The organism is Stenotrophomonas sp. yr243 (assembly GCF_900184195.1).
Classification (GTDB): Bacteria; Pseudomonadota; Gammaproteobacteria; order Xanthomonadales; family Xanthomonadaceae; genus Stenotrophomonas; species Stenotrophomonas lactitubi.
Genome location: NZ_FXWT01000005.1, coordinates 115,080 through 171,613 on the forward strand (window position 1 = coordinate 115,080; position 56,534 = coordinate 171,613).

Consider the following 56,534-nt stretch of genomic DNA (forward strand, 5'->3'; position numbering starts at 1 on the left):
GCGTGGCCTGCCGTTCGTGCTGCGCAAGCGCGTGCTGCACAAGGGCGCGGGCATCGGTCTGCATCCGCAGCACAAAGATGAGATCTATTACATCGTGAGCGGGCAGGGCAGCTATGTGCTGGATGGAAAGCAGCATGATGTGCGAGCCGGCCATGCGCTGCTGACCCGCACGGGCAGCACGCATGCACTGCAACAGGTGGGCGAAGAGGATCTGGTGGTGCTGCTGGTCTATCCGCGGTAGCTGAAAAGCAGCCGAGCGTGGGCTCGGCTCTACACGGGTCTGCGCTGATCTGTAGAGCCGAGCCCATGCTCGGCTTGGCTCTACAACGGCTCCGGGCCGAAATGCTTCAGGCCCAGCCGGGCAAGATCTTCCGGGCGGGCGTAGTAGTCGTCCTCGAACGCCTCCAGCGCCTGCTGCTCGTCTTCGCTCATCGCGCCGTACAGGTCGGTCAGTTCCTTGATCGCCGGGTCGTCTTCCAGACGATCCAGCAGCCCGCGCATGCCCGCCAGGATCGCGTGCGTCTGTGTTGCGCCCATCGCCTGCAATGCGCGCAGCGCAAGCTGGCAGGTGGGGTCGCCCCAGTTGCACAGGAACTGCATGAAGCCACCGTTGTTGATGTCCGCTTCCATCCGCCACAGCGCGACCAGCTGCTGGTCTTTGTCAGACAGCGCATCCAACTTCCAGGCATGCGTTTGCAGGCGGGCGAGGGCGGCCTCATAGCGGTCATCCCACACCTGGTTCGGAACATCGACCACGCCGCGCTCCTGCGCCGGCAGCAGCGCCGGCCAGTTCACGCCCAGGCCATCGGCGGTGGTGACCCACTGCGCACGTTGTTCGGTATTGGCTTCGAACAGGGCTGGCGCCCAGCGCAATGGCTGCCGGGTGTGGCGGCCATCGGCCAGGGTCAACAGGACGAAGTCGTCGTTGAAGGCAACGTCGGTAACCCGCAGGTCGGTAAACACATCGGTCATGGCCTGCAGGATACCGGAGGCCTGAACCAGGCCCCTTAAACTTCAAAAGCTGCAGATGCTTTTGAAGTTTAGCCGGACCTCTGCTGCCTACTCACACATCCCCACCAACAGCCCAGCCTTCGCCCGTACCAGCCTGGAACACGCGGTCCTCAGCCTGCACATCGCCCGCCGGCAGGTGCGCCTGGTCGGCCAGTGCGGCGTAGATCGGGGTGAAGTCCGGTGACGTCGCCTGCATCAGCTGTTCGAAGCTGTCGATGACGAAGTAGGTCTTCTGGAAGGTGTCGATGCGGTAGCGCGTGCGCATGATCCGCTGCAGGTCGAAACCGATGCGGTTCGGTGCCGCCGATTCCAGCGAGTACAGCGATTCGCCCTTCGACGAGACGATGCCGGCACCGTAGATGCGCATGCCTTCGGGCGTGTCGATCAGGCCGAACTCCACCGTGTACCAGTACAGGCGGGTCAGGTTCTGCAGCGCCTCGGGGCCGATCGCGTGTGCTTTGACGCCACCACGGCCGTACGCCTCCATGTAGTTGGCGAACACCGGGTTCATCAGCAGCGGCACGTGGCCGAACAGATCGTGGAACAGATCCGGTTCGGCGATGTAGTCGATCTGGTCGGGACGGCGGATCCACCAGGTGACCGGGAAACGGCGGTTGGCCAGGTGATCGAAGAAATCCAGTTCCGGCAGCAGGCCTTCCACGCCCACCAGGGTCCAGCCGGTGGCCGCACCGAGCACTTCGTTGAGCTGGTCGAAGCGCGGGATCATGTGCGCGCTCATGCCCATCTCGTCCTGCGCATCCAGGAATTCCTGGCAGGCGCGGCCGACCAGCAGTTCGCGCTGGCGCTGGTACAGCGTGCTCCAGGTGGCGTGGTCGTCGGCGGTATAGGTGTCCCACGGCTGCTCGACGAGCGCGGTGGTGTACACCGGCACGTAGCCCTTGTCGGTCTGCTGATGTTCGACGCGGCGGGGCTGGGCGAGATCCATGGAAGACTCCTTGACGGGATACCCACGATGCTAGGGCAGGGGGCGCGCAACAGGGTTGCAAAAGTTGCGCGATTCAGTGCCCTTGGCGCAATATCATTGCGTACTCACCATGTTGCGGGGCAGCAATGGCTGGAGAAGTCCACTTCGATCGCACGGATATACGCCTGCTGGACGAAATCCAGCGGGATGGGCGCGTCACCAACGCCGAACTGGCGGCCCGGGTGAACCTGTCGCCCTCGGCCTGCCTGCGGCGCATGCAGCGGCTGGAAAGCGAGGGCGTGATCACCGGCTATGGCGCACGGCTGGAGCCGCGCCAGCTGGGGCTGGGACTGCAGGCCTTCGTGCGCGTGCAGCTGGAAAAGCATGATCAGGCCGCGATCGCGCATTTCGTCGACAGCGTGAAAGGCTGGGACGAGGTGGTGGCCTGCCACGCCCTGACCGGCGACATGGACTACCTGCTGCACGTCTATGTGCGCGATCTGGAGCACTTCTCGCGCTTCCTGCTGGACAGGCTGCTCAACGCCGGCGGTGTGGCCGATGCCAATTCCAGCTTCGTGCTGCGCACGGTGAAGGGGTTCCAGGCATTGCCGTTGTCGCAGCTTGAATGAGCGCGGCGCCGGGATGTTTGACGGCGCGCGCGCGCTGGCCGAGCATCGTGCCCCGCGGCGGCCGTCCACATGCAGGCCGCGCAGTGATTCCTTCTGGCTCCGGCATGTCTGATACCCCATCCCCGACGTCTTCCCTGGTGTTCCTTCCGCTGCGTGAGCAGAGCCTGCTGCGGCACCTGACCGAAGGCACGCCGCCGGACACCCCGCTGGAGCAGGCCGGCCTGCTGGTGGCCATGCTGTGCCGCCGGCAGAAGCAACCGGCCGCGCAGCTGCAGCGGTTGCTGCACGATGCCTGTGCGTTGTTCGCTGCGGATGATGGCCATGCTGCGCAGGCGCAGCTGGCGGCCAGCGCTGGACAGGATGCGCGCGCGCTGGAAGCGTGGCTGGGCGTGTTGGCCGCGCAGGACGTGCTGCTGGCACCGGACGAAGTGATGGAGACAGTGCTGGCAGCGTCGCCGCACGCGTATCCCGGCGCGGACTTCCAGGCGGCCTGCAGGATCACCCTGGAAGAGCACACCATCCATTTCCCGGCGACATCGCTGGCCGAAGGCGATGACGAAGACGCCGGCGATGATGAACAGACAATGCATGCGACCCAGCACAACGGCCTGTTCACTTCCGAACAGGCACGCGTGCTGCGTGCGATCGCGGCCAATCCCGATGAGCTGATCGACCTGCAGGCCTACGCCGGCACCGGCAAGGGCCATCTGGTGCTGGCGCTGCTGCACGCCCGCCCGGGCCGCTACACCTATGTGGCGCCTACGCGTGGCCAGGTGGAGGCATTCCGCGCGCGGCTGCCGGCCGACGCCGGCACCCGCCTGCTGACCCAGATCGAGTTCGCCAACACGATCGCCCGCCACGCTGCCGCCAACGGCCTGACCGGCGGCTTCGTACCCACCTACCGGCAGAGCACGCTGACCCTGCGCGAAGCGGCTGCCCGCCTCGGCCTGCCAGCCATCGGCGCGCGCCGGCCGGACCAGGTACTGATGATCGCCCTGGACGCCATCAACCGCTGGTGCGCGTCGTCAGCGCCGAACCTGCAGGCCTGGCATTTCCAGCGTTCGCTGGCCGCAGCGCAGCTGGAAGCCACGCCGTTCATCGCGGCGACGGAGTTCGTGTGGCGCTGCATGTTCGATGCGGTCGTTCAGAAGGGCGGCTGCCTGCGGCTGGATGCCGGGCATATCGGCAAATGGCTGGCGCTGCGTGGCGTGCCGCTGCCTGTGTCGCTGGGCATGGTGCTGGTCGATGAGGCGCACGATCTCAGCCCGGCATGGAAACAGCTGCTGGCCAGCCACGCGCCCGGCGTGGTCAGCCTCGGCGATCCGCATCAGCGGTTGAGCGGACGTGTACAGCGCTGGTCATCGGCGAAAACGCTGGAGATGCACCAGTCCGTGCGCCAGGGACGCCAGGTCGATGCGCTGGTCAACCAGTCGCTGGCGCTGGACGACCTCGGCGAGCCGGCACCGTTCATGGGGGCCAGCGACCGCGCCACCGGCCTGCGCCGCTATGACGACTGGTCGGTGGTACCCAGCACTGGCGCCCGCCTGTACGGCAGCCTGTGGCGGATGCTGTTGGAAGCCAACGCGCTGGTTGCACGCGGCGCGCGCGTGCATCTGCACCCGGGGTCGCGGCAGGCCTTGCTGAAGGAGGTGGACGGCCCGATCGATGCATGGCGCAGCGCCGCCGGTGGTGGCCCCGGGCAACGCTGGGAAAGCTTCGTGCAGGTCTGCGCCAAGCGTGGACAGGCGGACATTCCGGCGCTGTTTGCTGGTGGCTTCGATGCTGCGGCGTTGCAGCGCCTGCTCGGGCAGCTGGTCGATGCGGATGAAGCCAGCATCGTGCTGTGCCTGGCCCAGCATGCCAAGAACCTGCAGTTCGCCACCGTGTCCATGGCGCCGTGCTGCTTCGACAGCGGCCATGATGCACGCGCGCTGCACAGCCCGGTGCGCGCCGCCTATGTGGCAATCACCCGTGCCCAGCAGCAGCTGTGGCTGCCTGGGGACGCGATGGAGCAGTTGCAGCTGAGCGCACAGCGGCATGACCGGGCGGTGGATGAGCGGCGCCGGCAGCGACGCCTGGCCAGCGGCTACCCGTCGCCGCGGCGCTGAGCAAGGTCCCTGTTGCCCTCGGCCCATACAGGAGAAACATCACATCAATGGCGCGATGCATCTCATTGAGTGGAGAGCATGAGGGTGATGCGCTGACCACTTTGGGATATTGAGGGTTTTCCCTACAGCCAAAGATCTGGACCCCTGATGTGGAGCGGGTCACCGCTTTCATAGGTTGACCGGACATTCCTGTTCGGAGAAATGCAGTGAAAACTTACGTCGCCCTTGGCGCGCTTCTTACGTTCAGTGTCCTTCCAGTCTCAGTGAACGCGGAGCCCCAGCAGCGGACACAACTCCAGACGAAGGTCATGGCATGCGGCGCCACCGAATTCACTGCCATGACCAGCAATTCCTCCACTCTGGCCAGCAGGCAGTGTGATGGGAGTTATGTGTATGGAATCGGTGTGTCGGTGAATGAAGCGGTTGAGAACCTCAACGGATTCATGGCGGTAAGGCAGGAAGGGGTTGACTGTAGCGCCAACGCCAGCAGCATTGAATCGGGTGCCTACGGTATCGGTGTGTTCGCCCATTTCACCTGCAATGGATGGCCCATCGCGGGAGTTGGCAACAGCCCTACGTCCGCAGCGCGCAATTCACTTGCTATCGCTGAGGAAATGGCGGCCAACGGCACTCACTGTTCGGCTCCTCTGCAAGGATCCTACTATCCGGAAACCTATGGATTCCGCTTTCGCTACGATTGCGGAAATACACAAACGAACAGCAGCTGGTCGATTAGCGGAATTGGATCGAATATCGACGATGCCAACAGCATCGCGATGCGCGTGATGCGTTATACGGCGTCGACCAAGAGCAGCTGTGCCTTCGATGCTGCCGGAATCAATGGGACGATCCTTAGCGTGACATTGCAATGCCCATCTGCCACGGCAACTGGCTATGGAAGCTCCGTTACCGCTGCTGCAAACGACGCACTTGCCCAGATAGGGGTCTGATTCGCAAGCAGCATTCCTCAGCACTACTCACGAGGGCCCGCGATGGCCCTCGTGCCTTGCATGATGCACGTGTGCTTCAGCACTTTTCCTTGCGGCCCATCAGCTTGCCCAGGCGCGAAGGTTCGTCGCACTTCGGCGCAGCCACCGGCGTCGGTGCCAATGCGGCGGCGCGGGCCTTCTGCAGCTGCTGGATCTTGGCGCGGATCTGCGGCATCGCCGCCATCGCGGCCTTCTCGCCTTCCAGGATGGCAGTGCCACGCTGGCTGAAGTCGGCAGCGCCGATGTCCAGCACCTTCGGCCGGATCACGATGTCCGCGCGTGCCAGTTCCTGCTCGCCCAGGCGCTGGCCCATGATCGAGATCGACTGGTTGACGATGCCCAGCATGCCGGTCGGGGCCTTGCCGCTTGCCTTGCTGGAGATGTCCACGGCGATCACGAACTCGGCGCCGAGCTGGCGCGCGGCGTCCACCGGCACCGGGCTGACCACGCCGCCATCGATGTAGTTGCGGCCACCGATCTTCACCGGCTCGAACACCCCGGGGATGCTGCTGGAAGCGCGCACCGCCTGGCCGACGTTGCCGCGCACGAAGATCGAACGCTCGCCGGTTTCCAGCTGGGTGGCGACGGCAGCGAATGGCTTCTTCAGGCGCTCGGCCGGGCGGTTGGCCACCTGTTCGTTGACGTAGTCCTGCAGCTTCTGGCCCTGCACCAGGCCACCGGAGAACAGGCGTACGTCGCGGATGCTGGCTTCATCCAGCGCCACCGCCTTGCTCTGCATCTGGAAGGCGTCCATGCCGCTGGCATACAGGGCGCCGACCACGCTGCCGGCACTGGTGCCGGATACCACCACCGGTTCGAAGCCGTTGGCCTCGAGCATCTTGATCACGCCGATATGCGCAAAGCCCTTGGCCGCGCCGCCGCCCAGGGCGATGCCGATCTTCACCGGCTTGGCCTGCGGCACCAGGGTGGGCTGCGCGGGCGGGGTGGGGCGGACCTCTTCACCACCGCAGCCGGCCAGCAGGCCGAGCAGGGCGACGGACAGCAGCACACGGGGGCGGAACAGGCTCATCGGCAGTGCGCTCGCGGCGCCGGATTCAGGAAAGGGCGCCAGCATACCGAAGGCGTGGCGGAGCGGGCAGGGTGGGTCGGCTCCCCATTCATGAAAAGCGCCCGATAGATGCCGACCTTGGCCGGCGCTTGCACAATCCAGTGCTGACCAAGGTCGGCACCTACCGAGATCCTGCGGTCAGAAACGGCGGCGCCGTCCAGCCTCCGGCCCACTCAGCCCAGCAGCGAACTCTCGCCGCGGCTCTTGCCGCCGCCCTGCGGCGCGGCCATCCACATGCGCCCGGCCAGGCGCGAGAACGGCAGCGACTGCAGCCAGACCTTGCCCGGCCCGGTCAGGGTGGCCAGGAACACGCCCTCGCCACCGAACAGCACGCTTCGGATGCCTTTGACCCGGCGCACGTCCATGTCCACCGTCGGGTGGTAGGCGACGATGCAACCGGTATCGACGTCCAGGCGTTCGCCGGCGGCCAGCTCACGCTCGACCACGCAGCCGCCGGCATGGATGAACACCCAGCCGTCGCCCTCCAGCTTCTGCATGATGAAGCCCTCGCCGCCGAACAGGCCGGTCATGATCTTGCGCTGGAACTGCACACCGATCTGCACGCCGCGCGCGCCCGCCAGGAAGCTGTCCTTCTGGCAGATCAGGCGCCCGCCGTGCTGGTCCAGCTTCATCGCCAGCACGGTGCCGGGATAGGGCGCAGCGAAGGCGACCTTGCCGCGGCCCTGGCCGGTCTGCGTGTAGACGGTGGCAAACAGGCTCTCACCGGTCAGCACGCGCTTGCCGGCGGCCATCACCTTGTCCATGAAACCGCTGCCCTGGCCACCGCGTGCGCCGCCGCCAAAGACGGTATCCATCTGCACCGAAGCGTCCTTGAACATCAGCGCGCCGGCTTCGGCCACCGCACCTTCGCCGGGGTCCAGTTCGATTTCCACGAACTGCATTTCATGGCCGACGATGCGGAAGTCGATGCGGTCGGCACGGCTACCGGTTGACGCAGTTGTCACTGCGGGCGCAACTGCGGGCATCGGCGGCGGCGCTGCCGTGGCGGCGGCGACCTGCTGCAGGGCGACGATTTCGGACACTGGTGTCCACCCTGTCATGCCCTGGCACCAGGCCAGCGCGCGCGGATTGGCCTGGGCGAATCGGCGCGCGGCCTCCTCGTCGAACGGACCGACACGGTCGGCCTGGCCGGGAGCATGGAAGTACCACTGGGTCATTGCAGCAGGTCCGTTGCGGGGGAAAACCCCGAGTCTAGCGGCAGCTTCCGGCGGCGCGCGAGGCGGCCATGAACGATCGGCATTTGCGAGGGAGGTGCTGTATTGCAACAATTATCTGGTAGCGCCGTTTTACCACCCCTCCAAACACAGCCTACCGCCATGTCTCCGACCCGTACTTCCCGTGGCCGCTCTCCGGTCGCGCGCCCGCTCGTTGTCGCTCTTTCCGCCCTGCTGCCGCTGGTAGCAGCCGCCCAGGAAACCCCCGCCGCCAAGGATCCGGTCGCCCTCGATGCGCTGCAGGTGACTGCACAGCGTCGCGTCGAAAACGCCAAGGACGTGCCGGTCGCGATCAGCGCGATCCAGGGCGAAAAGCTCGACGTGCTCGGTTCGGCGGGCGATGACATCCGCTTCCTTGCTGCGCGCGTGCCGAGCCTCAACATCGAGTCTTCCTACGGCCGTGCCTTCCCGCGCTTCTACATCCGCGGCCTGGGCAACACCGATTTCGACCTCAATGCATCGCAGCCGGTCTCGCTGGTGTACGACGATGTGGTGCAGGAAAGCCCGCTGCTGAAGGGCTTCCCGCTGTTCGACCTGGCCGGTGTGGAAGTGCTGCGCGGCCCGCAGGGCACCCTGTTCGGGCGCAACACCCCGGCCGGCGTGGTCAAGTTTGATTCGGCGCGTCCGTCGCAGGATGCCGATGGCTACGTTCGCGTGGGCTATGGCACCTACAACAGCTGGAACGTGCAGGGCGCCTACGGCGGCCCGCTGACCGACCGCTGGTCCGCACGCGTGTCGGCCATCTACCAGCGTCGTGACGACTGGGTCGACAACACCCATGCCGGTGCGCCCAACAGCGGTTTCGAAGGCTATGACGAAGCCGCTGGCCGTGTGCAGTTCCTGTACGAAGGCGATGACTTCGAAGCGCTGTTCAACCTGCACAAGCGCAAGCTCAACGGCACTGCCCGCCTGTTCCGCGCCAACATCATCGAGAAGGGCGGAAATTCGCTGGTCGAAAACTTCGACCGCGACAAGGTCGCCAACGACGGCGTCAATTTCTCCGACCTGGAAACCTGGGGCGGCAGCGCGCGCCTGCAGTGGAACCTCGGTTCGGTGACCCTGCATTCGATCACTGGCTACGAGACCGCCGAATCGCTCAACCGCGGCGACATCGATGGCGGCTACGGCGCCGCGTTCCTGGGTGCAGGCAACTCGGGCCCGGGCCTGATCCCGTTCCCGTCCGAGTCGGCTGACGGCTTGCCGCACCACCGCCAGTGGACCCAGGAATTCCGCGTGGAATCCAACGAATGGGGCCGCTTCGACTGGCAGGCCGGCGTCTTCTATTTCGATGAAGACGTCACCATCAACAACTTCAACTACGACTCGCTGACGCCGGGCAACCCGCAGACCGGCCACGTCGTGCAGCAGCAGCGCAACAAGGCGTGGGCGGTGTTCGCCTCGGGTGATTTCGATGTCACCGACCGCTTCAAGCTGCGTGCCGGTGTGCGCTACACCCAGGACAAGAAGGACTTCAGCGCCAGCGTGCTGCAGCAGACGCCGGGCGGTACGCCGGTCAGCGGCCCGTACCTGGCCAACACCGACGTCAACGACGTCAGCTGGGATGTCAGCGGCGTGTACAAGCTGACCGACAACGTCAATGCCTATGCACGCGTGGCCAAGGGCTTCCGTGCACCGTCGATCCAGGGCCGCCTGGCGTTCGCACCGGGCCTGTCGCAGGCCGATTCGGAGAAGGTGATTTCGTATGAGGCCGGCATCAAGGCCGACCTGTTCGAGCGTCGCGCACGCCTCGGCTTCAGCGTGTTCCGCTACGACGTGGACGGCCAGCAGCTGATCGCCGTCGGCGGCGGCAACAACACCGCTACCCTGCTCAACGCCGACAAGACCATCGGCCAGGGCGTGGAGCTGGACCTGGAGGCCTACCTGGCCGACAACGTCCTGCTGACCTTCGGCAGCAGCTACAACGACACCGAGATCAAGGACAAGAACCTGGCGGTGGCGATCTGCGGCGGCGGCTGCACCATCACCGACCCGACCACCATCATCAATGGTGGCACCTACGCGCTGGTCAACGGCAATCCGCTGCCGCAGGCGCCGAAGTGGATCCACAACGCGACCCTGCGCGTGGGCTTCCCGCTCAGCGATGGCAGCGAGCTGTATGCCTACACCGACTGGGCCTACCGCAGCGCAGTGAACTTCTTCATCTACGAGTCGCCGGAATTCCGCGGCCGCAGTTCGCTGGAAGGTGGCCTGCGCCTGGGTTACAACTGGGATTACGGCCAGTACGACGTGGCCGTGTTCGGCCGCAACCTGACCAACCAGACCCGCGTGGTCGGTGCGATCGACTTCAACAACCTGACCGGCTTCCTCAACGAGCCGCGTACCTGGGGCGTGGAGTTCACCGCGAAGTTCTGATGCGGCTGCAGCAGTGATGCAATGAAGAAGGGCCGGCGCAATGCCGGCCCTTCTGTTTCCTGCTTCCTGTAGAGCCGAGCCTGCGCTCGGCTGCTCTGAGCCGAGCATGGCTCGGCTCTACAGAGGCATGGCTTACAGCGCGCTCTGCGGGCGCACCTTCAGCACCGCGTTCTCGGTGGCGCAGTCGCGGCTGGAGTGCAGGCCGGCCTTGCGCGCGGCCGCGATTTCCTTGCGTGCGGCCAGCAGATCCTTGTTGAACGCGGCGTTGTCATGCAGGCGGGCGACGGCGGCCGCGCCCATGAAGCGGCCTTCGAGGATGTCGCTCTGCCAGTGCACGTTGCACACCAGGCGGCTCTCGCCGTAATTGCGGCCGCGGGCCTGGATGGCATCGGCGCGGTCCGGTGCGATCTCCGAAAGAATCAGTGCCCAGGCCCAGCCGATCGAGGTATGGCCGGACGGGTAGGAGCCGTTCTTGCGCAGGCCTTCCTCATCCTTCGGCGCGCAGGTCGGCTCGCCGTTGACCATGAACGGGCGCGGGCGCTGGTAGTGGTTCTTTGCAGCCTTGGTGGCGGCACTGGCGTCGATCCGGCTGCGCTCCAGCAGGCGATACAGCGCCGGGGTCTTCACGGCGTCGACGTCGATGTCGGCAGCGCAGGAAAAGTGGTTGGCACCTTCCGGGAAACCGAGTTCGGCATCCACACCGGCCTGGGCGAAGCGCGGGCTGCCGCGCAGCGCGCGTGCTTCGCGGCTGACCTGCTCATCCAGTGCGAAGCCGGCCGAGCCGGCGGCCGGTGGTGCCGGTACCAGATCGATGCTGGCCGGCACTGCGGTCTTGTCCAGGTAGCCCACCGCCTTGGTGGTGACGTTGGCTTCGACGGCGGTCGGCCTGCTGGCGGTGGCGGCACAGCCGGCCAGCGACAGCGCGATGGCCAGGCCGAGCAGCGGACGGGCAGGGAGGAGGATCGGCGACATGGGCAGACTCGGGCTGGGAACTCGCCGGCCATGATCGCAGCCTCGATTGCCGGGTGCAGCGTCCATCGGTCATACGGCCAGACCCGGCATGGTCAGCCGCTGGGCGATGAAAACAGTCATCAAGTGTCGGCAATCTCCTGAATCCGGGCGCAGCGCACGGACTTTCACGCGCTGCCGCCATGAGCATCAGGTCACAGCCGGGCCGGGGGGATCCGCTGAAAGGGAGAGAAGCGATGCGCAGCACCGCAACAGGAAGTACCGTCCTGGCCCTGGTCCTGGGGTTGGCGACCGCCCCGGCGCAGGCCGCCGATGTCTACGGCGTGGCCTTCGTGCATGGCACCGGCGCACAGACCAATGCCACGCAGGACTACTGGCAGCCGGCGATCATCGACACCGTCCGCCAGGGCCTGCCAAACAGCAGCAATTACGTGGTCATCAACTGCGACTTCACCCAGTACATGTGGAAGCCGGAAGCGGCCGGTTGCCTGGCCAACCAGCTCACCGGCTTCATCGACAGCCGTGGCATCACCCAGCTGGTGGTGATCACCCACTCCAACGGCGGCAACGTGATGCGCTGGATCCTGTCCAACCCCACCTATGACAGCCGCTACCCGAAGATCATCAACCGGGTGCGCAAGGTCACTGCGCTGGCGCCCTCGTCGGCAGGTACGCCGCTGGCCGACGCCGTACTCAACGGCAACACCTTCGAAACCTCGCTGGGCTGGCTGCTGGGCTACAAGAGCGATGCCGTGCGCATGCAGCAGGTGGGACACATGGCCACCTACAACGCGCAGAACCTGTATGGCACCGCCGGCCGCCCGGCCCTGCCCAAGCCGTTCCGTGCAGTGGTCGGCAGCGATGTCGAATCGGCGGTGTGGGACAGCAACAGCTACTGCGGTGGCTATGCCGCCAACGTCGGCCTGGAATTCACCCAGAACTGGCTGTCGTCGTGCTCGGACGGTTTCCTCGAATGCAGCAGCCAGAAGGCGGCCGGCACCCTTTGGTTCACCGACAAGGCGCGCACCCAGGGCGCCGAGCCGCTCAGCCACAACCAGAGCCGCCGCGAGTGCTTCGGCCTCGGCAGCATCCTGCGCAACGACCTGACCCAGTGAGGGAGATGACCATGACGATCCATTCCACCTTGCTGGCTGCCGCCGTGCTGGCGGTCCTTTCCACCGCATCGGCGCAGGCCGCGCAGCCGCTGCGCGTCGCCGCTGGCGACCAGATTCCCGCTGGCCTGGTTGCCGCGCCGCTGCCTGCCGATGAAAGCGAGCACGCGCCGCTGGCCTTCGCCTGGGCGCTGGACCCGGCGCAGCCACTGCAGGCCCCCGGCCCCCAGGCCGCGATCAGCCGCAGCTACTGGCAGCAGGTCGACGGTGCCGAGCTGCAGCGCGGCCTGGAACTGCCGCTGAGCGCAGCGGATGCGGTGATCCAGCTCAGCCCGGCGCCGGGTGCCCGCGCGCTGCCGGCCAGCGCGCTGCAGGTACGTGATCCGGCGGGGCGCAGCAGCGTTGCGCGCAGTGTCGATGCACGCCAGCTGCAGGATGCGGGCATGCCGGTCGGCGATGGCAGCAGCATGCTGCGCACCGGTACCACCAGCGCAGCTGGCGCTTACCGGCTGCAGAGCGCACAGGCGCAGGGCCGCTACGTGGTGCAGGTGCTGGAGCCCAACAGCCCGCTGCGGTTGGAAGTGCAGGCCAGCCAGGCGCAGGTGCTGGCCGGTGGCAACGTGCAGCTGCAAGCGCGTCTGCTGGAAGACGGTGCCAGCGCGGCGGCGTTGCGTGCACGGCGCGGCAGCCTCGGCGGTGAAGCACTGCTGGTCGCACCCGATGGCCGCAGCTGGCCGCAGCGGCTGCTGCGCACCACCGATGGCAGCCTGCGTGCACAGGTGAGGATTCCAGCCGAGGCCAGCAACGCACAGGGCCTGTGGGAACTGCAGGTGTTCGCCCAGGCCGACGGCGTGCTGCGCGATGGCAAGGTTGCCTTCGCGGTGGCCAGGCCGACCGCCCGCTTCGTCGGCCAGGCCATGCCCGATCCGGCCAGCCGCCAGGTCAGCCTGCCGCTGCAGGTGGCCGCTGCTGGCCGCTACGAGGCGCGCGGCACCCTGTATGCCACCGCGGCCAACGGCCAGTTGCAGCCGGTGGCGCAGGCCCATGCCGCAGCGTGGTTCGATGGCCCGGGTCGCGGCGCGCTGGTGCTGCCCTTCGACCAGGCCGCGTTGCCTGCCGGCTTCGGTGCCCCCTATGAACTGCGCGACCTGCAGCTGCAGGACCAGAGCCGGATGGCACCGATCGAGTCGCGCGCGCTGGCGTTGCGGTTCTGAAGCAAGGCGTGGCGGGCCGGACATCCGGCCCGCCGCACCGTCTTCTGTAGAGCCGAGCCTATGCTCGGCTGCCGTCCCCGCGGCCAAGAGCAGCCGAGCATAGGCTCGGCTCTACAGTGGCATGTCGATCATCCCGCGTACGCGGTCAACCGTCCTTCCTGTTCCACCACCGTGATCGCGCCGCCGAACACGGCCGACAGCGGTTCGTCGCGCAGCAGCTCGGCGCGCGCGCCATCGGCCAGCACGCGGCCGTCGCGCAGCAGCACCACCCGCTCGATCTCGGGAATCACTTCCTCGATGTGGTGGGTGACCAGCACCAGGGTGATGCCCTGCTGCGCAAGCACGCGCATGGTGGCGATCAACTGCTGGCGGGCCACCAGGTCCAGCCCGGTGGAGGGTTCATCCAGCAGCAGCGCCTGTGGCCGGTTGACCAGCGCACGGGCGATCAGCACGCGGCGGGTCTCGCCGGCCGACAGTTCGGCGTAGGCACGCTCACGCAGGCCCGACGCACCGGTCATCGCCAGGGTCTCGCCCACCCGCGTGCGCATGTCGGCAGTGACCTCGCGGAAGGCCGGCACCATGTAGCTGGCGAAGAACCCCGACAGTACCGCCTGCTCCACCGTCAGCCCCGGCATGTCGGACAGGTTGCTGCTGAGGTCGCCGGTGACGATGCCCAGCTGCGAACGCAGCCGGTCGACCTGCCAGCGATTCTGCCCCAGCACCTTCACCGCCACCGTGCCGTCGGCCTGCGCCAGCGGATACAGCTCGCGCGTGATCAGCTTGATGAAGGTGGACTTGCCACAGCCATTGGGGCCGAGCAGGGCGGTGTGCTGGCCCTGCGCGATGCGCAGGCTCAGCCCGTGCAGGACCTTCACCTGGCCGCGCATCACGCTGGCGCGGTCCAGTTCGATCAAGGGCGGCAGGTCCCCGGCGGATGGGGCAGGGTCTACGGCGCGGATGCGCGGATCAAGGCTCGACAACACGGGTCCCCAACTGTGAACGAAGCCACGGAATGGCGCTGCCAATCCAGCGGTGCAAGGTGCAGTTTGCAACGCAAGCGCCCATGATGTCTTCCATACCTGTGTCGCTCTGGAGAGCCGCCATGCCTGATGCCCTGATGTCCCTGCTGACCGGTGGCGTGCTGGGCCTGGGCTGGTGGCAGCTGGCCCTGGTGCTGCTGGTCTTCACCCAGCTCACGATCTTCTCGGTCACCCTCTACCTGCACCGCAGCCAGGCGCACCGGGGCGTGGATTTCCATCCGGTGGTCGCGCACTTCTTCCGCTTCTGGACCTGGCTGAGCACCTCGATGATCACCAAGGAGTGGGTGGCGATCCATCGAAAGCACCACGCCAAGGTGGAAACCGAGGACGACCCGCACAGCCCGGTCACCCGTGGCATCGGCCAGGTGTTCTGGCGCGGCGTGGAGCTGTACCGCGAAGCACGCGGCATGCGTGAAGACATCGAACAGTATGGTCGCGGCACGCCGGATGACGCGATCGAGCGCCGTCTGTACACCCCCTATGCCACGTTCGGCCCGGTACTGCTGTTTGCGATCAACACGGTGCTGTTCGGCCTGCCGGGCGTCGCCCTGTGGGCGATCCAGATGGCGTGGATTCCGTTCTGGGCCGCCGGCGTGGTCAATGGCCTGGGCCACTGGTGGGGCTACCGCAACTACGAGTCGGCCGACACCTCCACCAACCTCACGCCATGGGCGTTCTGGATTGGTGGCGAGGAGCTGCACAACAACCACCATGCGTTCCCCAGCTCGGCGCGCTTTGCGATGCGGCGCTGGGAGTTCGACATCGGCTGGAGCGCGATCCGCCTGCTGCAGGCTCTGCGCCTGGCCAAGGTACTGCGGGTGGCGCAGGCCATGGACGTGCGCCCGAACATCGCCGTGCCCGACGCCGATACCCTGAAAGCCCTGTTGTCGCATCGCTTCCAGGCGATGACCGACTACCAGCGCAACGTGTTCATGCCGGCATTGCGCGAGGAAGCACGGCACGCCGGTGCCAAGCTGCGCCGCTTGCTGCCGCGCCGGCTGCGCCGTGGGCTGGTCAACGACGGCCGCTGGCTGAAGCCGGACAGCCGCGCGCAGCTCAGCGAATGGGTCGCCCAGCGCCCACGTATCCGTACCCTGGTGGAATATCGCGCGCGCCTGGCAACGCTGCTGGAAGCGCGTGGCCATGATGCCGCCGAGCGTCTGCGCCAATTGCAGGCCTGGTGCCGCGAGGCCGAGGAAAGCGGCATTGCCGCGCTGCAGGCCTATGCCGCGCGACTGAAGGGTTACACGCTGGTGGGCGGATGAGGGCTGCGCTGACGGTGTTGTTGCTGGTCGCAGTGTGGGCGCCTTCTTTGCAGGCCCAGGTCAGCGACACCGCCAGCTACCTGCAGCGCATGGACAGCGACGGCGATGGCAAGGTCAGTGAAGCCGAGTACCTGCAGTGGATGCTGTACGCCTTCGATCGCATGGATCGCAACGGCGATGGCGTGCTGAGCGCCGATGAGCTGCCCGGTGGCAAGGGCATGGCCATCACCCGCGAACAGCAGCGGCAGACGATCGTGCAGCGTTTCCACAAGCAGGACGCCAACGGCGATGGGCTCCTGGATGCGCGCGAACTTTCGGCGCCGCCGCGCTGACCATGGATGACCGGATGGACGACGAACTCCTCGCCGAATGGCTCGATTTCTGCGCTGGGCGCAGCGAGCAGGAAGACTGGTATTTCTCCGGCCTGCTGCAGGGCGTGACCGACGGGGACACACTGGCGGCCGTGTTCGCCGCTTTCCCGCATGCCGACGAACTGCGGTCGCGCGCGCTGGACCTGCTCGCCGCCGGCCACTGGGGCGACCACCTGTACCTGCAACCGGCCATCGCCGGTAATGCACAGGCACGGGCGGCTGCCGCGCGCGCCTGGCTGGACGAGCTGGCGCGCGTGGCCGGCGCTGCTGGTGAACCCGGCCTGCAGGCCACGCTGCGCGAGGTGCCCGTGGTGGCTGCTCCGGCCGAGCGCCTGGAAGCGGCGTTACGCGGGTCGGGCCCGGCCGACTACCTGCACGATGTCATCTGCGATGCGGTGCATAAGGCGCGCACGCTGGACAGCCCACAGATGGCCGCGCTCGACGAGGCGCTGTATCACATCGCCTCCGATCTCTATCTGGGCTGGTACATCACCCAGCCCTTGGCCCCGATGGCGATCGACTTCGCCCCCTACCTGGCGTTCTGGCGGCTGGGCGGACGTGGCGCGCTGGTCGAGGGCGCCTTCCTGGTCGAAGCGAACGACCTGGAATCGTAGCCGGTGCCGGGCTTCGCATGGCCCGGCGTAGAATCGTCCCATGCCCGAACTGCCCGAAGTAGAAACCACCCGCCGCGGCCTGGCGCCGCACCTGCAGGGCCGCCGCGTGCATGGGGTGATCCTGCGCCGCGCCGACCTGCGTTGGCCGATTCCACCGGAAGTGGCCGAGCTGCTGCCCGGCCAGCGCATCGAAGACGTGCGCCGCCGCGCCAAGTACCTGCTGCTGGACACGGCCATCGGCAGCGCCGTGCTGCACCTGGGCATGTCCGGCAGCCTGCGCGTGCTGCCCGGCGACACCCCGCTACGCGCCCACGACCATGTGGATATCAGTCTGGACAACGGCCGCCTGTTGCGTTTCAACGATCCGCGCCGCTTCGGCAGCCTGCTCTGGCAGCCGGCTGGCGAGATCCATCCGTTGCTGCAGGGGCTGGGCCCGGAACCGCTGGACGACGCCTTCGACGGCGACTACCTGTTTGCCCGCAGCCGGGGCCGCAGCGCGCCGGTGAAGACCTTCCTGATGGACCAGGCGGTGGTGGTCGGCGTGGGCAACATCTACGCGGCCGAAAGCCTGTTCAAGGCCGGCATCAGCCCGCTGCGCGAGGCCGGCAAGGTCACCCGCGAGCGCTATCGGCGGCTGGCCACGGCAGTGAAGGAAACGCTGGACTACGCAATCACCCGCGGCGGCACCACCCTGCGCGATTTCATCAGCCCCGACGGCGCGCCGGGCTACTTCGAGCAGGAGCTGCTGGTGTATGGCCGCGATGGTCTGCCGTGCCCCAGCTGCGGCCGCCCGCTCAAGCACGCCATGATCGGCCAGCGGGCAAGCGTGTGGTGCAGTCGCTGCCAGCGCTGAACGTCTTCATGCGCTGCACACGTGCAGCGCTATAGTCCAGCCGACATCCGCTGCGGGGGAGCGTTGGCGATGGACGAAGGCTCGGATATCACCGTATGGCTGGATGCTGCACGCGGTGGCGACCGCGCCGCGCTCGACCGCGTGCTGACCACCCTGTACCAGGAACTGCACAGCATGGCCCGGCGGCAGCTGGCCGGGCAGCAGGGACGCACCCTGGATGCGACCTCGCTGGTCCACGAGTCCTACCTGAAACTGCTGGGCAGCCGCGGTGCGGCGCGCTTCGAGGACCGTGCCCACTTCTTCGCCTATGCGGCGTCGGCGATGCGCAGCGTGGTCGTCGATTACGCGCGCAACCGGCTGGCGCGCAAGCGCGGTGGCGACCTCAAGCGGGTGGCCGAGATTCCCGAGAACAGCAGCAGCGGCGTGCGCCTGGACGAGGATCTGCTGGCCCTCGATGTTGCATTGGAACGCCTGCAGGCCGTCGATGCGCACCTGGCCAAGGTGGTGGAGCTGCGCTACTTTGCCGGCTTGTCCGAACTGGAGATCGCCGAACTGAGCCAGCGCTCGGAACGCAGCATCCGCCGCGACTGGCAGAAAGCGCGGCTGTTCCTGCTGGCCGCGATGCGCAGCGACTGACACCAGGCCGAACACGCCGATGGACGCCGCCCGCTGGCAGCAATTGTCGTCCTGGCTGGACCAGCTGCTGGAGCTGGCACCCGCCGCCCGCCAGCTGCGCCTGCAGCGCTTGAGTGCGCAGGACCCGACGCTGGGCCGCGAGCTGGAACACCTGCTGCAGCAGGAAGCCGACAGCCACGAGTTCATGGCCCAACCGCTGTGGACCGCCACACCGCCGGGCCGCGCCGGGAGCGAGGTCGGTCCCTATCGGCTGTTGCACCCGCTGGGCGAAGGTGGCATGGGCGAAGTCTGGTTGGCCGAGCGCTGCGATGGCCTGTACCAGCGTCAGGTTGCGCTGAAGCTGTTGCGCAGCGGCGTCGCCGACCCCGGCCTGCGCCAGCGTTTCGGCCGCGAGCGGCAGATCCTGGCCCGCCTGCAGCACCCGCATCTGGCACAACTGCTGGACGCCGGGGTGGACCAGCATGGGCAGCCCTACCTGGCGCTGGATTACGTCGAAGGCGAGCCGATCAGCGACTACTGCCGGCGCCTGCAGCCCCCGCTGGAAACGCGGTTGCAGCTGATGCTGCAGGTCTGCGCGGTGGTCAGCCACGCGCATGCGAACCTGGTGGTGCACCGCGACCTGAAGCCCTCCAACATCCTGGTACGCGCCGATGGCACGGTGAAACTGCTCGACTTCGGCATCGCCAAGCTGCTCGACCACGACGACCCGAACGCGGCCCATCCGGCCACCGAAATCCGCGCTTTCACCCTGCATTACGCCGCGCCGGAACAGGTGCGGGGCGAGGCGGTGACGACCTTGACCGACGTCTATTCGCTGGGCGTGGTGCTGTTCGAGGTGGTCACCGGGCACAAGCCCTATCGCCTGCGCCGGCACAGCGACGCGGAATGGGAGCGCTCGATCCTGGATGTGCAGGCACCGCGCGCGTCGGCGCTGCTGCAACGGCTGGCCGCCGAGCCGGGAGCGCCGAAACGGGCCCTGCAGCGGCAGGCGAGGCGATTGCGCGGCGATCTGGACGTGCTGTTGGAAAAAGCCCTGCAGAAGGACCCGCAGCAGCGCTACAGCTCGGCCGAAGCGCTGGCCGGCGACCTGCGCCGCTACCTGCAGGGGCAGCCGATCCAGGCGCGACCACCGGGCGTGGGTTACCGGGTGCGCAAGTACATTGGCCGCCATCGCTGGGGCGTGGTCTTGGCGACGCTGTCGGTGTTGGCGCTGCTGCTGACCACGTCCATCGCCCTGTGGCAGGCGCGCCAGGCGCGGGTGGAAATGGCGCGTGCGCAGGCCATGCAGGATTTCACCGTGGGCCTGTTCGACAAGGCGGCCAGCCAGCGTCACGGCCATTTCGACGTGCCGCAGCTGCTGGCCACCGGCCAGCAACGGGGCGAAGCCGAACTGGCTGACCAGCCGCTGGCGTTGGCCGAGCTGCAAGGGGTGATCGGCCGCTTGCGCATCGGCCTCGGCGATTACCAGCTGGCGCTGCAGACCCTGGACCAGCAGCGCCGGCTGCTGCAGGAAGTGGGCGAGGTGCCGCCTGCACTGCAGATCGAGGCGGTGACCCAGCGTGGGCGCGCGCTGCGCATGCTCGGCCGCGGGCGCGAGTGCCTGGCGCACCTGCAGCCGCTGCAACCGCTGGCGGCCAGCGAGGCGGCGGCCCTGCCGGCGGCCGTTGCCGAATTCCACAGCCAGCTCGGGCGGTGCCAGGCCCAGCTGGGTGATGCCGATGCAGCGCGCCGGTCGTTCCAGCAGGCGCTGGCGCTGCGCCACCAAGGGCTTGTCGAGCGCTTCGGGCGTGCTGAGTCACTGGCCGACCTGGCCGCGCTGGATGCCACCGCCGGACGCCTGCCGGCCGCGCTGGCCGGGTACCGGCAGGCGCTGGCGCTGCTTGGCCAGCGCGCCGACGCCAGCAGCCCGCAGGTGATCAGCCTGCACCGGCAACTGGGCGATGTGCTGGCCCGCCAGGGCGACACGAAGGCGGCAGCGGCCGAGCTGGAGCAGGCCTGGCAGGCAGCACAGGATGCATGGGGCCCGCGCCACCCGGAGGCGCTGGTGGTACGCCGCGCACGCGCGCTGCTGGCCCTGCAGCGTGGCCAGCACGCGCTGGCCGGCCAGGAACTGCGGCAGGTGCAGGCACAGCTGCTCGGCGCCTTGGGTCCGGATCATCGTGAGATCGGCTACGGCGAGTTCGCCCTGGGGAAATGGGCCAGCGCCAGCGACGACCCCTCGGCAGCGGCGGCGCACTATGCCCGCGCGGTGGCGATCTGGCGCCAGCCCGACCACATCGCATTGCTGCCGCAGGCGCTGCTGGCACAGGGTCAGGCCCTGCAGGAGGCCGGCCAGACCGCACAGGCCCGCAGCGTGCTGGCCGAGGCGCGGCAGCTGCTGTTGGCCCAGCGCGGGCCACAGGCGCCGGCCCTGCAGGAGCTCAACGCACGCATCGCGGCATTGGCGCAGGCTGAACAGCGCATCGATTCCACCGCTGCCCGTTAACGTTTGTCTGCCTATGATGGCCGACCTTCCCTTTGCTCCCGCGCCTGCATGCAACGACGCGACTTCATCCGCAATGCCTCCCTGGCCCTGGCCGCCTTCGGCCTGCCGTCACTGCCGGCCTGTGCGACCAGCAAGAGTGGCCAGCTTGGGCTGCGCCGGCTTGGCCAGCCGCAGCCGTTCGATTTCGCCACCCTGAAGGGTCAGGCGCGCGCGCTGGCACAGGCGCCGTACCAGAGCCACAAGCGGGTGCTGCCGGGCAAGCTGGAAGCGTTGGACTGGGATCAGTACCAGTCGATCGGCTACCGCCAGGACCATGCTTTGTGGGCCGACCAGCCGGGAAAATTCCAGGCCAAGTTCTTCCATCTGGGCCTGTACTTCCATTCGCCCGTGCGCATGTACGACGTGGTCGACGGCAAGGCGCAGGAACTGGCCTATGACGGCGCCGCGTTCAACTACGGCAAGAGCGGGTTGAAGAACGGTGAGCTGCCGGCCGACCTCGGCTTTGCCGGGTTCCGGTTGAACACGCGCAAGGATACCGACCGCGATTTCGCTGCGTTCCTCGGTGCGAGCTATTTCCGCGCAGTGGGCAAGGAAGGCCAGTACGGCCAGTCCGCGCGCGGCCTGGCCATCGACACCGGCATGGGCAAGCCCGAGGAATTCCCGGACTTCATCGCCTATTACCTGGAACAGCCTGCGGCCGACTCGGACACGATCATCGTCTACGCGCTGCTGGATTCGCCCAGCGTGGCCGGTGCCTACCGTTTCGCCGTCACCAACGGCGATGTGCTGCTGATGGACATCGACAGCGCGCTGTACCCGCGCAAGACCATCGAGCGGCTGGGCATCGCGCCCTGCACCAGCATGTACCAGGTGGGCGAGAACGACCGCCGCATGGGCTGGGACTGGCGCCCGGAGATCCACGATACCGATGGCCTGTCGCTGTGGACCGGCGCTGGCGAATGGATCTGGCGGCCGCTGCTGAACCCGCGCAACCTGCGCTTCAACATGTTCGTCGACCGCAATCCGCGTGGCTTCGGCCTGCTGCAGCGTGACCGCAACTTCGATCACTACCAGGACGATGGCGTGTTCTACGAGAAGCGTCCGTGCCTGTGGGTGGAGCCGAAGGGTGACTGGGGCGAGGGCTCGGTGCAGCTGGTGGAGATTCCCACCGTCGATGAAACCTTCGACAACATCGTGGCCTTCTGGAACCCGAAGGAAAAACCGCAGCCGGGCCAGGAACTGCTGGTCGGCTACCGGCTGTACTGGGGCGCGCAGCCGCCGGCGCATACGCCACTGGCCCACTGCGTGGCCAGCCGCACCGGCCTGGGCGGGGTGATCGGCAAGAAGCGGGAGTATTTCTCGTGGCGTTTCGCGGTGGACTTCGAAGGCGGCGAACTGGCCAGCCTGATCGACAAGGCCGACGTCGAAGCGGTTGTCGAAACCAGCCGTGGCCGGGTGGAGATCGTCTCGGCGCGGCCGTTGCGCGAGATCAAGGGCTACCGCGCGATGTTCGACCTGGTGCCGCCGGAGGGCAGCACCGAGCAGATCGACATCCGCCTGTACCTGCGCAGTGGCGGCAAGACCCTCACCGAAACCTGGCTGTACCAGTACAGCCCGCCGCCGGCCGGTGCGCCGGAGCGCACGCTGTACTGAAGCGTAGCGGTGCCGGCCAAGCGCCGGCACCCTTGATTCAGGGCTTGGCGTCGGTGGCGTGCGATTGCGTAGGCACACCCACTTCCACCGTGCCACGGCGGATCTTCATCCAGGTTTCGTCCTGCCAGCGCTCGTACTGCTTCGGATCCCAGTACTTGGGGTCATACAGGCGGTCGGCCTTGATCGTGCGTGAGATGCCGCCGTCCATGTACACGATGTCGACATTGTTGGACATCGAGCCTACGCGGCTGCCGGTCATCTCGCGTCGTCCCTTCCTCAGCACTTCGGCCATGCGCGGGCGCGCGACCTCGTCGCCATACTCGGCGCGCAGCGCGCTTGCCTGCGCCCGCGCGGCGTCGTGCTGTTCCAGCGGCAGGGTCGCCCAGTACTCGTTGCGCAGGTCCACGAACAGCGGATAGCCGCGTTCGGCGGCGACTTCCATCCACGCATAGGCCATGACCGGATTGCGCGGCTGTTCGACGCCATACCAGTACATCTCGCCCAGGTAGCCCTGCGCGGGCTTGTCGGCATAGCGTGCGGCCAGCCGGAAGTTGTCCATCGCGCCGTTGATGTCGTTGCGCCGCAGGGCGTTGACGCCCCACTGCCGATACATCATGTCCGGATGGCTGTCCATGAAACCAGCACCGATCACGGCCGCGTCCTCTTCGCCGGACGGACGCTCGGCCGCAGTGGCGAACAGGGGCAGGAACAACACGGGAAGCAACAGCAGGGCGGGGCGCATGACGGACATCCAGTTCGGCAGCAGGTAGTGCCGCAGCCTAGGCCCGACCACGCAGCCTTGTAAACCGCAGGACGTCATGGCCGGTGAAGGGCCATGCACTACAACGGCAGCGGTGCCTGCGCCGGATCAATACGGCCCTCGCCCCGGGTGATCTTCTTGAACTCGGCACGGCTGACCGAGACGTAGCGCTCGTTGCCGCCGATCTCCACCTGCGGGCCGTCCTGCACGGCATGGCCGTGCTCGTCCACGCGTACGGTCATGGTCGCCTTCTTGCCGCTGTGGCAGATCGTCTTGATCTCCTGCATCTCGTCGGCCCAGGCCAGCAGGTACTGGCTGCCCTCGAACAACTCGCCGCGGAAATCGGTGCGCAGGCCATAGCACAGCACCGGGATGCGCAGCTGGTCGACCACCTCGCTGAGCTGCCAGACCTGGCTGCGGCTGAGGAACTGCGCCTCGTCCACCAGCACGCAACCCAGCGGCCCGTTGGCCTGCAGATCCTGCGTGACCCACTGCTGCAGGTCGGTGTCGCGGTCGAAGGCCATGCCGTCGGCGCGCAGGCCGATCCGCGAGGCGACCACGCCCGCGCCGGCACGGTCGTCCAGGCGCGGGGTCAGGATCGCCACGCGCATGCCGCGCTCGCGGTAGTTGTGCGCGCTCTGCAGCAGGGTGGTGGTCTTGCCGGCGTTCATCGCCGAATAGTAGAAATAGAGCTTGGCCATCGGCCGATTGTACGACGCCGCCCGGCGCCGGCCGAAGCCGTTCAGCAAGCCCACCGGCCGGCGGCTGTGGCCGCCACCAACGCCCGCTACAATCCCACCCCAATGCACGGTCTCAATCCCCCCCAAGCTGCCGCCGTCCTCCACATCGAAGGACCGCTGCTGGTGCTCGCCGGCGCCGGCAGTGGCAAGACACGCGTGATCGTGGAAAAGATCGCCCATCTGATCGGTTGTGGCCGCTACCCGGCCAAGCGCATCGCCGCGATCACCTTCACCAACAAGTCGGCCAAGGAAATGCGCGAGCGCGTGGCCAAGCGCCTGCGCGAGCAGGATGCCGATGAAGTGACCATCTGCACCTTCCATGCGCTGGGCCTGAAGTTCCTGCAGATCGAGCATGTCGCCGTCGGGCTCAAGCGTGGTTTCTCGATCTTCGATGCCGATGACGCGGCCGCGCAGATCAAGGACCTGATGCATGGCGCCAAGCCGGACGACATCGAGGACATGAAGAACCTGGTGTCGCGCGCCAAGAACGCCGGCCTGTCGCCGGAGCAGGCGATGGCCGCTGCGCGCAGCAACCGCGAGAAGGAAGCGGCCGGCATCTACGCGCGCTACCAGTTGCGTCTGAGCGCGTTCAACGCCGTCGATTTCGACGATCTGATCCGGTTGCCGGTGCAGATCCTGGAAGAGAACCCGGAGATCGCGGTGGCCTGGCGCGAGCGTATCGGCTACCTGCTGGTCGACGAATGCCAGGACACCAACGACGCCCAGTACCGCCTGCTCAGGCAGCTGGCCGGCGACAAGGGCAACTTCACCTGCGTGGGCGATGACGACCAGTCGATCTACGCCTGGCGCGGTGCCAACCCGGAAAACCTGCAGCAGATGGGGCGCGATTACCCGGCGCTGGAAATCATCAAGCTGGAACAGAACTACCGCTGTTCCAACCGCGTGCTGCGCGCAGCCAACGCGTTGATCGCCAACAACCCGCATGAGCATCTGAAGAAGCTGTGGAGCGACCAGGCTGACGGCGAGCGTATCCGTGTGTGGGAGTGCCGCAACAGCGAGCACGAGGCGGAGAAGGTCGCTGCCGAGATCGCGTTCGTGGCACAGACCCGCAACGTACCGTGGAGCGATTTCTGCATCCTGTTCCGTGGCAATTTCCAGTCGCGCCCGCTGGAAAAGGCGATGCAGCTGCTGCGTATTCCCTACCACCTGAGCGGCGGTACCATGTTCCTGGAGCGCCAGGAAGTGAAGGACACGCTGGCGTGGCTGCGGTTGCTGGTGAACCCGGACGACGACACCGCGTTCCTGCGTGCGGTGCAATCGCCCAAACGTGAAGTCGGTGCCGGCACCCTCGCCAAACTGGCTGAACTGGCCTCGGAAAAGGATATGCCCATGGCACAGGCGGCCGAGGCGATCGGCGCGCTGCAACAGTTGCCACCGCGCGCGGCCAACAGCCTGGCGCGCTTCACCGACATCCTGCGTGACCTGCGCGCGCAGACGCGGCAGATCAGCTCCGGCGACATGATCCGCAAGGTCGCCAAGGAATCGGGCCTGCTCAGCGAACTGCGGCAGCAGGCCAAGGAAGAAGCCAGCTACCAGCGCCGCGCCAACAACATCGAGGAGCTGGCGCAGTGGTTCGAGGGTGGCCCGCGCGGCGCCACGGCCGCCGATCTCGCTGGCCAGCTGGCGCTGCTGTCGCGTAGCGACAAGGATGAGGGCGGCAACCAGGTGCGGATGATGACCATGCATGGTTCCAAGGGTCTGGAATTCCCCTACGTGTTCATCGTCGGCTGCGAGGATGGCGTGCTGCCGCACCAGGTCAGCCTGGACGAGGGCAATCTGCAGGAGGAGCGGCGCCTGCTGTACGTGGGCATCACCCGCGCCAAGATCCAGCTGTGGATGAGCTACAGCAAGCTGACCCGCAAGTTCGGTGAGCACGTGCGGTTGAAGCCGAGCCGTTTCTTCGAGGAGATCCCGGCCGAGGAGATCCAGCGCGATGGCGCTGATCCGGTGGCGGATGCGGTGCGGAAGAAGGAGCGGGCGACGGCGGGGTTGGCGGCGATCGAGGCGTTGTTCGATTGACCGGCGAACGGCGCGGCCCCTCGTGGCTGACGCCGTTCGCAGTGCATTTGTGCTTGGCCGGGTAGATGGGCTGCGCAGGGGACGCTGCAAGTACGTCCCTGTAAGCTCGGTCGCCGCATCCATGCGGCTCACGCCCCTGCGCAACCCATCTACCCGGCCTTGGACAGGTTCCGTGCGCGCCAGCCACTGAAAAGAAAAAGAAAATCAAAGGCAACGGCAACAGCCCGGTGGCTGAGGCACAATCGGGGCTTCCGTCTGGAGGTTTGTCCGTGCAACCGATTGAAAGCGAACGCCTGCGTCTGCGGGCCATTGAACCGGACCGTGATGCGGCACCGATGCTGGCCCTGCTCAATGATCCGGGCTTCGTGCGTTTCATCGGTGACCGCAACGTGCGCGACGAAGAACAGGCGCGCGAGTACATCGCCCTGCGGGTGCTGCACAGTTATGCGTTGAATGGCTTCGGCATGTATGCGATCGAGCGGCTGTCCGATGGCGCGTGGCTCGGCAACGCCGGGCTGGTGCGCCGTGAGGGGTTGCCGGGACCGGACGTCGGTTATGCGGTGCTGTCGGAATTCGCCGGGCAGGGCTATGCCGGCGAGGCGGCGCGGGCGGTGTTCAATCACGCGCGCACGGTGCTGGGCCTGCAGGACCTGTACGGCATCACCGATCTGGACCACGTGGTGTCCGGGAAGATCCTGCTGGGCCTGGGCATGCAGGAACGCGGGGTGATCCAGCTGCCGGGCGTCGACAGCCCCAGCCGCCTATACGCCACGCTCGGCGCGGCCGAGGTTTGATCGTGGTGGGTGCCGACCGTTGGTCGGCACGACAGAGTGCCACCGTGCCGACCAACGGTCGGCACCCACCGCCTCAGCCGCCGCGCAGCTCTGCCAGCTGCGCCTGCAGTTCGGCCACGGCCGCTTCCAGCTGGGCCACGCGCTCGGCCAGGCCGGGGTCGGCCGCTTCGCTGCTGCCACCGCCGCTGCTGGCGTACTTCGCCGCCAACGCCGCGCCGTCCACTTCACCGCACAGCAGGTGCATGTAGCGGTCTTCGCGCTGGCCGCTGGCGCGCGGCAGCACCACCAGCAACCCGCGCTGCTGCAGCCGCTCGATGGCGTGGCGGGCTTCGTCGGCATCGGCGAAGCGGTGCAGGCGCTCGGCACGGGTGACCAGTTCGCCAAGCGTCTGCGGCCCGCGCAGCAGCAGCAGGGCCAGCAGAACGGTCTGCTGCCGGGTCAGGTCCAGCGCGCTCTGCAGGCGGTGCTCGTAGCGGTCGGCGCGCGAGGAGAAGTGCTGGCGCGCCAGGCCCAGCGTCTCCAGCTGGCGCAGCGCATGCTCCACGCTGCCGGCAGACACGTTCATCACCGGCTCGCGGGCGGTCTTCTGGTTGGCGGCCGATTGCGCGGCGTTGACCGTCAGCGGGTAGGTGTCCGGGGTGGTGGCTTCCTTCTCCACCAGGCAGCCCAGCAGGCGCGCCTGTACGGCATCCAGCAGCGGAACGTCGGGGGTCTGGGCAGGGTCGGTCATGGCGGCTTCCGGAAGACAACAGGTCAACCACCAAGCATAGCCGTCCCGGCGGCGCCTTTGCCGGTAAAATGGGCCGGTATATCTGATTGCCGGTGAATCCATGCGTCGTCCCGTTTCCTTGTCCCTGACCCTGCTCGCCACCGCGGCGCTGGGCCTGTCCGCCTGCAAGCGCGTGGAAGCGCCTGCCGAAGCCGCCACCCCGCAAGCGCCGGCCGCTGCCGCCAAGGCAGACGGTGCGCTCGACGCGACCGCCAACGACAACCTCAATGCCGTGCTGTGGATGCAGCGCGCGCAGGAATACAAGGCGATCACCGAGCAGACCTACCGTGCCGCCGCAGACCACCTGGACGTCGCGCTGAAGGAAGCCCACTGGGATGCGCTGGTGCCGGAAGAGCGCGGCAACGAGGCCAAGGGCCTGAAGCCGGCCGTGGTGCTGGACGTGGATGAGACCGTGCTGGACAACTCGCCCTACCAGGCGCGCCTGGTGCGTGACGGCAAGGAATACGACGAACTCAGCTGGGACCAGTGGGTCGCCGAAAAGAAGGCCAAGGCCATTCCCGGCGTGGTCGATTTCGCCAAGGCTGCCAACGCCAAGGGCGTGACCCTGCTGTACATCTCCAACCGCGCCGTGCACCTGAAGGACGCGACGCTGGCCAACCTGCGCGAGCAGGGCCTGCCGGTGGCCGATGACAGCGTGTTCCTCGGCCTGGGCACGGTGGTCGAAGGCTGCGAGCAGGCCGGCAGCGAGAAGAACTGCCGCCGCCGCCTGGCCGGGCAGAAGTACCGCGTGCTGATGCAGTTCGGCGACCAGCTGGGTGACTTCGTGGAAGTGACCGCCAACACCAATGATGGCCGCGACGCGCTGCTGCAGCAGTACCACGACTGGTTCGGCGAGCGCTGGTGGATGCTGCCGAACCCGACCTACGGCGGCTTCGAACCGGCGCAGTTCAACAACGATTACGCGCAGTCGCGCCAGGCCCGCCATGACGCCAAGCGTGCCGCGCTGGACTACGCGCCGTGAGCCGCGCCCCGCTGCCGCTGCGCGACGACGAGCGTCTGATCTTCGCGCTGGACGTGCCTGACCGCGTGCAGGCGCTGGAGTGGGTCGACCGCCTTGGCGACAGCGTGGCGTTCTACAAGATCGGCATGGAACTGCTCGCCTCCGGCGAGTACTTCCAGGTGCTGGACGAACTGGCACGTCGCGACAAGCGCGTGTTCGTCGACCTCAAGTTCTTCGACATTCCGGCCACCGCCGCAGCGGTGATCAAGCGCTTGGCGCAGTGGCCGGTCAGCTACGCCACCATCCACGGCTGGCACCCGGCGATGATGGAAGCCTGCGCCGCCGCCAACAGCGGCGACATGCGCGTGCTGGCAGTGACCGTGCTGACCTCGATGGGCCGCCCGGACCTGGCACAGATGGGCATCGACCGCGAGCCGGTGGAGGTTGTGGTCGAACGCGCGCTGGCCGCACAGGCTGCGGGCATCGACGGTGTGATCGCTTCCGGCCAGGAAGCGGGTCCGATCCGTGCCGCGACCGGCGCCGGTTTCTCGATCGTCTGCCCGGGCATCCGCCCCGGTGGCCCGGTCGGCGATGACCAGAAGCGCACCGTGGGGGTGGCGCAGGCGTTTGCCGATGGTGCCGATGCCATCGTGGTCGGTCGTCCGATCCGCCTGGCGACCGATCCGCAGGCCGCAGCCCGGGCGATCCAGCAGGAAATCGCGACGGCTCTGGCCGCGCGCTGAGCCCCGCTCCGACGGCGGTCACGCCGGCACCACGAACGCCATCCCGCCGAATGCGGGGTGGCGTTCGCATTTGTGCCTGTTGCCCTGACGCACCCGACCCCAGCCGGGGAAACTGTGCGCCACATCGCGCTGCGCGGGTGGAGCGACCTCTATCAATCGATGCACCAGCACGGACCGCGGCCGTGCCGGTTCCAACCTTCGACAGAGGAATACACGGATATGTATCGCAGCACCTCTTTGCTGTTCGGCAGCCTGTTGGCCGCCGCCATCGTCTTTCCCGCTGCGGCGGCACCCCAGCCACGCGAAGCACCGCGCATCATCGGCGGCGAGGCCGCCAGGCCCGGCGACTACCCCTTCATGGTCAGCATCCAGCGCCTGTCGTACGGCGACAGTGACCACGGTCGCCACTGGTGTGGCGCCACGCTGATTTCCCCCTCATGGGTGCTGACGGCCTCGCACTGCGTGGAGGGCGATCGCCCCGGTGATCTCGCCGTGCTCGGCGGCGTCACCGCACTGTCCACCGAACCGTCGGCACGCGCATCCAACGTCACGGCCATCCACGTGCATCCGGCGTTCAACAGCGGCAATTCGCTGGAACATGATGTCGCCTTGATCCACCTGAGTGCGCCGTTGGCCGATGCGCAGCCGGTGGCGCTGCGGTTGCGGCCCGATGCCAGCTATCTCAAGCCAGGCAGGCAGTTCACGGTGATCGGTTGGGGCGACACCGATATCACCGACGGGCGGCTCTATCCCACCCAGCTGCAGACGGTGCAGACCCCGTTCGTGCCCTTCGCCGAGTGCCAGCAGGCGTACGCGGGTGAGCTGGCACGCGGCAAGGTCATCTGCGCCGGCCGCGAGGGGATCGACAGCTGCCAGGGCGATTCCGGTGGTCCGCTGCTGCTGCGCCTGCGCGAGGGCTGGACCCAGTTCGGTGTCGTCAGCTGGGGCGAAGGCTGCGCGCTGGCCGGCTACCCCGGCGTTTATGCCCGAATCGCCGAAAAACATGCCGTAGATTTCATAGAAGCGGTCTGGCAACGCGATTGATTCAATAAAATCAATGAGTTGAATGATGTTTTGTCATGTGTTGCATTAACTTTGCGGGCAGCGTAGGATCGCCGCCATCCGGTCTTCGGGCCGGACATGCGCCACAACACTGTCCACCGGCCTTGCGCCGGTTTGAAGAGTCTGCGATCCCTGTGATCCGGGCTCTTTTTTTTGTCCGCCCGGTACGGGGAGGCCCGTCGGCGCGTGGCATGGAGCCACCGCGCAGTACGGGCCATGGCGGAAACAGTGACGCCCCGGCTTGCCGCTGTCACGTCGCAGGCCGCAAGATGCGGACCGGTCCGGGGAGTCCGATTGCATGAGCGTTGTAGTGCGAGGAAGGTCTGCGCGGGGATGGGGGCTGGCGGCCATGCTGCTGCTGGCCATCGCCGCGTGCCGTGAATCCGGCAGCGATCCGGCCGCCACGCCGGCCGAGCCTGTCGCCGCGGTACAGGCGATGGCGCAACGGCTGGCCGAGGACGATCTGATCGGCTACGCAAAGCTGTCGGTGCCGCCCAGCCAGTATCAGCGCCTGCAGCAGGCCTGGGCCGATGGCCACAGCCAGTGGCCGCTGACGGGACTGCCGCTCGGCGACCAGTTGCTGCCGATGCTGGCGGCGCTGCGTGAGCCCGGCGCCAGCGTGCAGCTGCAGCGCAGTTTCGACCGCCAGCTGGCCGGACAGGCCCGCGCCGTACGCCAGGCTGCACAGTCGATGGGCAACTTCGGCGTGCAGTACCTGCGGCACCAGAAGGGCTACACGCCTGGCCAGCAGGCGCACTACATCCAGCTGGTGCAGACCCTGGCGGCCTGGGCCCAGGACGCGCCCATCAGCGACCGTGCCAGAGCCCGCAGCAGCATCGCCGCTCTCGTCGGTGCCGCCGCCAGGGTCGGTTTCCAGGACGACGCCGGCCTGCAGGCCGCGGGCATGGAAGGCAGCCTGCAGCAGCTGGCGCCGTTCATCCACACCGTCAAGGCGGTGCTGGCCAGCTATGGCCTGGGCGTGGACGAGGCGCTGCGCAGCGTGCGTGGTGAGCTGCTGTCGGTGGAGGGCGACAACGCTTTGGTGCGCCTGCAGTACGAGCTTGCCGGCCGCGCGATGACCGTGCAGGTGCCGCTGAGCCGGCGCGAGGGCCACTGGTACCTGACCCGCACCCTGGCCGATACCGACGCCCTGTTGCGCCAGGCCGATGCCGCCCGCGCCGCCGCCGCGCCAGAGCCTGTGCCCGCCCCCGCAACCGATGGGGAAGCGGCAACGCCATCGGCTAAGCCATAATGACGTCGATGTCGAAACAGAACCCGCTGCCGTTCCCCGGCGAAGAATCCCAGCCGACGCCCGCCGACACGGCGCCGGCGTCCCCCTCGACCGACGCCGGCACGCCGCCAGCGGCGACGCCCGTGCACGCGCGTCCTGCCGGCCGCCGCCCACTGTGGGCACGCCTGCTCGGGCGCCTGGTGGAGCCATGGCTGTCGCTGAAGATCGAGCCGGAAGACCCGGGCCAGTACAACGATGGCCGCCCGGTCATGTACGTACTGGAAGACTACGGCCTGTCCAACGCGCTGATTCTCGACAAGGCCTGTCGCCAGGCCGGCCTGCCGTCGCCGCTGGTGCCGCTGGCCGGTGACCCCACCGGCCGCAAGCGCGCCTACCTGGCCCTGTCGCGCCGCAGCTCCAGCAACTCGCTGATTCCCGAGCAGCGCGGCGCCAAGACCCATTCCGATTCGCTGGCCAAGGTCCTGCAGGCCCATCGCGTGCGCGACGACCTGGATGTGCACCTGGTGCCGGTATCGATCTTCGTCGGTCGCGCCCCGGACAAGCAGAGCGGCTGGTTCGCCGTGCTGTTCTCGGAAAACTGGGCGCTGGTCGGCCGCTTCCGCCGCCTGCTCGGCCTGCTGCTGAACGGCCGCAACACCATCGTCCGCTTCGCACCGCCGATCTCGCTGCGCTCGACCATCGACGAGGGCCTGGAGCCCGAGCGTACGGTGCGCAAGCTGCAGCGCGTGCTGCGTACCCATTTCCGCCGCATCCGCGAGTCGGTGATCGGTCCTGACCTGTCGACCCGGCGCCTGCTGGTGGACCAGGTGCTGGCCGCCGAGACGGTGCGCGAAGCGATCGCCTCCCAGGCCAAGCGCGACAACAGCAAAACCAGCGATGCCTGGAAGAAGGCGCACGCCTACGCCTGGGAAATCGCCGCGGACTATTCCAGCCCGGTGGTGCGCTCGGCCAGCTTCATGCTCAGCCACGTGTGGAACCGCATCTACGCCGGCGTGCTGGTGCACCATCTGGACAAGTTCAAGGCTGCTGCACCAGGCCACGAAGTGGTCTACGTGCCCAGCCACCGCAGCCACATGGATTACCTGCTGCTGTCCTACCTGCTGTACGACCGCGGCATCGTGCCGCCGCACATCGTGGCCGGCATCAACCTGAACCTGCCGGTGGTCGGCACCCTGCTGCGCAAGGGCGGTGCGTTCTTCATCCGCCGCTCGATCCGTGGCAACGCGCTGTACTCGGCGGTGCTCAGCGAGTACGTCGCGCAGCTGGTCGCAGGCGGCTACTCCATCGAATACTTCGTCGAAGGTGGGCGCTCGCGTACCGGTCGCCTGCTGCAGCCCAAGGGCGGCATGATCTCGATGACCCTGCGCGCGTTCCTGCGCCAGCCGCGCAAGCCGGTGCTGTTCCAGCCCATCTACATCGGCTACGAGAAGCTAATGGAGGGCGGCAGCTATCTGGATGAACTGTCCGGGCGGCCGAAGGAAAAGGAGTCGATCTGGCAGCTGCTGTGGGGCATCCCCAAGGTGCTCAAGCAGAATTACGGCCAGGTGGTGGTGAACTTCGGCGAACCGATCGCGCTGAACGATGTGCTGGCCGAGAAGGCCCCGGAGTGGGGCGGCGAGGCGGTGTCCGAGGACGAGAAGCCCTCGTGGCTGTCGACCACCGTCGACACCCTTGCCGAACGCATCCAGGTGCGCATCAACGGCGCCGCCGACGTCAATCCGATCAACCTGCTGGCGCTGGCCCTGCTGTCCACGCCCAAGCATGCAATGGGCGAGGCCGACCTGATCGCGCAGATCGAGCTGTGCAAGACCCTGCTGGTGGAGATGCCGTATTCGGGCCGGGTGACGGTGACCCCGCACTCGCCGGAGCGGATCATCGCCCACGCCGAAGAGATCAACGTCCTTACCCGCATCAAGCACCCGCTGGGCGACGTGCTCAGCGTCAGCGGCGATACCGCGGTGCTGCTGAGCTACTTCCGCAACAACGTGGTGCACCTGTTCACCGCGTCGTCGTGGGTGGCCTGCTGCTTCCAGAACAACCGCCGCATGAGCCGCACCGGCCTGGTACAGCTGGGCCGCACGGTGTACCCGTTCCTGCAGGCCGAGCTGTTCCTGCCGTGGACCGAGGACGAGTTCGCCCAGCGTATCGACCAGACCATCGACGTGTTCGTGCGTGAGGGCCTGCTGCAGAACGTCAACGAAGACGACGGCGGCATCCTTGCACGCAACACCGGGCAGACCGACGAAGTGTTCCGCCTGCGCGCGATCGGCCATTCGCTGCAGCAGGCGTTCGAGCGTTACTACATCGCCATTTCGGTGCTGGTGAAGAATGGCCCGGGCACGCTCGGTGCCGCCGAGCTGGAAAGCCTGTGCCAGCAGGCCGCGCAGCGCCTGAGCCTGCTCTACGCGCCGGCCGCGCCGGAGTTCTTCGACAAGTCGCTGTTCCGCGGGTTCATCCAGAAGCTGCGCGAGCTGCGCCTGGTGTGGCCGGACGAGAACAGCAAACTGTTGTTCGATGATCGCCTGGACGCCTGGGCCAAGGATGCCAAGTTCATCCTCGGCCGCGAACTGCGCCACACCATCGAACGGGTCAGCCCGGAAGCGGCGCGCCCGGACGAACCGGCACCGCAGGATTGAACCTGCGGCGCCTGTCGGGCCTGGCCGCGGTGGTCGCGGCCGCAGGCCTCGCGGCTGCTTCGGTGCAGGCTGCAGAGGTCTGCGTGGACGATAACCTGCCCGGGCGGCTGGCCGATGCGCCGGTGCGCTTGTGTCTGGAGGCGAAGGCCGGGCAACCGGTGCACTACCGTCTTTGGCTGGCCGGCGAGGTGCGCATCAACGGTGATGAATCCGCCGCTCGACGGGGTCTTGCCGGTGACTGGTTCGGTCATCCGCTGGGGCTGCGCTGCACCGGTGCCGGCAACGTGCGCCGCTGTGACCTGACCGTGGACGGTGAGGCGGCCTGGAGTGCGGAGCTGGGGCTGCCGCGTTGATGCAGGCCCCATCCACGCATGGCGTGGATCTACCGGGATGTCCCGGCATGGCGTGGATCCATGTGTCGCCGGATCGTGTCATCCACGCATGGCGTGGATCTACTGGATGTCCCGGCATGGCGTGGATCCATGGGTTGTCGGGTCGTTACCGGACTTCGGGCCGGGCACGGGCCTGCAGTAGATCCACGCCATGCGTGGATGGGCCACCGGTTACGCCGGTTCGTCCGGAATCTGCAGGCTTTCCAGCTTGGTGATGCAGTCCTTCAACTGCAGCTTGCGCCGCTTCAGGCGTTTGAACTCCAGCTCATCTTCGCCGTTTGCGGCCATGCGCGCGATCTGTTCATCCAGCGACCGGTGCTCGGCACGCAGGGCGACGAGGTGTTCGACGATTTCGGCGGGGTTGTAGGTGTCCACGGTCTCCGAGCATACACAGCGACGATGACTGCCGGGAGAGGGGAATCCCGACCCCGGGTCCGGGCTGCCGCAAGCCGGTAGAATGGAGCCATGTCCGCCGTGATCTCCCTGCCCGATCCCCCGCAGCGCGTTTCGCGCGATCCGCGCGTGGCCGGGCACGGGGCGGACAAGCTGGGCAAGCGCCTGCGCCGCCAGGTCGGCCAGGCCATCGCCGACTTCGGCATGATCGAAGCGGGCGACAAGGTCATGGTCTGCCTGTCCGGCGGCAAGGACAGCTACACCCTGCTGGACCTGCTGCTGCAGCTGCAGAAAAAGGCGCCGGTGCCGTTCGAACTGGTAGCGGTGAACCTGGACCAGAAACAGCCCGGTTTCCCCGAGCACGTCCTGCCGGAGTACCTGGCCGGGCTGGGCGTGCCGTACCAGATCATCGAGCAGGACACGTATTCGGTGGTCAGCCGGGTCATCCCGGAGGGCCGGACGATGTGTTCGCTGTGCTCGCGCCTGCGCCGTGGCGCGCTGTACAACCACGCCAAGGTGCACGGCTTCAGCAAGATCGCGCTGGGCCATCATTGCGATGACGTGGTGGCTACGTTTTTCCTGAACCTGTTCCACCATGCCAAGCTGGCCGCCATGCCACCGAAGCTGCTCAGCGACGATGGACAGCACGTGGTGATCCGCCCGCTGGCGTACGTGCGCGAGCACGACATCGCGCAGTACGCGCAGGCCCGCCGCTTCCCGATCATTCCCTGCACCCTGTGCGGCAGCCAGGAAAACCTGCAGCGTCGGCAGGTTGGCCTGATGCTCAAGCAGTGGGACCAGGACCATCCCGGGCGCATCGAACAGATCGCACGTGCGATGGCCGACGTGCGACCTGCGCAGCTGGCCGATCCCGCCCTGTTCGATTTCATGGCCCTGGGCCGCCGTGGCGATGCGGCGCATGCCGATGCCTGGCTGGCCGACGCAGTTCCCGAGACGCCTGCCGCTTAAGGTCGGGCGCCCTTCTTCTTCAGACACCGGAATTCCATGTTCTTTCGCAACCTGACGTTCTTCCGCTTCCCGACCTCCACTGATTTTTCCGAAGTCGATACCCTGCTGCCGCACGCCCTGCTCAAGCCGGTCGGCGCGCTGGAAATGAACTCGCGTGGCTTCATCTCGCCGTTCGGCCGCGAAGAGAAGGAAGCCCTCTCGCACCGCATTGCCGAACACCTGTGGCTGACCGTCGGTGGCGAGGACAAGATCCTGCCCGGCGCGGTGGTCAACGACCTGCTCGAGCGCAAGCTGGAAGAGATCGAAGAGAAGGAAGGCCGCCGCCCCGGTGGCCGCGAGCGCAAGCGCATGAAGGACGACCTGCTGCATGAACTGCTGCCGCGCGCCTTCGTGAAGTCCTCGCGCAACGATGCCTTCATCGACCAGCTGCACGGCTACGTGGTGGTGGACACCTCCAGCCGCAAGACCGGCGAATACTTCATGTCCGACATCCGTGGCCTGCTCGGCAGCTTCCCGGCAATGCCGCTGAACGCCGAAGTCGCGCCGCGCTCGATCCTGACCGGCTGGATCGCCGGCGAGCCCCTGCCCACCGGCTTCAGCCTGGGTGAGGAGTGCGAGATGAAGGATCCGGTGGAAGGTGGCGCGGTGGTCAAGTGCCAGCACCAGGAACTGCGCTGCGACGAGATCGACAAGCACCTGGACGCCGGCAAGCAGGTGACCAAGCTGGCCCTGGTGTTCGAGGACAACCTGTCCTTCGTACTGGGTGACGACCTGATCGTGCGCAAGCTGAAGTTCCTGGACGGCGCGCTGGACCAGCTGGAGCACGCGGACGAAGACGGCCGCCGCGCCGAATTCGACGCCCGCTTCGCCCTGCAGAGCGCGGAGATCCGTCGCCTGTTCCTGCTGCTTGAAGAAGCCTTCAAGCTGAGCAAGGCTGACTGAACAGGCAGGCCGTCGGCCGCCGGTCATCCGGCGGCCCCGCACGGCGCTATGCTGGGAGCATGAGCCGTCTGCTGCGCCGCCTGATCTCGCCGGTCCCTGCCGCCACCGTACAGCGCGACACCGTTCGCCTGCGGCTGGAGGATGTCGAGATCGAGGTACTGCGCGTGCGTGATCCGCGCGCGCGTCGGATCAAGCTCAGCGTCGATGAGCGCGGTGCACGACTGACACTGCCGCCGCGCGCCAGCCTGGTGATGGGCGAGCGCTTCCTCGAACAGCATCGCGACTGGCTGGGCCTGCAGCTGCGCGTTTACCAAGGACACGGCCTGCCCGCCGCGTTGCAGCCCGGCTTTGAAGGTGTGCTGCCGCTGCGCGGCGAACTGTTGCCGCTGCGCTGGCAGGAAGGCCGCTATGCACGATTGGAAATCGACGAACACGGTGCCTGCGTGCAATGGCCGAGCCGTGGCGGCGACGCGACCCTGCGCCGCCTGCTGCGCGAGTTCTACGAAGCACAGACCCGCGCCGATGTCGGTCGCTGGCTGCCGAAGTACCTGCCCGGCCTGCCGCGCGCACCCAGCCGCCTGCGCTTGAAGGTGATGTCCTCGCAATGGGGCTCGCTGGCCCCCGACGGCAGCATGGCGCTGGATCTGGCCCTGGTACTGGGCAGCCCCGCCGCGTTCGAGTACGTGCTGGTGCACGAACTCTGCCACCTGATCCAGGCCAACCACTCGCCCGCGTTCTGGCACGAAGTGGAACAACGCTTCCCCGACTGGCGAGCGCAGCGCGACTATTTCCAGCTGGAAGGGCGCAGATTGAAAGCAATGCTTCGGCAGCTGCTGTAGCGCTGTGCCTTTGTAGAGCCGAGCCATGCTCGGCTATCGCGCGCGGCGTGGATATTCAGCCACCACGACCAAGAGCAGCCGAGCATGGCTATGCCGGTCGTCCTGACCGGCACCCTCCGGGCCGTCGCAAGCGACGTTGGCAGCGGCTCCTGCCGCTACCTTCGGCACTACAAAAGCGCGCGCAGCGCGCGGCCCGCTTTGCTCCTGCTCTTCTTCTTTCTCTCCCGTGGTGAGCACGGAAACCCTCCGTGGCCGGGCGGGGTGGGTTGCGCAGGGGCGTGAGCCGCATGGATGCGGCGACCGAGCTTACATGGACGTACTTGCAGCGACCCCTGCGCAATCCACCTCGCCCGGCCAAACCCTGGCAATCCAGCTCTACGCCCCCCACCACGAGGGGCTCAGCCGTTGGCCGAAAACCTCATCGACCCATGCGCAATGCCGCCGCCTCCGCCCACCGCGCCGCCGCCCGCGGCGCCGTAATGCACACCGCCTGATCGGTCACCGTGGTCACCGCCCGCTCCAGCAGCTGGATGTCCGCCTCGTGCTGGCGCGCCACATGCGGATCCTCGAAGAAGATCGCACGCTGGCAACGACCTTCCAGCACGCGGTCGGCAATCTGCGCATCGCCCCCCATCGGACCGCTCTGGTAGCGCGTCACCCATGCCGTATCCGCGGGCCAGCCGCGGCTCCAGGCCAGCTCGTTCAAGCGCTGGCCGGTGGTGCCGGTGGCTACACGTTCGCCGAAGCGCGCCAGCACGTCGAAGTGTTCATCGGCGAACGCCAGCATCGCCGGCTTCATCGCATCGTGCGCGATCAACGCCAGCGTCTGCCCTTCGAAGGCATGCAGCTCGTCGGCGCCGGTATCGGCAGCCAGGCCAGCATGGACGCGCTCCACCTCGATCCAGTCGCGGGCGGTGGCCACGGTGGAAATGAAAGGCTTGCCGTGGATCACGCACTGGCGCTTGAGCGCGGTCGCCTCGGGGAACACCGAGGAGGGGTCTACCGGATCCATCAGATAGACCGCACCGTCCAGCGTACGCTCGGCGCCCATGCCCACCACTTCGGCCACCAGCTTCATCAACCCGCCTTCGCGACCGTACGGATAGCGCTGCAGGCCGTCGTAACCCGCAAGGAAGCCGTTGCGCTGGATCGCATCGTGGGTACGGCCGACCGCACACAGTGTCACGCCCAGTTCGCGCAGCCCGGGTTCGCTGGCGCGCAGCCAGCGGAACAGTGCCGCGCGCGCGTCGTTGTGATGGAGACGGTTGGCGGCCAGGCCGATGCGCATCGAAAGCTCCGGGATCGGTAGAAGCGGCAGTGTATGTCGCTATTGACGGTTCCGGAGGGTTTTACACATTTCCTCATTGTTGCTGGGAAATGCTTCGCTAGCGTGGCAGAAGGTCGCACCGCGAGGCGGCCATGCCCTGCCTGCGACATGAGGATGTCCACCGTGAATGTCGCTGGCCCTTTGGTCTGCATCGCCGCCCTGTCGCTGTTGTCGGCGCAGGCCTGGGCCGGACAGTGCGAAGCCCCCATCCTGCTTGCCTACCCCGCCGATCGTGCACCGTTGTCATCCCGTCTGGACGACACGCCACAGGGCCTGGTGGCCGTCTACCTGGCGCTGCTGCAGGAGCAGTACCCCACGCTGCGCGCCACACCGGTCGCGGCGACGGCGCTGGCCGCCGGCGCGCTGCCTGCCGGAACCCAGGCCGTGCTCGGCTGGCCGCGTGCGCAGAAGCCGAAAGGCTGGGTGGCCAGCGTGCCCTACCTGCAGGTGCCGCAGGTGATCGTGCGACGCCCCGACGCGCTGCCGATCATCGGCCTGGATGGACTGCACGGCCGCGGCGTGGCCAGCCTCGACATCGTGCCGCTTGCCAGGATGCTGGAGGAGTCGGGCGCGGCCGTGCCGCTGCTGCAGGTGGCGACATTGGACACGGCACTGCGGCTGCTGATCAACGGCCAGGTCGATGCGGTGGTGGGCAACCTGGTGGACGTGGAAGCCACGCTGCGCAATCAGCCGGGCGACGCGCTGGACGTGGCAGCGCCGGCCGGCTTCAGCGACGCACTGGTATTGGCCACGCTGCCGGCGTGCGCGCATCTGGTGGCCCGCTTCAACCAGCTGCAGGCAGGCATGCCACAGGAGCAGCGCGAGGCATTGCGGGCACACTGGATCTCGACGCCCCCTCGCCGCGGCCACGCGCCGGTGTCGCCCCTGCGCGGGTCGATCGCTGTGCTGCTGGTGCTGCTGACGATGGGTCTGGTGTATGCGTTCGGCTATTGGCGGCTGCACCGCGAAGGCCTGCGCAGGCAGGCGCTTGAACAGCGCCTGCAGGACGTCACCGCCAACCTGCCGGCGGTGGTGTACCGGGCGCGGCGCAGCAACACCGGCGAGTACAGCGTTCCCCACATTGCCGGCGACGTGCATGCCCTGTTCGGGATCAGCGTGGATACCGCGCGGGTCGACCATGGCAGTCTGCTGGCCGCAGTCCATCCGCAGGACCGCCGCTCGGTGCTGGCCTGCGTCGATGCCGCCGCACTGGCGCGCGGGCCGATCGACATCACCTTCCGCACGCGCGGTCCCAACGGCTGGCGCTGGGTACGTTCACACGGGCGACCCATCGCCTGCAGCGACAGCGGCGTGGAATGGAGCGGGTACTGGATGGACGTCACTGAGGCGCGTGCACGTACGCAGGCATTGAACGATGCCCGGCGTGATGCGGAGCAGGGTGCCGCCGCGAAGACCCATTTCCTGGCCACCATGAGTCACGAGATCCGCACGCCGATGAGCACCCTGCTGGGGATGCTGGAGCGCTTCGGCGGCGGCGCACTGGATGCGCGCCAGCGCCAGGTACTGGCGACCATCGATGATGCCGCGCAGATGCTGCGACAGATCCTCAATGACGTGCTGCACAGCCAACGCCTGCAGTCCGGCCCACAGCCGCCGCTGTGCCTGCCCACCGACCTGGCCGAGCTGCTGCGGGCGGTGCAGCGTCTGCTGGTACCGGTGGCGGCAAGCAAGGGGCTGCATCTGCGCTGCGAGGTGGATCCCGCGCTGCAGCTTGGGTCGTTGGCCGATGCGCTGCGCCTGCGCCAGATCCTGTTCAACCTGGCGGGCAATGCGCTGAAATTCACCCTGCAGGGCGGAGTGGACCTGCAGGTGCGGGTGCTGCAGCAGCGCGAGCACGGCCAACAGCTGCGGCTGCAGGTGACCGATACCGGAGTGGGCATCAGCCGCGAGCGCCAGCGGGCGGTGTTCGCAGCGTTTACCCAGGCCGATGCTTCCACCACCCGGCGCTTCGGTGGCAGCGGCCTGGGCCTGGCGATCTGCCGCGAGCTGGCGGCGTCGATGGGCGGACAACTGCACCTCTGCAGCACGCCGGGCGCGGGCACCACGGTGTGGCTGGACCTGTACCTGCCGGCCTGCGAGGCGCCATCGGCGGGGCCTCGTGATGACGCGGCTGGCCTGCAGGTGTTGCCGCCGGTGCGGGTACTGGTTGCCGAAGACCATCCCACCAACCTGCAGCTGCTGGTCCAGCGCCTGCAGGAGCTGGGCCTGCAGGTGCATGCCACCGCCAGTGGCGAGCAGGCCTGGCAGGCGTGGCAGACGCAACGGTTCGCGCTGGTCATCACCGACTGCCACATGCCGGGCATGGACGGGTTTGCCCTGGCCCGCGCGATCCGCGCCGATCCGCGTGCCGATGCGGCAAGGGTGCCGATCATCGCGTTGACCGCCAGCGTGCTCGACAGTACCCGTCAGGCCTGCCTCGACGCTGGCATCGATCGTTTCATCGCCAAGCCGGTCGACCGCCAGACACTGCATGCCATCCTGGCCGCAGCGCTGATGCCGCTCGGTCTGTCAGTGCGCCAGTAGCCGCGCGATGCTGGCGGCGGCGTCGCGACCTTCGGCTACTGCGGTCACTACCAGATCGGCACCACGCACTGCGTCACCACCGGCGAACAGACGCGGATGGGCGGTCTGGAAGGGCAGCTTGCCCTTGCCCCCGGCGAGGATGCGGCCATTGGCCTGGCCCTCCACGCCGTGCTCGGCCAGCCACGACGGCACGCTGGGCGAGAAGCCGAACGCGATGATCACTACGTCCGCTTCCAGCAGCGACTCGCTGCCCTCGATCTGCACCGCGTTCTGGCGGCCGTTGGCATCGGGTTCGCCCAGCCGCGTCTCGATGACGGTGACTCCGATCACTTCGTCATCGGCGCCGGCTTCGATCGACAGCGGCTGGCGGTTGAACAGGAAGCGCACGCCTTCCTCGCGTGCATTGGCCACTTCGCGCGCGCTGCCCGGCATGTTGGCTTCGTCGCGGCGGTAGGCGCAGGTGACCTTGGCGGCACCCAGCCGCACCGCACTGCGCACGCAGTCCATGCCGGTGTCGCCACCGCCAAGGACCACCACGCGCTTGCCATTGAGGTCGGGCAGGGCGATCTGGTCCTCCCAGCCGGCGATCGGCCGGCCCTGAGGGTCATCGCCGCCGACGATGCGGCTGTTCTGCACCAGGAACGGCAACGCTGGCAGCACGCCCTTCAGGTCCTGGCCGTCCAGGCCACCATCGGTGTAGCGGTAGGCGCCGGTACCGACGAATACCGCATCATGGGTGTCCAGCAGCTGCTGCAGGCTGATGTCGCGGCCGATCTCCACGCCGAGGCGGAACTGCACGCCCATGCCCTCGAGCACGTCGCGACGACGGCGGATCACATCCTTGTCCAGCTTGAAGCTGGGAATACCGAACTGCAGCAGGCCACCGACCTGCTCGTAGCGGTCGTAGACCACCGCGGTGATGCCCGCATGCGCCAGGCGGTCGGCACAGGCCAGGCCCGCCGGCCCGGCACCGACCACCGCCACCGTGTGGCCGGTGGGCTGCACCGCCGTCATGTCCGGCCGCCAGCCGGTAGCCAGTGCAGTGTCGACGATGTACTTCTCCACCGCGCCGATGGTGACCGCGCCAAACTCCTCCAGCGTGCAGCTGCCTTCGCACAGACGGTCCTGCGGGCACACCCGGCCGCACACTTCCGGCAGCGGGTTGGTGCTGTGGCACAGCGTGGCCGCTTCATGGATGCGGTTTTCCTGCACCAGCTGCAGCCATTGCGGAATGGCGTTGTGCACCGGGCACTTCCAGCTGCAGTACGGGTTGCCGCAGTCCAGGCAGCGGCCGGCCTGGTACTGCGCATCTTCCTTGCCGAACTTTCCGTACAGCTCACCCCAGTCGCCGGAGGTGCGCAGTTCGACCGGGATGCGCTGTGGCATGGTCCGGGGCAGGTCGAGGAACTGGAAGGCGTGCTTGCGGCTCATGGCGGGCTCTGTGGTGTTTTCCGGATGCCGGCCAGCGGCCGGCACTACGTGATCCTGGGTTGCCGGCCAGCGACCGGCACTACCGTTATGCAGCGCGGCGCAGGGTTTCGGTCAGCGACTCGATGCTGGCGGCCTTGGGTTTGACCAGCCAGAACTTGCCGATGTAATCGCGGAATTCGTCCATGATCTGCTGCGCCCAGATGCTGCCGGTCAGCTCGCGATGACGGCCGATCAGGCGGTGCAGGTGCTGGCGGTAGTTCTCGAAACCTTCGGCGGACACGCGATGGATGTCGATCAGCTCGTGGTTGTAGCGGTCGACGAAATCGCGGTCCACATCCAGCACGTAGGCCAGGCCGCCGGTGAAACCGGCACCGAAGTTGAGGCCGACCTTGCCCAGCACCAGCACCACGCCGTCGGTCATGTACTCGCAGCAGTGATCGCCTGCGCCTTCCACCACCGCCAGTGCGCCGGAGTTGCGCACGGCGAAACGTTCACCGGCGCGGCCAGCGGCGAACAGCTCGCCACCGGTTGCACCGTACAGGCAGGTGTTGCCGATGATCGCGGTGCTGCGTGCCTCAAAGCGTGCGCCACGCGGCGGACGCACCACCAGTCGGCCACCGGCCATGCCCTTGCCGACGTAGTCGTTGGCTTCACCTTCCACTTCCAGGTGCAGGCCGCCGACGTTGAAAGCACCGAAGCTCTGCCCGGCGCTGCCACGGAAGCGCAGTTCCAGCGGCGATTCGGCCATGCCCTGGTTGCCATGCGCGCGCGCCACGGCGCCGGCCAGGCGGGTGCCGATGCTGCGGTCGGTGTTGTGGATCAGGAAGCGGTGTTCGCCGCCGCGCTTGTGCTCGATGGCTTCGGCCAGCAGGCCGTCCATCTGCGTGGCCAGGCTGTCGGGTGATTCGTAGAGGCGCTGTGCGGCGCAGTGGCTGCCCGGGTAACTGGCGTCGGCCAGCAGCCGCGACAGATCCACGCGCACGTCTTCGCGTGGCGAGACCTCAAGCTGGCGCAGCAGGTCGGTACGGCCGACGATCTCCTGCAGCGAGCGTGCGCCCAGCACCGACAGCCAGCCGCGCACTTCCTCGGCCAGCAGGCGGAAGAAGTTCTCCACGCGCTCGGGTTGGCCGGTGAAGTGGTTCTCGCGCAGGCGTTCGTCCTGGGTGGCCACGCCGGTGGCGCAGTTGTTGAGGTGGCAGATGCGCAGGTACTTGCAGCCCAGCACGATCATCGGCGCGGTGCCGAAGCCGAAGCTGTCCGCACCCAGCAGCGCCGCCTTGACCACATCCAGGCCGGTCTTCAGGCCGCCGTCGGTCTGCAGCAGGGTGCGCCCACGCAGGTCATTGGCCACCAGCGCCTGGTGCGCCTCGGCGATGCCCAGTTCCCACGGCACGCCGGCATAGCGGATCGAACTGACCGGCGACGCACCGGTGCCGCCGTCGTGGCCGGAAATGGTGATGAGGTCAGCGCCGGCCTTGACCACGCCGGCAGCGATCGTACCGACGCCTGCATGGCTGACCAGCTTCACCGACACCAGCGCGGTCGGGTTGACCTGCTTGAGGTCGTAGATCAGCTGCGCCAGGTCTTCGATGGAGTAGATGTCGTGGTGCGGCGGCGGCGAGATCAGGCCGATGCCGGGCTTGGCATAGCGCAGCCGTGCGATCAGTTCATTGACCTTGTGCCCGGGCAGCTGGCCGCCTTCGCCGGGCTTGGCGCCCTGCGCGACCTTGATCTGCAGCACTTCGGCATTGACCAGGTATTCGGCGGTGACGCCGAAGCGGCCGGAGGCCACCTGCTTGATCTTGCTGCGCTTGTCGGTGCCATAGCGCGCCGGGTCTTCGCCACCTTCGCCGGAATTGCTGCGGCCGCCCAGGCGGTTCATCGCAATCGCCAGCGCTTCATGCGCCTCGGGTGAGAGCGCACCGAGGCTGATCGCTGCGGTATCGAAGCGCGGGAACAGCTCGCTGGCCGGTGCGACGTCGTCCAAGGGTGTCGGCGTGGCCGCCGGCACCAGCTGCAGCAGGTCGCGCAGCGCTGAGGGCGGGCGCGCATGCACGGCATCGCAGTACTGCTGCCACGCACGCGCGTCACCGCTGCGCGCCGCACGCTGCAGGGTGGTCACCACGTCCGGGTTGTACATGTGGTATTCGCCGCCGTGCACATACTTCAGCAGGCCGCCGACATCCACGCCCTGCTGCGCATCCCAGGCCTGCGCGCACAGTTCGCGTGCATCGGCATCCAGGCGTGCGAAACCGGCGCCACCGATGCGCGAGGCGGTATCGGGGAAGCACAGGTCGACGACCTCCAGCTCCAGGCCGATGATCTCGAACAGCTGCGCACCGCGATAGCTGGCCACGGTGCAGATGCCCATCTTCGAGATGATCTTCGACAGGCCCTTGTAGATGCCCTTGCGGTAGCGGCGGCCGATCTGCGACTGCTCGCCGCCCTTGCTGAGCTTGAGGATGCCGCGACGCCCCAGGTCGAACAGGGTCTGGTAGGCCAGGTACGGATACACCGCCGTGGCACCGAAGCCGAGCAGGCAGGCCATGTGGTGCGCGTCGCGCGCGGTGCCGGTCTCGACGATCAGGTTGACGTCGCAGCGCAGGCCCAGGCGCGACAGGTGGTGGTGGACCGCACTGGTGGCTAGCAGCGCATGCACCATCGGCCGCCCGGCCACCGGGTAGCGGTCGGACAGGAGCAGCATCACCATGCCATCGCGCGCGGCCTGTTCGGCTTCGGCGCAGATGCGTTCGATGCCCGCACGCAGGCCTTCGTCGTCGCTGTAGGACAGGTCGAGCAGGCGGTTGGCCTGCACGTACTGGTCCATCTTCAGCAGCTGGCGCAGCTTGCGCTGGCTCAGCACCGGCGAGTTGAGGATGACGTGGTTCACCGTCTCCGGGCCGGCATGGAAGATGTTGGTCTCCTTGCCGAGTTGGGTGGACAGGGACATCGCGCAGTCTTCGCGCAGCGGGTCGATCGGCGGGTTGGTGACCTGCGCGAAGGCCTGGCGGAAGTAGTCGTACAGCGGACGGCTGCGCTGGCTGAGCACGGCCATCGGCGTGTCATCGCCCATCGAGCCGGTGGCTTCCTGCTCGGTCTCGGCCAGCGGCCGCAGCACCTGTTCCACTTCCTCGCTGCTGAGCTGGTACAGCTTGTGGTAACTGCGCAGGGTGCTTTCGTCGAACGGTTCTTCCACCAGCGACGGGTCGATCAGTTCGGTCTGCAGGTAGGTGACGCCCTGCTGCAGCCACTGCTTGTACGGCGCACGGCCGCGGTTGATGCGGTCGATGGCCTCCGAATCGAGCAGGTCACCGCGCTTGAGGTCGATGGCGATCATCTCGCCCGGGCCGAGCTTGCCCTTGCGCACTACGCGCTCGGTCGGTACTTCCCACACACCTGCTTCGGAGGCGACCAGGAAGTGCCGATCGGCGGTCAGCATCCAGCGCGCCGGGCGCAGGCCGTTGCGGTCGAGGGTGCACACCGCGTAGCGGCTGTCGCAGGCGACGATGCCGGCCGGGCCGTCCCACGGTTCGCTGTTGAGGCCGTGGAATTCGTAGAACGCGGCCAGGTCCGGGTCCTTGAATTCCAGCGACTGCGTGGCCGGCGGTACCAGGATGCGCAGGGCCTGGATCAGCTCCATGCCCGCGGAAACCATCAGTTCCAGCATGTTGTCCAGGCTCTGCGAATCCGAGCCGTGCATGGAGATGACGGGGTCGAATTCGCCGATGTCGAAGCGCGGCGTCTTCCACACCTTGCTGCGTGCCTGCGCCCAGCGGCGGTTGCCTTCAATGGTGTTGATCTCGCCGTTGTGGGCGAGCATCCGGAACGGGTGCGCCAGCGGCCAGCGCGGCAGCGTATTGGTGGAAAAGCGCTGGTGGAACACGATGGCGCTGGAGGCCAGTTCGCGACGCTGCAGGTCCGGGAAGAAGCGGCTGAGCTTGTCCGGCAGCACCATGCCCTTGTAGCTGATGGCGTTGGGGCTGAGCGTGGTGACGTAGTAGTCGGCATGCGCGCGCAGCAGCTGTTCGCTGCGGCGGCGGGCCAGGAACAGGGCCAGGCCGAAGCCGGCGTCATCCAGGCCGACGCCGGCATCGACGAACACCTGTTCGATGCGCGGCAAGGTGTCGCGCGCCAGTTGGCCGCAGACGCTGTCGTCGGTCGGTACCTCGCGCCAGCCGGCTACCTTGCAGCCGACCGCCTCGATCTGCTGTTGCAGCTGTGTGCGGCAGGCCTGCGCGGCGTCGGCTTCGTGCGGCAGGAACACCAGGCCGGCAGTGAAGCGCGCGCCGACGGCGATGCCCGCTTCGCTGGCCAGCAGTTTCAGGAAGGCATCGGGGCGGCGCAGCAGCAGGCCGCAGCCATCACCGGTGAGGCCGTCGGCGGCGACACCGCCACGGTGGGTCATGCGCGAAAGCGCGGCGATGGCGGTATCGACCAGCAGGCGCGAAGGCTGGTCGTCGAGCTGGGCGACCATGCCAAATCCACAGGCATCGCGCTCGGAGCGCGGGTCGTAAAGCCCTTGGCGGTTGCGGGGGGCCATCTCTACCTCGATGCAGATTGAAATGAACGGGGACACTCCTGCCCGCCCAATCCCTGGAGCGCATCGTGAGGCCACCGGATGCCTCGACTAGATCACAGGTTGCTGCAACGCCGCAATACACGGTTGCAGGCGCAACCAAAGCGCCGGCAAACGCTTGCCGGCGCGGGATGGGTCAGCCGCAGCGAACGCCGCTGACCACGTCCTTTGCGTCCACCTCGATGTTCAGGCGGTCGCCCACGAATTCCATCGTGGTGACGTCATTGGGGTGCAGTACGCGCAGCTGGGTCGCGGCGGAATCTTCCTGGGCCTGCTTGCCCAGTGCTTCGGTATAGGCCTGGCCGACCAGGCTCTGCACCTGGCTGGCGTCGCAGTTGCCGACCGGCGGTGCTTCGGTGGCCTTGCCGGCTTCGTCGGCCGGCGCCTTGGCAGCCTCGGCGGCCTGCTGTGCGTGGGCGGTGGCCGAGTCCTGCTCATCCAGCGACGGCGCCTGGCAGGCGGTCAGGGCCAGCACGGCCGGCAGCAGCAGGGCGGAGAGGGAACGGGCGCGGATCGGGAACGACATCATGACTCCGGAATGGAAGGGACGGTGAAAGGCCGAGCATAGCGGCGAACCCACCCTCACGTGTTTGTCTTGCGTTATTGACGTGGCCACGCCGCGCCGATCGGCAGACTGACGGCATGCCCGCCACCCCTACACCCGAACGCCAGGCCGCGCGCGCCGCCGGCCTGCGCTACGTCGATGACACCCAGCCCGGTTTCAGCCGCGTCCGCGCTGGCAAAGGCTTCTCCTATCGCGATGCCGACGGTCATGCCATACGCGATGCCGCCACGCTGCAGCGCATCCGCTCGCTGGCCGTGCCCCCGGCCTATACCGCGGTGTGGATCTGTGCCCATGCCAACGGCCATCTGCAGGCCACCGGCCGCGACGCGCGCGGGCGCAAGCAGTACCGCTACCACGCCGATTGGGCAGCGGTGCGTGATGCCGGCAAGTTCGACCGCATCATCGCCTTCGGCCAAGCGTTGCCGGCGCTGCGACGGCGCCTCGGCCGCGACCTCAAGCGCAGTGGCTTCCCGCGTGAGAAGGTGCTGGCGGTGGTGGTGGCGCTGCTGGCAGACACGCTGGTGCGGGTGGGCAACGAGACCTATGCGCAGGAGAACAAGTCGTACGGCCTGACAACGCTGCGCAACCGTCACCTGGATCTGCTTCGGGGCGGCCGGGTGCGCATGCGCTTCCGCGGCAAGTCCGGCCAGTTGCATGAGGTGACGGTGGGCGACCGTCGGCTGGGCGCGCTGGTACGCGGCGTGCAGCAGCTGCCGGGACAGGCCCTGTTCCAGTACCGCGACGACGCGGGCGAGGTGCAGCCGGTGGATTCCGGCGCGGTGAACGACTACCTGCGCGAGGTGATGGGCGAAGACTTCACCGCCAAGGACTTCCGTACCTGGGGCGGAACGCTGGCCGCCGTGCAGACCTTCGCCGCCACCGAGCTGCCAGAACCGGCCAGCCAGCGCGCGCTGGCCAAGGCGCAGCGCGAAGTGGTGTGCCAGGTGGCGGCACGGCTGGGCAATACCCCTGCGGTATGTCGCAAGGCCTACATCGATCCCTGCGTGTTCGCCGGTTGGGAGCGCGGCGAACTGGCCTCGCTGGCGGGCCTGCGCGGCCCGCGGCAGTGGGAACTGGCGACGCTGAAGGTGCTGCGCCGGGCGCGGCGCCTCAGCCGCAAGACAGGTCAGCCGCAGTAGATCGCGGTGATGTTGTTGGTGCCGCCCTTTTCGATGGTCAGGCGCTCACCGCCTTCGCTGGCCGGCGGCACGCGCGGACCGTCGTGACGCAGCACCTGCACGTGCAGGCTGTCGCTGTCGACGCGGGCGCGCTCGACGGTGGCATCCGATGCTGCCAGGCCGACCGCACCGCGCACCATGTCCGAATGGCACTGGCCGGAAATCACGCCATCGATGGGCTGGATCTGGGCGACGGGGGTGCTGCTGCAGGCGGCGAGAGCGAAGCAGACGGCGGCGGTGGCAATGGCATGTTTCATGGGGGACGTTCCTCGTGTTGTGGCCTGCAGGGTGCGACGACACGCGTGGTGGCGGAATGAATGCCGTGCACGCGATGGACACGGTGCGCTCACTGCCGCCAACAGGTCGCGTGGAGACACTGCACGAGCGGCGCACGCCGCCCCCGGTACTGCGGCGCACGCGCCCCGGTAGTGCCGGCCGCTGGCCGGCAACCCCAATCCCCCCGAGGAGACCTGCAGGGCCACCACCAGGAAGACCCCCGCCCGCCGCAAGGCATCGCCGAAGGTGCGCAAAGGCACCCAGGCCGCGCCAGCCGACGCCGAAGCCACCACGTCCGAGCGCCCGCGCGTGGTGAAGACCGCCACCCGCAAGGCGGCCGCTTCCGATCCCCGCGCAGCGCGTGTCGCAGCGCGACAGCGGCGCCTGCAGGATCAGGAAAAAGCCAAGGATGTACGCGCGGCGAAGAAGGCGACGAAAAAGGCGACCAAGAAGACCGTCACCCAGGCCGGCCCGCGCCGGCAACCGGAGACGATGCCGGCGCAGCAACTGGCCAAGCCCGGCCATGAGCACGCACTGGAACTGGCGCCGCGCTTCCTCGCACCGGACTACGTCGGCAGCGGCAAGCTGCAGGGCATGCGCGCGATCGTCACCGGTGGCGATTCCGGCATCGGCCGCGCGGTGGCGGTACTGTTCGCCCGCGAAGGCGCCGATGTTGCCGTGCTGCATCTGGACGAAGCCAAGGACGCCGAGCTCACTCGTCAGCACGTGGAGAAGGAGGGCGGCCGTTGCGTGGTGATCGCCGGTGACGTGCGTGATCCGCGCTTTTGCAACAAGGCCGTGAAACAGGTGGCCAAGGCCTTCGGCGGCATCGATATCCTGGTCAACAATGCGGCGTTCCAGCTGCACTGCGAACGGTTGGAAGACCTGGAAGACGCGCACCTGCAGGAAACCCTGCAGACCAATATCGGCGGCTACATCCAGATGGCGCGCGCGGTGCTGCCGCATCTGGGCGAGGGTGCCAGCATCATCAACACCGGTTCGGAAACCGGCCTGTTCGGCAGCAAGGCACTGATCGATTACTCGGCCACCAAGGGTGCGATCCATGCGTTCACCAAGGCGCTGGCCAGCCAGCTGTTGCCACGCGGCATCCGGGTCAACTGCGTGGCGCCGGGCCCGGTGTGGACGCCGTTGAATCCCGCCGACAAGCAGGCGAAGGACGTGGCCGAGTTCGGCAAGGACAGCGACATGGGCCGGCCGGCGCAGCCCGAAGAACTGTCGCCGGCCTATGTGTTCCTCGCCTCACCGGCCTGCGCCAGTTACATCAGCGGGGTGATCCTGCCGGTGATGGGCGGGCCGCGCGGTTAGCGCGCGGCGGAATAGAAGCCGGCGATGCGCGGGATGAACTGCTGCGGATTGGCGCCGACCAGATTGGTCAGCACGACAACGGCGAGGCCGCGCTCGGGATAGACGATGAAGGCCGAGCGCGCGCCGCCCATGCCACCCACCTGCAGGTCGGGCGTGGTGTTGAACACCGGCCAGCCTGCGGCCCAGTCGCCGGCGCTGCCATCGTTGAGGCGCTCGGCCGTCCACATCTGCTGCGTCGCGCGCCGCTCCAGCAGGTGTCCATCCTGCAATGCAACCAACCAGCGCGCGGTGTCATCGGCCGTGGTGAGGATGCCGCCCCCGGCCCACAGGCTGGGCGGCATGTCGTAGAACCAGTGCGACAGCCGTGGCGTCGCATCCTTCGCATCGGTTGCGCGTGGCAGGTAGCTGTACATCGTCGCCGCATCCGGGATCAGGTCGTAGCTGTCGCCGAACGTGGTGCGTGCCATGCGCGCAGTGGAGAACTGGCGGGTGGCCAGGAAGCGTTCGTAGGGCATGCCGGATTGCTGCGCGATGATCCGCGCCAGCAGCACGTAGTTGGTCTGGTTGTACTGGAAGCGCTCGCCCGCCGCGGCCTCTGCCGGCAGCGCGCGGACTGCCTGCCATGCGTCCTGTTCAGAACCACCGCCCAGCAGTCCTTCTGCATCGAGGATGTCGGGCAGGCCGGAAGTGTGGGCGAGCAGCTGGCGCACGCGCACCGCCTGCCAGCGCGCGGGCAGGTCGTCGAGATAGCGCGAGGCCGGCGCGTCGAGATCCACCCGCCCGTCCTGTGCCAGCTGCGCCAAAGCGACGCCGGTGAAGGATTTGGTGGCCGAGTTGAGCGGGAACCGCGTGCTGCGGGTGGCGACCACGCCGTTCTCGACGTTGGCCAGCCCGTAGGTTTCCGACAGCACCACCTGGCCATCCTTGACCACGGCGATCTGCAGGCCGGGGATGCGCTGTTCCTGCATGGTCTGGCGGATGAAACGGCGGGTCTGGTCGTTGGCCTGGTCCTGGTTGGCGGAGACGGCGGCGAAGGGCAGCAGGCTGATGATCATGAGCAGGGTTCGTAGCGTCTGGCGAGGCATGCGGGATCCCGGAGGGCAGGAAGATCGGCGGCGATGACGGCTGCCGCAGGAGACAGGCCAGGGATCGGATGCGCGTGCGGCGTAAAAGGTTTAAGCCGGCCGCGCGCCCTACCGTTCGTCGGCCCATGACTTCCGGGGGGTTGACTACAGGTGTCGTCATGGCAACAGTAGCGACACGTGTAGTCAAGGGAGTGTTGTCATGCGTGGCAAGACCATCGGGGACCAGGAACTGGCCCTGCTGCAGTATGTGGATGAGCAGGCGCCGGCCAGCGTCGGCGAGGTCGCCAGCGGCTATGGCGAACCGCGCGGACTGGCTCGATCCACCGTGTTGACGATGATGGAACGCCTGCGCGCCAAGGGTTACCTGCAGCGCCGGCAGCAGCAGGGCGTCTATCGTTACCAGCCCACCCGCGGCCCGGAAAGCGTGCTGCAGGGCGCCGTCGCCCAGTTCGTCGACAACACGCTGCAGGGCTCGGTCTCGCCATTCGTGGCGTACCTGTCGCAGCGGCAGAAGGTCAGCGACAACGAACTGGCCGAACTGGAAGCGCTGGTGGCCGAACTGCAATCGCGTCGCCAGGAGGACTGAGCCATGGATACCTCGATGTTGATTCCGATGCTGGAGCGGCTGGGCTGGACCAGCCTGCAGACCGTGCTGCTGGTGGCGCTGGTGTACCTGCTGTGCCGCACGCTGCCGACGCTGTCGGCGGCCACCCGTTGCCGCTTGTGGTGGCTGGTGTCGCTGCAGGCCGTGGTCGGCCTGTTGTGGAGCCAGCCGCTGCAGCTGGCCTGGCTGCCCGCACCCGATGCGGTGGCAATGACGACCGTGGATCTTGCCGCGGGCGCGATGTATACGATGGCACCGGAGGCATCGGCGCACCTGCTGGCGAACACGCCGATGGGCGATGTCGGCAGCACGCCGGTGGCCTGGTGGGCATTGGCACTGGCCGCGCTGTGGATGTCCGGCGTACTGCTGATGCCGTTGCGGACCTTCGGCGAATGGCGCCGTTGCCGCGCGCTGCTGGCGGCGTCGTATCCGTGCGAGGACCAGGCGCTGGTGCAGGCGCTGCAACTGGCCTCTGATGCGCACGGCCTGCGCAGCGCGCCGCGCCTGTGGATGAGCGACCAGGTCGACGCGCCGCAGCTGGTCGGGCCGTTCCGTCCGGTGCTGCTGCTGCCGGCGGGAATGAACGCGCTGCAGGGCGATGCGCTGGATCTGGCGCTGACCCACGAACTGCAGCACCTGCAGCGTCGTGACCTGCAATGGGGACTGCTGCCGGCCCTGGCCCAGCACTTGTTCTTCTTCCATCCACTGTTGCGCCTGGCCGTGCGCGAATATGCCCAGGCCCGTGAGGAAGCGGTGGATGCGGCCGTGGTCGGCCAGCATGGTGCCAGCCGCCATGCCTATGGCCGCCTGTTGCTGCAGTTGGGTGTGGCGCCGCAGCCGCACCTCGGCGTGGCCAGCGCAGCGCCCAGCACCACCAGCCTCAAGCGCCGCCTGCTCTCGCTGCAGTCGCACCGGGCGTGCCCGCGCCTGCTGGCCGTTGGCTTGACCCTGGTCGTGTTGGCCGTGGGTGTGGCGCCGATGCGCCTGGTTGCCGCTCCGGTCCCGCCCGCGCCGCCGGCACCGCCGCGCGCTGTGCCGGCGCCGCCGCCGCCCGCAGCACCAGCAGCTCCCGCAGCGCCGCCTGCCGCGGCGGTACCTGCAGAGCCGACCGACCGGGCCGAGGCGGCAGACCCCGCCGAGGCCGAGGTGGAGGAACCTGCCGAGCCGGCCGGCCCTGAGGAGACTGCTGACCTCAACGTGGATGTGGACGCGGCAGTGACCATCGTCACCCATGGCCAGCTCGATCTCGGCACGCCACCGCAGCAGGCCTTCGTGCTGGTCGATCATGGTCAAGCGTTCGCCAATGCCGGCATGGACGATGTAATGCAGGCGCGCAGCCGGATTGGCGACGGCCCGGCGCTGTGGTTCCGTCAAGGCGACAAGCGCTACGTCGTGCGCGATCCGATGCTGATCCAGTCGTTGCAGCGTGCCTATGCCGGCGCCGCCGATCTGGGCCGCCAGCAGAGCGAACTGGGGCGCCAGCAGAGTGCGTTGGGTCGCCAGCAGGGCCAGCTCGGCCGCGAGCAGGGCGAGCTGGGCAGGCTGCAGGGTGAAGAGGCACGTGAGATCGCCCTTGCCGCCGCACGGGCTGCACGCAGTGCGATCAACGATCGCGACATCAACCGCGAAGCGGCAGCCGAAGCGGCGCGGGCCACCCGTGGCGCGGTGGACGATGCGAAGATTGCGCGGCAGGCTGCGGCTGAAGCACAGCGGGCGTCACAGGTTGCCCGCAACCAGGCGCTGCAGTCCGAGCGCAGCCGCGAAATGAGCCGTCTCGCCGGTCAGCAGGCTGCGCTGGGAAGCCAGCAGGCCGTGCTGGGCAGCAAGCAGGCGGCATTGGGCGAGCGTCAGGCACGCCTGCAGGTGCAGGCCGCGAAGCAGGCAGAGCAGGTAATCGCGCGCGCGCTGGCCAGCGGCAAGGCCGAGCGGCTCTGATCGTGCGGTAGCGCCGGGCCACGCCCGGCGAGCGCAGCGGTGCAGTTGGCAAGGGAAGTCGCCGGGCATGGCCCGGCGCTACCCGAAGGGCCCGGATCAACCGCAGCTGGCGCGCTCGATGCGGTTCTGCGCGTCCACCTGCACGGTCACGCGGTCCTGGCGGAAGTCCATGGTGACCGCCATGCCCGGCTTGACCACGCGTGCATTGCGCGCGCCGCTGTCGGCCACCAGCTTCTTGATCGTCGCTTCGTCGGCGACCTTGCCGGTGAAGGCTTCCAACGCATCGGGCCTGCATTCCTGCGGGCCATCGGACACCTTGGCTGGCAGGCTGCCGACCTCGGCGGGGGCGTTGCCACCGGCATGGCTGCAGGCCGCCAGCGGCAGGATGGCCGCAAGCAGCAACAGGGAGGATCGACGCATGGGAATACTCCTGGGTGACGTTCGGTAGCGGCAGTGTCGCCGGGACGTGTGTCAGTGGTGTCAACGCGGCCTGAATCCGTACCGCGCAAGCACCGCAACGCACGCCACCGTGCCCACGACCGATCTGATTGAAGCCTGTGCGGGCAGCGGTTAGTGTCTTCCCCCCCAGGAAATCCGAGGTGCAAACCCATGGTTGAGCGTGTCCAGCGATTGGCCGATGTGGTGTCGTCTATTCCTGGCGTGCGCAGCGCGTCGGTGACCAAGCATGATCTGTCGGAGATGGCCGTAGGCGAACTGTCGCAATTGCCCTATGCAGACCTGCCGCTGGCCGTGCTGCGGCGTAGCGAAGGCAGCTTGCCCCATGAGCTGCTGATCGGTATCGAGTTCGACCTGAACGATGGCGCGGAAGGGTGGCTAGCGCTTGAGTTCTTGTCCTGGTGGGTGCGCGATGCTGCGAGGAGTGGTTCGCTGATGCAGCTGCGCAGCCTGGCACTGCCGCCGCTGGAGCAGCAGTTCGGCGAAACGCTGAAGTTCACCATCGACTGGTTCCATGCAGACCCGGAACAGGACATGGAACGGCTGTTGGTTGCCGTGGACGAACTGGCCGCGCACCTGGCGTCGACTCTGGACCACTACGCCATTGCCGAACGGATCACCGCAGCGGCGGGCCAGACGTCCAACCCAGGCACCGCGCCTGCGCAAGGTGGATTTGTTGGACGCCTGCGGAATCTGTTTACAGGCTGAAGCGCCAGGGAAAAGCCGCAGCGGAGCTGCGGTGCGTTGCACTGCACACGATCTACCCGGCAACCAGCGCCAGCGTCTCCCGTTCGCGCTGCTCTTCCCGCACCAGCCGCTGCAGCAGCAGCGCCAGGGTCACCACGTCCTGGTGGTTGTGGTCGGCCACCCGGCGCAGATTCACCGCATCGCCGCCGCGCAGGAAACGCAGCCATGCAGCGGGGGCTTCCGAGCCAGGCAGATCATCCTCGCGCACCACGCGCAGCAGCTGCCGCTCGATGGTGGACAGCTTGCAGTTCTCCCAGGTGCCGCGATAACGGCGGCGGGTGGGATACAGCAGGTCGATGTGGTCCAGCGCGGTGATGGGATCGGCCTGCCGGGCCAGCCGGTAACGCGTCTTCAGCAGAGGTGCGTCGTAGCTGCGGCCGTTGTAGCTGCAGAACACGGTATGCGGCTGCAGCCAGCTGGCGAAGGTGGCCAGCATCGCTTCTTCAGCGGCCATCGTGGAGATCAGCAACTGGCGGATGCGCAGGCCCTCGCCGCGCTGTTGGCACACATGCCAGTCGGCAGCGCCGATCATGAAGGCGCGGGTGCCGGTGCCGCCGGCCAGGCCGGTGGTCTCGGTATCGAAGAACAGCAGGTCGCGCGCAGCCACGTGCTGGTCTTCGCGCTTGGCGAACGCCAGCGAC

General features: G+C 67.6%; 49 protein-coding genes (2 of these 49 cut by a window edge). 31 read left to right on the forward strand and 18 right to left on the reverse strand.

All coding sequences use genetic code 11. From position 1 onward, the window contains the following. Window positions 1-241 carry the final stretch of a GDSL-type esterase/lipase family protein gene (locus tag QOL57_RS19760; RefSeq protein WP_089242042.1) on the forward strand. Its footprint begins 857 nt before the window's first position, so the window shows 241 of its 1,098 coding nt (coding positions 858-1,098); the start codon falls outside the window, past its left edge; the stop codon is at window positions 239-241. 80 nt (window positions 242-321) lie between these two features. On the opposite strand, the gene QOL57_RS19765 is transcribed toward QOL57_RS19760, so the two are convergent. Beyond that, window positions 322-972: a DUF4375 domain-containing protein gene (locus QOL57_RS19765; RefSeq protein ID WP_089241847.1), complete on the reverse strand. Its 651-nt coding sequence runs from the start codon at window positions 970-972 to the stop codon at window positions 322-324. A gap of 91 nt (window positions 973-1,063) precedes the next feature. Continuing rightward, entirely contained in the window at window positions 1,064-1,957 is an 894-nt protein-coding gene (phhA, locus tag QOL57_RS19770; protein WP_089241845.1) for a phenylalanine 4-monooxygenase, read from the reverse strand. A gap of 125 nt (window positions 1,958-2,082) precedes the next feature. On the opposite strand from phhA, the gene QOL57_RS19775 reads away from it, so the two are divergent. The 3 genes from QOL57_RS19775 to QOL57_RS19785 all read left to right on the forward strand — a co-directional run bounded on the left by QOL57_RS19775 (window position 2,083) and on the right by QOL57_RS19785 (window position 5,623). After that, window positions 2,083-2,565 (forward strand): Lrp/AsnC family transcriptional regulator, encoded by a 483-nt coding sequence (locus QOL57_RS19775; RefSeq protein ID WP_089241843.1) that lies wholly within the window; start codon window positions 2,083-2,085, stop codon window positions 2,563-2,565. Between the two features lie 104 nt (window positions 2,566-2,669). Next, window positions 2,670-4,673 carry a hypothetical protein gene (locus tag QOL57_RS19780; protein WP_089241841.1) on the forward strand — a complete coding sequence of 668 codons (2,004 nt, stop codon included), beginning with the start codon at window positions 2,670-2,672 and terminating at the stop codon, window positions 4,671-4,673. 338 nt (window positions 4,674-5,011) lie between these two features. Continuing rightward, a complete protein-coding gene (locus QOL57_RS19785) occupies window positions 5,012-5,623 on the forward strand; it encodes a hypothetical protein (protein ID WP_283401541.1) in 612 nt (203 codons plus the stop codon). A gap of 76 nt (window positions 5,624-5,699) precedes the next feature. Here the strand turns inward: QOL57_RS19785 and QOL57_RS19790 are convergent, their stop codons facing one another. Both QOL57_RS19790 and QOL57_RS19795 read right to left on the reverse strand, forming a co-directional pair. Beyond that, complete coding sequence (locus QOL57_RS19790) at window positions 5,700-6,692, reverse strand: patatin-like phospholipase family protein (RefSeq protein WP_089241837.1); 993 nt, start codon at window positions 6,690-6,692, stop codon at window positions 5,700-5,702. Between the two features lie 212 nt (window positions 6,693-6,904). Further along, on the reverse strand, window positions 6,905-7,909 hold the full coding sequence (locus tag QOL57_RS19795; RefSeq protein ID WP_089241835.1) for a TIGR00266 family protein: 1,005 nt from the start codon (window positions 7,907-7,909) through the stop codon (window positions 6,905-6,907). 159 nt (window positions 7,910-8,068) lie between these two features. Here QOL57_RS19795 and QOL57_RS19800 point away from each other — a divergent pair, with 159 nt between their 5' ends. After that, window positions 8,069-10,339, forward strand: a complete 2,271-nt coding sequence (locus QOL57_RS19800) for a TonB-dependent receptor (protein WP_089241833.1) — start codon at window positions 8,069-8,071, stop codon at window positions 10,337-10,339. 132 nt (window positions 10,340-10,471) lie between these two features. Here QOL57_RS19800 and QOL57_RS19805 read toward each other — a convergent pair whose 3' ends face one another. Continuing rightward, window positions 10,472-11,311, reverse strand: a complete 840-nt coding sequence (locus QOL57_RS19805; RefSeq protein ID WP_089241831.1) for a phosphatase PAP2 family protein — start codon at window positions 11,309-11,311, stop codon at window positions 10,472-10,474. Window positions 11,312-11,544: 233 nt separating this feature from the next. Here QOL57_RS19805 and QOL57_RS19810 point away from each other — a divergent pair, with 233 nt between their 5' ends. Together QOL57_RS19810 and QOL57_RS19815 are read left to right on the forward strand one after the other, a co-directional pair. Beyond that, window positions 11,545-12,423 carry a hypothetical protein gene (locus QOL57_RS19810; protein WP_089241829.1) on the forward strand — a complete coding sequence of 293 codons (879 nt, stop codon included), beginning with the start codon at window positions 11,545-11,547 and terminating at the stop codon, window positions 12,421-12,423. Between the two features lie 11 nt (window positions 12,424-12,434). Further along, a complete protein-coding gene (locus tag QOL57_RS19815) occupies window positions 12,435-13,634 on the forward strand; it encodes a DUF4785 domain-containing protein (protein WP_089242040.1) in 1,200 nt (399 codons plus the stop codon). 128 nt (window positions 13,635-13,762) lie between these two features. Here QOL57_RS19815 and QOL57_RS19820 read toward each other — a convergent pair whose 3' ends face one another. After that, entirely contained in the window at window positions 13,763-14,521 is a 759-nt protein-coding gene (locus QOL57_RS19820; RefSeq protein ID WP_244900868.1) for an ATP-binding cassette domain-containing protein, read from the reverse strand. A gap of 215 nt (window positions 14,522-14,736) precedes the next feature. Here QOL57_RS19820 and QOL57_RS19825 point away from each other — a divergent pair, with 215 nt between their 5' ends. From QOL57_RS19825 to QOL57_RS19855, 7 genes are all read left to right on the forward strand, one after another. After that, complete coding sequence (locus QOL57_RS19825) at window positions 14,737-15,939, forward strand: fatty acid desaturase (protein WP_089241825.1); 1,203 nt, start codon at window positions 14,737-14,739, stop codon at window positions 15,937-15,939. Next, window positions 15,936-16,271 (forward strand): EF-hand domain-containing protein, encoded by a 336-nt coding sequence (locus QOL57_RS19830; RefSeq protein WP_089241823.1) that lies wholly within the window; start codon window positions 15,936-15,938, stop codon window positions 16,269-16,271. The genes QOL57_RS19825 and QOL57_RS19830 overlap by 4 nt, the downstream gene beginning before the upstream one ends. A 14-nt stretch (window positions 16,272-16,285) precedes the next feature. After that, a complete protein-coding gene (locus tag QOL57_RS19835; protein WP_089242038.1) occupies window positions 16,286-16,924 on the forward strand; it encodes a hypothetical protein in 639 nt (212 codons plus the stop codon). A 40-nt stretch (window positions 16,925-16,964) separates the two neighbouring features. Next, window positions 16,965-17,777: a bifunctional DNA-formamidopyrimidine glycosylase/DNA-(apurinic or apyrimidinic site) lyase gene (mutM, locus tag QOL57_RS19840; RefSeq protein WP_089241821.1), complete on the forward strand. Its 813-nt coding sequence runs from the start codon at window positions 16,965-16,967 to the stop codon at window positions 17,775-17,777. Window positions 17,778-17,846: 69 nt separating this feature from the next. Next, window positions 17,847-18,413 carry an ECF-type sigma factor gene (locus QOL57_RS19845; RefSeq protein WP_089241819.1) on the forward strand — a complete coding sequence of 189 codons (567 nt, stop codon included), beginning with the start codon at window positions 17,847-17,849 and terminating at the stop codon, window positions 18,411-18,413. Between the two features lie 19 nt (window positions 18,414-18,432). Beyond that, window positions 18,433-20,898, forward strand: a complete 2,466-nt coding sequence (locus QOL57_RS19850; RefSeq protein ID WP_089241817.1) for a serine/threonine-protein kinase — start codon at window positions 18,433-18,435, stop codon at window positions 20,896-20,898. Between the two features lie 48 nt (window positions 20,899-20,946). Next, complete coding sequence (locus QOL57_RS19855; RefSeq protein ID WP_089241815.1) at window positions 20,947-22,551, forward strand: glucan biosynthesis protein D; 1,605 nt, start codon at window positions 20,947-20,949, stop codon at window positions 22,549-22,551. 37 nt (window positions 22,552-22,588) lie between these two features. Here QOL57_RS19855 and QOL57_RS19860 read toward each other — a convergent pair whose 3' ends face one another. Continuing rightward, a complete protein-coding gene (locus QOL57_RS19860; RefSeq protein ID WP_089241813.1) occupies window positions 22,589-23,293 on the reverse strand; it encodes a sel1 repeat family protein in 705 nt (234 codons plus the stop codon). A 98-nt stretch (window positions 23,294-23,391) separates the two neighbouring features. Further along, on the reverse strand, window positions 23,392-24,012 hold the full coding sequence (locus QOL57_RS19865; RefSeq protein ID WP_089242036.1) for a thymidine kinase: 621 nt from the start codon (window positions 24,010-24,012) through the stop codon (window positions 23,392-23,394). Between the two features lie 102 nt (window positions 24,013-24,114). On the opposite strand from QOL57_RS19865, the gene QOL57_RS19870 reads away from it, so the two are divergent. Beyond that, window positions 24,115-26,091: a UvrD-helicase domain-containing protein gene (locus QOL57_RS19870; RefSeq protein ID WP_089242034.1), complete on the forward strand. Its 1,977-nt coding sequence runs from the start codon at window positions 24,115-24,117 to the stop codon at window positions 26,089-26,091. Between the two features lie 269 nt (window positions 26,092-26,360). Continuing rightward, the gene (locus QOL57_RS19875; protein WP_089241811.1) at window positions 26,361-26,885 is read left to right on the forward strand and encodes a GNAT family N-acetyltransferase; all 525 of its coding nucleotides are present in this window, start codon (window positions 26,361-26,363) and stop codon (window positions 26,883-26,885) included. A 73-nt stretch (window positions 26,886-26,958) separates the two neighbouring features. Here QOL57_RS19875 and QOL57_RS19880 read toward each other — a convergent pair whose 3' ends face one another. Then, window positions 26,959-27,615: a DUF480 domain-containing protein gene (locus tag QOL57_RS19880; RefSeq protein WP_089241809.1), complete on the reverse strand. Its 657-nt coding sequence runs from the start codon at window positions 27,613-27,615 to the stop codon at window positions 26,959-26,961. Window positions 27,616-27,715: 100 nt separating this feature from the next. Between QOL57_RS19880 and QOL57_RS19885 the strand changes: the two genes are divergently transcribed. The 6 genes from QOL57_RS19885 (at window position 27,716) to QOL57_RS19910 (ending at window position 34,661) form a co-directional block, all read left to right on the forward strand. Continuing rightward, a complete protein-coding gene (locus tag QOL57_RS19885) occupies window positions 27,716-28,636 on the forward strand; it encodes a 5'-nucleotidase, lipoprotein e(P4) family (protein ID WP_089241807.1) in 921 nt (306 codons plus the stop codon). Next, window positions 28,633-29,358: an orotidine-5'-phosphate decarboxylase gene (gene pyrF, locus QOL57_RS19890; protein WP_089241805.1), complete on the forward strand. Its 726-nt coding sequence runs from the start codon at window positions 28,633-28,635 to the stop codon at window positions 29,356-29,358. Before QOL57_RS19885 ends, pyrF begins: the two co-directional genes overlap by 4 nt. 219 nt (window positions 29,359-29,577) lie before the next feature. Then, window positions 29,578-30,402 carry a serine protease gene (locus QOL57_RS19895; protein ID WP_089241803.1) on the forward strand — a complete coding sequence of 275 codons (825 nt, stop codon included), beginning with the start codon at window positions 29,578-29,580 and terminating at the stop codon, window positions 30,400-30,402. Between the two features lie 316 nt (window positions 30,403-30,718). Then, on the forward strand, window positions 30,719-31,672 hold the full coding sequence (locus tag QOL57_RS19900) for a hypothetical protein (protein WP_089241801.1): 954 nt from the start codon (window positions 30,719-30,721) through the stop codon (window positions 31,670-31,672). Further along, complete coding sequence (gene plsB / locus QOL57_RS19905; protein WP_089241799.1) at window positions 31,672-34,308, forward strand: glycerol-3-phosphate 1-O-acyltransferase PlsB; 2,637 nt, start codon at window positions 31,672-31,674, stop codon at window positions 34,306-34,308. The genes QOL57_RS19900 and plsB overlap by 1 nt, the downstream gene beginning before the upstream one ends. Then, a complete protein-coding gene (locus QOL57_RS19910; protein ID WP_089241797.1) occupies window positions 34,305-34,661 on the forward strand; it encodes a hypothetical protein in 357 nt (118 codons plus the stop codon). The genes plsB and QOL57_RS19910 overlap by 4 nt, the downstream gene beginning before the upstream one ends. Window positions 34,662-34,871: 210 nt before the next feature. Here the strand turns inward: QOL57_RS19910 and QOL57_RS19915 are convergent, their stop codons facing one another. Further along, window positions 34,872-35,075, reverse strand: coding sequence for a YdcH family protein (locus QOL57_RS19915; protein ID WP_032978412.1), 204 nt, complete (start codon window positions 35,073-35,075; stop codon window positions 34,872-34,874). Window positions 35,076-35,165: 90 nt separating this feature from the next. Between QOL57_RS19915 and ttcA the strand changes: the two genes are divergently transcribed. The 3 genes from ttcA to QOL57_RS19930 are packed head-to-tail and all read left to right on the forward strand — an operon-like array spanning window position 35,166 to window position 37,843. After that, window positions 35,166-36,062 (forward strand): tRNA 2-thiocytidine(32) synthetase TtcA, encoded by an 897-nt coding sequence (gene ttcA / locus QOL57_RS19920; protein ID WP_089241795.1) that lies wholly within the window; start codon window positions 35,166-35,168, stop codon window positions 36,060-36,062. Between the two features lie 36 nt (window positions 36,063-36,098). Further along, window positions 36,099-37,004 (forward strand): recombination-associated protein RdgC, encoded by a 906-nt coding sequence (locus tag QOL57_RS19925; RefSeq protein WP_089241793.1) that lies wholly within the window; start codon window positions 36,099-36,101, stop codon window positions 37,002-37,004. Between the two features lie 59 nt (window positions 37,005-37,063). Further along, a complete protein-coding gene (locus QOL57_RS19930) occupies window positions 37,064-37,843 on the forward strand; it encodes a SprT family zinc-dependent metalloprotease (RefSeq protein WP_089241791.1) in 780 nt (259 codons plus the stop codon). Window positions 37,844-38,261: 418 nt separating this feature from the next. Here the strand turns inward: QOL57_RS19930 and QOL57_RS19935 are convergent, their stop codons facing one another. Then, a complete protein-coding gene (locus QOL57_RS19935) occupies window positions 38,262-39,131 on the reverse strand; it encodes a methylglyoxal synthase (protein WP_089241789.1) in 870 nt (289 codons plus the stop codon). Between the two features lie 153 nt (window positions 39,132-39,284). On the opposite strand from QOL57_RS19935, the gene QOL57_RS19940 reads away from it, so the two are divergent. Beyond that, window positions 39,285-41,714, forward strand: coding sequence for a response regulator (locus QOL57_RS19940; RefSeq protein WP_244900856.1), 2,430 nt, complete (start codon window positions 39,285-39,287; stop codon window positions 41,712-41,714). On the opposite strand, the gene QOL57_RS19945 is transcribed toward QOL57_RS19940, so the two are convergent. From QOL57_RS19945 to QOL57_RS19955, 3 genes are all read right to left on the reverse strand, one after another. Next, complete coding sequence (locus QOL57_RS19945) at window positions 41,700-43,145, reverse strand: FAD-dependent oxidoreductase (RefSeq protein ID WP_089241785.1); 1,446 nt, start codon at window positions 43,143-43,145, stop codon at window positions 41,700-41,702. The genes QOL57_RS19940 and QOL57_RS19945 overlap by 15 nt on opposite strands. A gap of 85 nt (window positions 43,146-43,230) precedes the next feature. Beyond that, complete coding sequence (gltB, locus tag QOL57_RS19950; RefSeq protein ID WP_089241783.1) at window positions 43,231-47,685, reverse strand: glutamate synthase large subunit; 4,455 nt, start codon at window positions 47,683-47,685, stop codon at window positions 43,231-43,233. A gap of 172 nt (window positions 47,686-47,857) precedes the next feature. Further along, window positions 47,858-48,247, reverse strand: coding sequence for an I78 family peptidase inhibitor (locus QOL57_RS19955; protein WP_089242032.1), 390 nt, complete (start codon window positions 48,245-48,247; stop codon window positions 47,858-47,860). A gap of 116 nt (window positions 48,248-48,363) precedes the next feature. On the opposite strand from QOL57_RS19955, the gene QOL57_RS19960 reads away from it, so the two are divergent. Continuing rightward, entirely contained in the window at window positions 48,364-49,425 is a 1,062-nt protein-coding gene (locus tag QOL57_RS19960; RefSeq protein ID WP_089241781.1) for a DNA topoisomerase IB, read from the forward strand. Here the strand turns inward: QOL57_RS19960 and QOL57_RS19965 are convergent. Beyond that, the gene (locus QOL57_RS19965; protein ID WP_089241779.1) at window positions 49,413-49,721 is read right to left on the reverse strand and encodes a hypothetical protein; all 309 of its coding nucleotides are present in this window, start codon (window positions 49,719-49,721) and stop codon (window positions 49,413-49,415) included. The two genes, QOL57_RS19960 and QOL57_RS19965, sit on opposite strands and share 13 nt — an antisense overlap. Before the next feature lie 265 nt (window positions 49,722-49,986). Here QOL57_RS19965 and QOL57_RS19970 point away from each other — a divergent pair, with 265 nt between their 5' ends. Then, window positions 49,987-51,066: an SDR family oxidoreductase gene (locus QOL57_RS19970; protein WP_089241777.1), complete on the forward strand. Its 1,080-nt coding sequence runs from the start codon at window positions 49,987-49,989 to the stop codon at window positions 51,064-51,066. Here the strand turns inward: QOL57_RS19970 and QOL57_RS19975 are convergent. Continuing rightward, a complete protein-coding gene (locus tag QOL57_RS19975) occupies window positions 51,063-52,121 on the reverse strand; it encodes a serine hydrolase domain-containing protein (RefSeq protein ID WP_089241775.1) in 1,059 nt (352 codons plus the stop codon). The two genes, QOL57_RS19970 and QOL57_RS19975, sit on opposite strands and share 4 nt — an antisense overlap. 229 nt (window positions 52,122-52,350) lie before the next feature. On the opposite strand from QOL57_RS19975, the gene QOL57_RS19980 reads away from it, so the two are divergent. Together QOL57_RS19980 and QOL57_RS19985 are read left to right on the forward strand one after the other, a co-directional pair. Next, window positions 52,351-52,737: a BlaI/MecI/CopY family transcriptional regulator gene (locus QOL57_RS19980; RefSeq protein WP_025876036.1), complete on the forward strand. Its 387-nt coding sequence runs from the start codon at window positions 52,351-52,353 to the stop codon at window positions 52,735-52,737. A 3-nt stretch (window positions 52,738-52,740) separates the two neighbouring features. After that, entirely contained in the window at window positions 52,741-54,690 is a 1,950-nt protein-coding gene (locus QOL57_RS19985; RefSeq protein ID WP_089241773.1) for a M56 family metallopeptidase, read from the forward strand. 96 nt (window positions 54,691-54,786) lie between these two features. On the opposite strand, the gene QOL57_RS19990 is transcribed toward QOL57_RS19985, so the two are convergent. Continuing rightward, window positions 54,787-55,110, reverse strand: a complete 324-nt coding sequence (locus QOL57_RS19990) for an I78 family peptidase inhibitor (RefSeq protein WP_089241771.1) — start codon at window positions 55,108-55,110, stop codon at window positions 54,787-54,789. A gap of 189 nt (window positions 55,111-55,299) precedes the next feature. Between QOL57_RS19990 and QOL57_RS19995 the strand changes: the two genes are divergently transcribed. Continuing rightward, window positions 55,300-55,854: a hypothetical protein gene (locus QOL57_RS19995; protein WP_176429897.1), complete on the forward strand. Its 555-nt coding sequence runs from the start codon at window positions 55,300-55,302 to the stop codon at window positions 55,852-55,854. A gap of 52 nt (window positions 55,855-55,906) precedes the next feature. Here the strand turns inward: QOL57_RS19995 and QOL57_RS20000 are convergent, their stop codons facing one another. Beyond that, on the reverse strand, window positions 55,907-56,534 hold the 3' portion of the coding sequence (locus tag QOL57_RS20000) for a ribonuclease H-like domain-containing protein (protein ID WP_089241769.1). The gene runs 392 nt beyond the window's last position; the window shows 628 of its 1,020 coding nt (coding positions 393-1,020); its start codon lies off the right edge, out of view — the gene reads right to left on this strand; it ends in the stop codon at window positions 55,907-55,909.

Bases quoted from the DNA above. Each gene is read 5' to 3' on its own strand.
- QOL57_RS19925 (WP_089241793.1), top strand. From the start codon at position 36,099: ATGTTCTTTCGCAACCTGACGTTCTTCCGCTTCCCGACCTCCACTGAT.
- QOL57_RS19785 (WP_283401541.1), top strand. From the start codon at position 5,012: ATGACCAGCAATTCCTCCACTCTGGCCAGCAGGCAGTGTGATGGGAGT.
- ttcA (WP_089241795.1), top strand. From the start codon at position 35,166: ATGTCCGCCGTGATCTCCCTGCCCGATCCCCCGCAGCGCGTTTCGCGC.
- QOL57_RS19795 (WP_089241835.1), bottom strand. From the start codon at position 7,909: ATGACCCAGTGGTACTTCCATGCTCCCGGCCAGGCCGACCGTGTCGGT.
- QOL57_RS19810 (WP_089241829.1), top strand. From the start codon at position 11,545: ATGCGCAGCACCGCAACAGGAAGTACCGTCCTGGCCCTGGTCCTGGGG.
- QOL57_RS19815 (WP_089242040.1), top strand. From the start codon at position 12,435: ATGACGATCCATTCCACCTTGCTGGCTGCCGCCGTGCTGGCGGTCCTT.
- QOL57_RS19955 (WP_089242032.1), bottom strand. From the start codon at position 48,247: ATGTCGTTCCCGATCCGCGCCCGTTCCCTCTCCGCCCTGCTGCTGCCG.
- QOL57_RS19765 (WP_089241847.1), bottom strand. From the start codon at position 972: ATGACCGATGTGTTTACCGACCTGCGGGTTACCGACGTTGCCTTCAAC.
- QOL57_RS19995 (WP_176429897.1), top strand. From the start codon at position 55,300: ATGGTTGAGCGTGTCCAGCGATTGGCCGATGTGGTGTCGTCTATTCCT.
- QOL57_RS19935 (WP_089241789.1), bottom strand. From the start codon at position 39,131: ATGCGCATCGGCCTGGCCGCCAACCGTCTCCATCACAACGACGCGCGC.
- plsB (WP_089241799.1), top strand. From the start codon at position 31,672: ATGACGTCGATGTCGAAACAGAACCCGCTGCCGTTCCCCGGCGAAGAA.
- phhA (WP_089241845.1), bottom strand. From the start codon at position 1,957: ATGGATCTCGCCCAGCCCCGCCGCGTCGAACATCAGCAGACCGACAAG.
- QOL57_RS19870 (WP_089242034.1), top strand. From the start codon at position 24,115: ATGCACGGTCTCAATCCCCCCCAAGCTGCCGCCGTCCTCCACATCGAA.
- QOL57_RS19975 (WP_089241775.1), bottom strand. From the start codon at position 52,121: ATGATCATCAGCCTGCTGCCCTTCGCCGCCGTCTCCGCCAACCAGGAC.
- QOL57_RS19895 (WP_089241803.1), top strand. From the start codon at position 29,578: ATGTATCGCAGCACCTCTTTGCTGTTCGGCAGCCTGTTGGCCGCCGCC.
- QOL57_RS19835 (WP_089242038.1), top strand. From the start codon at position 16,286: ATGGACGACGAACTCCTCGCCGAATGGCTCGATTTCTGCGCTGGGCGC.
- QOL57_RS19865 (WP_089242036.1), bottom strand. From the start codon at position 24,012: ATGGCCAAGCTCTATTTCTACTATTCGGCGATGAACGCCGGCAAGACC.
- QOL57_RS19855 (WP_089241815.1), top strand. From the start codon at position 20,947: ATGCAACGACGCGACTTCATCCGCAATGCCTCCCTGGCCCTGGCCGCC.
- QOL57_RS19830 (WP_089241823.1), top strand. From the start codon at position 15,936: ATGAGGGCTGCGCTGACGGTGTTGTTGCTGGTCGCAGTGTGGGCGCCT.
- QOL57_RS19825 (WP_089241825.1), top strand. From the start codon at position 14,737: ATGCCTGATGCCCTGATGTCCCTGCTGACCGGTGGCGTGCTGGGCCTG.
- gltB (WP_089241783.1), bottom strand. From the start codon at position 47,685: ATGGCCCCCCGCAACCGCCAAGGGCTTTACGACCCGCGCTCCGAGCGC.
- QOL57_RS19845 (WP_089241819.1), top strand. From the start codon at position 17,847: ATGGACGAAGGCTCGGATATCACCGTATGGCTGGATGCTGCACGCGGT.
- QOL57_RS19790 (WP_089241837.1), bottom strand. From the start codon at position 6,692: ATGAGCCTGTTCCGCCCCCGTGTGCTGCTGTCCGTCGCCCTGCTCGGC.
- QOL57_RS19990 (WP_089241771.1), bottom strand. From the start codon at position 55,110: ATGCGTCGATCCTCCCTGTTGCTGCTTGCGGCCATCCTGCCGCTGGCG.
- QOL57_RS19820 (WP_244900868.1), bottom strand. From the start codon at position 14,521: ATGCGCGGCCAGGTGAAGGTCCTGCACGGGCTGAGCCTGCGCATCGCG.
- QOL57_RS19775 (WP_089241843.1), top strand. From the start codon at position 2,083: ATGGCTGGAGAAGTCCACTTCGATCGCACGGATATACGCCTGCTGGAC.
- QOL57_RS19800 (WP_089241833.1), top strand. From the start codon at position 8,069: ATGTCTCCGACCCGTACTTCCCGTGGCCGCTCTCCGGTCGCGCGCCCG.
- QOL57_RS19860 (WP_089241813.1), bottom strand. From the start codon at position 23,293: ATGCGCCCCGCCCTGCTGTTGCTTCCCGTGTTGTTCCTGCCCCTGTTC.
- QOL57_RS19880 (WP_089241809.1), bottom strand. From the start codon at position 27,615: ATGACCGACCCTGCCCAGACCCCCGACGTTCCGCTGCTGGATGCCGTA.
- QOL57_RS19960 (WP_089241781.1), top strand. From the start codon at position 48,364: ATGCCCGCCACCCCTACACCCGAACGCCAGGCCGCGCGCGCCGCCGGC.
- mutM (WP_089241821.1), top strand. From the start codon at position 16,965: ATGCCCGAACTGCCCGAAGTAGAAACCACCCGCCGCGGCCTGGCGCCG.
- QOL57_RS19965 (WP_089241779.1), bottom strand. From the start codon at position 49,721: ATGAAACATGCCATTGCCACCGCCGCCGTCTGCTTCGCTCTCGCCGCC.
- QOL57_RS19850 (WP_089241817.1), top strand. From the start codon at position 18,433: ATGGACGCCGCCCGCTGGCAGCAATTGTCGTCCTGGCTGGACCAGCTG.
- QOL57_RS19780 (WP_089241841.1), top strand. From the start codon at position 2,670: ATGTCTGATACCCCATCCCCGACGTCTTCCCTGGTGTTCCTTCCGCTG.
- QOL57_RS19900 (WP_089241801.1), top strand. From the start codon at position 30,719: ATGAGCGTTGTAGTGCGAGGAAGGTCTGCGCGGGGATGGGGGCTGGCG.
- QOL57_RS19940 (WP_244900856.1), top strand. From the start codon at position 39,285: ATGTCCACCGTGAATGTCGCTGGCCCTTTGGTCTGCATCGCCGCCCTG.
- QOL57_RS19945 (WP_089241785.1), bottom strand. From the start codon at position 43,145: ATGAGCCGCAAGCACGCCTTCCAGTTCCTCGACCTGCCCCGGACCATG.
- QOL57_RS19985 (WP_089241773.1), top strand. From the start codon at position 52,741: ATGGATACCTCGATGTTGATTCCGATGCTGGAGCGGCTGGGCTGGACC.
- QOL57_RS19885 (WP_089241807.1), top strand. From the start codon at position 27,716: ATGCGTCGTCCCGTTTCCTTGTCCCTGACCCTGCTCGCCACCGCGGCG.
- QOL57_RS19805 (WP_089241831.1), bottom strand. From the start codon at position 11,311: ATGTCGCCGATCCTCCTCCCTGCCCGTCCGCTGCTCGGCCTGGCCATC.
- QOL57_RS19930 (WP_089241791.1), top strand. From the start codon at position 37,064: ATGAGCCGTCTGCTGCGCCGCCTGATCTCGCCGGTCCCTGCCGCCACC.
- QOL57_RS19980 (WP_025876036.1), top strand. From the start codon at position 52,351: ATGCGTGGCAAGACCATCGGGGACCAGGAACTGGCCCTGCTGCAGTAT.